The sequence below is a fragment of the Pseudoalteromonas sp. SR41-8 genome, from assembly GCF_014163915.1.
Lineage (GTDB): Bacteria > Pseudomonadota > Gammaproteobacteria > Enterobacterales > Alteromonadaceae > Pseudoalteromonas > Pseudoalteromonas rhizosphaerae.
Genome location: NZ_JACJEE010000013.1, coordinates 1 through 57,671, shown reverse-complemented (window position 1 = coordinate 57,671; position 57,671 = coordinate 1). Strand labels below are relative to the sequence as shown.

Annotated in this window: 53 protein-coding genes and 1 riboswitch (1 of these 54 running past the window's edge); of the genes, 23 read left to right on the top strand and 30 right to left on the bottom strand. The window is 40.2% G+C overall.

Annotated elements, in window-relative coordinates:
- The 3 genes from H5162_RS10800 to H5162_RS10790 form a co-directional block, all read right to left on the bottom strand.
- Nucleotides 1–64 carry the beginning of an AMP-binding protein gene (locus tag H5162_RS10800; RefSeq protein WP_182778489.1) on the bottom strand. 1,409 nt of this gene lie to the left of the window's left edge, so the window shows 64 of its 1,473 coding nt (coding positions 1–64); the start codon lies at nucleotides 62–64; the stop codon falls past the left edge of the window.
- Nucleotides 64–702 (bottom strand): thermostable hemolysin, encoded by a 639-nt coding sequence (locus H5162_RS10795; protein WP_182731254.1) that lies wholly within the window; start codon nucleotides 700–702, stop codon nucleotides 64–66. The genes H5162_RS10800 and H5162_RS10795 overlap by 1 nt, the downstream gene beginning before the upstream one ends.
- A 242-nt stretch (nucleotides 703–944) precedes the next feature.
- Entirely contained in the window at nucleotides 945–1,826 is an 882-nt protein-coding gene (locus H5162_RS10790) for an NAD(P)-dependent oxidoreductase (RefSeq protein ID WP_182731253.1), read from the bottom strand.
- A gap of 122 nt (nucleotides 1,827–1,948) precedes the next feature.
- On the opposite strand from H5162_RS10790, the gene H5162_RS10785 reads away from it, so the two are divergent.
- Entirely contained in the window at nucleotides 1,949–2,470 is a 522-nt protein-coding gene (locus H5162_RS10785; RefSeq protein ID WP_182731252.1) for a glutathione peroxidase, read from the top strand.
- Nucleotides 2,430–3,416, top strand: coding sequence for a 2-hydroxyacid dehydrogenase (locus H5162_RS10780; RefSeq protein WP_149981180.1), 987 nt, complete (start codon nucleotides 2,430–2,432; stop codon nucleotides 3,414–3,416). Before H5162_RS10785 ends, H5162_RS10780 begins: the two co-directional genes overlap by 41 nt.
- Nucleotides 3,417–3,971: 555 nt before the next feature.
- On the opposite strand, the gene H5162_RS10775 is transcribed toward H5162_RS10780, so the two are convergent.
- From H5162_RS10775 to H5162_RS10760, 4 genes are all read right to left on the bottom strand, one after another.
- Nucleotides 3,972–4,946 (bottom strand): transposase, encoded by a 975-nt coding sequence (locus H5162_RS10775; protein ID WP_182778487.1) that lies wholly within the window; start codon nucleotides 4,944–4,946, stop codon nucleotides 3,972–3,974.
- Between the two features lie 266 nt (nucleotides 4,947–5,212).
- On the bottom strand, nucleotides 5,213–5,692 hold the full coding sequence (locus tag H5162_RS10770) for a zinc-ribbon domain containing protein (RefSeq protein ID WP_182778485.1): 480 nt from the start codon (nucleotides 5,690–5,692) through the stop codon (nucleotides 5,213–5,215).
- Between the two features lie 5 nt (nucleotides 5,693–5,697).
- Nucleotides 5,698–6,129: a biotin/lipoyl-containing protein gene (locus H5162_RS10765; RefSeq protein ID WP_182778483.1), complete on the bottom strand. Its 432-nt coding sequence runs from the start codon at nucleotides 6,127–6,129 to the stop codon at nucleotides 5,698–5,700.
- Between the two features lie 134 nt (nucleotides 6,130–6,263).
- A complete protein-coding gene (locus H5162_RS10760) occupies nucleotides 6,264–7,586 on the bottom strand; it encodes a sodium-dependent transporter (protein WP_182719136.1) in 1,323 nt (440 codons plus the stop codon).
- A 153-nt stretch (nucleotides 7,587–7,739) separates the two neighbouring features.
- Between H5162_RS10760 and H5162_RS10755 the strand changes: the two genes are divergently transcribed.
- Complete coding sequence (locus tag H5162_RS10755; RefSeq protein WP_182778481.1) at nucleotides 7,740–8,483, top strand: 4'-phosphopantetheinyl transferase superfamily protein; 744 nt, start codon at nucleotides 7,740–7,742, stop codon at nucleotides 8,481–8,483.
- On the opposite strand, the gene lysC is transcribed toward H5162_RS10755, so the two are convergent.
- Together lysC and nhaD are read right to left on the bottom strand one after the other, a co-directional pair.
- A complete protein-coding gene (gene lysC, locus H5162_RS10750) occupies nucleotides 8,460–9,863 on the bottom strand; it encodes a lysine-sensitive aspartokinase 3 (protein WP_149982695.1) in 1,404 nt (467 codons plus the stop codon). The two genes, H5162_RS10755 and lysC, sit on opposite strands and share 24 nt — an antisense overlap.
- 77 nt (nucleotides 9,864–9,940) lie before the next feature.
- Nucleotides 9,941–10,112, bottom strand: a riboswitch (Lysine riboswitch).
- A gap of 114 nt (nucleotides 10,113–10,226) precedes the next feature.
- On the bottom strand, nucleotides 10,227–11,474 hold the full coding sequence (nhaD, locus tag H5162_RS10745; protein WP_145242276.1) for a sodium:proton antiporter NhaD: 1,248 nt from the start codon (nucleotides 11,472–11,474) through the stop codon (nucleotides 10,227–10,229).
- A gap of 178 nt (nucleotides 11,475–11,652) precedes the next feature.
- Here nhaD and H5162_RS10740 point away from each other — a divergent pair, with 178 nt between their 5' ends.
- The 4 genes from H5162_RS10740 (at nucleotide 11,653) to H5162_RS10725 (ending at nucleotide 16,976) form a co-directional block, all read left to right on the top strand.
- Nucleotides 11,653–12,933, top strand: a complete 1,281-nt coding sequence (locus H5162_RS10740; protein ID WP_182778479.1) for a hypothetical protein — start codon at nucleotides 11,653–11,655, stop codon at nucleotides 12,931–12,933.
- Nucleotides 12,934–12,938: 5 nt separating this feature from the next.
- Nucleotides 12,939–13,484, top strand: coding sequence for a condensin complex protein MksE (locus H5162_RS10735; RefSeq protein WP_149982697.1), 546 nt, complete (start codon nucleotides 12,939–12,941; stop codon nucleotides 13,482–13,484).
- Nucleotides 13,484–16,261 (top strand): ATPase, encoded by a 2,778-nt coding sequence (locus H5162_RS10730; protein WP_182778477.1) that lies wholly within the window; start codon nucleotides 13,484–13,486, stop codon nucleotides 16,259–16,261. The genes H5162_RS10735 and H5162_RS10730 overlap by 1 nt, the downstream gene beginning before the upstream one ends.
- 169 nt (nucleotides 16,262–16,430) lie before the next feature.
- Nucleotides 16,431–16,976 carry a DUF4136 domain-containing protein gene (locus H5162_RS10725; protein WP_145242267.1) on the top strand — a complete coding sequence of 182 codons (546 nt, stop codon included), beginning with the start codon at nucleotides 16,431–16,433 and terminating at the stop codon, nucleotides 16,974–16,976.
- A gap of 371 nt (nucleotides 16,977–17,347) precedes the next feature.
- Here H5162_RS10725 and H5162_RS10720 read toward each other — a convergent pair whose 3' ends face one another.
- Nucleotides 17,348–17,860, bottom strand: coding sequence for a peptide-methionine (S)-S-oxide reductase (locus H5162_RS10720; protein WP_182734339.1), 513 nt, complete (start codon nucleotides 17,858–17,860; stop codon nucleotides 17,348–17,350).
- Nucleotides 17,861–18,063: 203 nt separating this feature from the next.
- On the opposite strand from H5162_RS10720, the gene H5162_RS10715 reads away from it, so the two are divergent.
- Nucleotides 18,064–19,920, top strand: a complete 1,857-nt coding sequence (locus H5162_RS10715; protein ID WP_182778475.1) for a TonB-dependent siderophore receptor — start codon at nucleotides 18,064–18,066, stop codon at nucleotides 19,918–19,920.
- A 44-nt stretch (nucleotides 19,921–19,964) separates the two neighbouring features.
- Here H5162_RS10715 and H5162_RS10710 read toward each other — a convergent pair whose 3' ends face one another.
- Complete coding sequence (locus H5162_RS10710) at nucleotides 19,965–20,228, bottom strand: YkgJ family cysteine cluster protein (protein ID WP_145242261.1); 264 nt, start codon at nucleotides 20,226–20,228, stop codon at nucleotides 19,965–19,967.
- A gap of 126 nt (nucleotides 20,229–20,354) precedes the next feature.
- Between H5162_RS10710 and H5162_RS10705 the strand changes: the two genes are divergently transcribed.
- From H5162_RS10705 to H5162_RS10695, 3 genes are all read left to right on the top strand, one after another.
- Entirely contained in the window at nucleotides 20,355–21,527 is a 1,173-nt protein-coding gene (locus tag H5162_RS10705) for an efflux RND transporter periplasmic adaptor subunit (protein WP_145242259.1), read from the top strand.
- Between the two features lie 3 nt (nucleotides 21,528–21,530).
- Nucleotides 21,531–24,710, top strand: coding sequence for an efflux RND transporter permease subunit (locus tag H5162_RS10700; RefSeq protein WP_145242257.1), 3,180 nt, complete (start codon nucleotides 21,531–21,533; stop codon nucleotides 24,708–24,710).
- A gap of 173 nt (nucleotides 24,711–24,883) precedes the next feature.
- Complete coding sequence (locus H5162_RS10695; RefSeq protein ID WP_182778473.1) at nucleotides 24,884–26,329, top strand: serine hydrolase; 1,446 nt, start codon at nucleotides 24,884–24,886, stop codon at nucleotides 26,327–26,329.
- A 95-nt stretch (nucleotides 26,330–26,424) separates the two neighbouring features.
- Here H5162_RS10695 and H5162_RS10690 read toward each other — a convergent pair whose 3' ends face one another.
- Nucleotides 26,425–27,363: a LysR family transcriptional regulator gene (locus H5162_RS10690; protein ID WP_182778521.1), complete on the bottom strand. Its 939-nt coding sequence runs from the start codon at nucleotides 27,361–27,363 to the stop codon at nucleotides 26,425–26,427.
- A gap of 124 nt (nucleotides 27,364–27,487) precedes the next feature.
- On the opposite strand from H5162_RS10690, the gene H5162_RS10685 reads away from it, so the two are divergent.
- Nucleotides 27,488–28,144, top strand: coding sequence for a nitroreductase family protein (locus H5162_RS10685; RefSeq protein ID WP_145242253.1), 657 nt, complete (start codon nucleotides 27,488–27,490; stop codon nucleotides 28,142–28,144).
- 71 nt (nucleotides 28,145–28,215) lie between these two features.
- Here H5162_RS10685 and H5162_RS10680 read toward each other — a convergent pair whose 3' ends face one another.
- Nucleotides 28,216–28,500, bottom strand: a complete 285-nt coding sequence (locus H5162_RS10680) for a hypothetical protein (protein ID WP_145242251.1) — start codon at nucleotides 28,498–28,500, stop codon at nucleotides 28,216–28,218.
- 418 nt (nucleotides 28,501–28,918) lie between these two features.
- Between H5162_RS10680 and H5162_RS10675 the strand changes: the two genes are divergently transcribed.
- Nucleotides 28,919–29,185 carry a hypothetical protein gene (locus tag H5162_RS10675; protein WP_182778471.1) on the top strand — a complete coding sequence of 89 codons (267 nt, stop codon included), beginning with the start codon at nucleotides 28,919–28,921 and terminating at the stop codon, nucleotides 29,183–29,185.
- A gap of 211 nt (nucleotides 29,186–29,396) precedes the next feature.
- On the opposite strand, the gene H5162_RS10670 is transcribed toward H5162_RS10675, so the two are convergent.
- The 3 genes from H5162_RS10670 to H5162_RS10660 are packed head-to-tail and all read right to left on the bottom strand — an operon-like array spanning nucleotide 29,397 to nucleotide 33,846.
- Nucleotides 29,397–29,702 (bottom strand): DUF3240 family protein, encoded by a 306-nt coding sequence (locus tag H5162_RS10670; RefSeq protein WP_145242247.1) that lies wholly within the window; start codon nucleotides 29,700–29,702, stop codon nucleotides 29,397–29,399.
- Nucleotides 29,695–32,769: an efflux RND transporter permease subunit gene (locus H5162_RS10665; RefSeq protein ID WP_182778469.1), complete on the bottom strand. Its 3,075-nt coding sequence runs from the start codon at nucleotides 32,767–32,769 to the stop codon at nucleotides 29,695–29,697. The genes H5162_RS10670 and H5162_RS10665 overlap by 8 nt, the downstream gene beginning before the upstream one ends.
- Nucleotides 32,770–33,846 carry a hypothetical protein gene (locus H5162_RS10660; RefSeq protein WP_182760459.1) on the bottom strand — a complete coding sequence of 359 codons (1,077 nt, stop codon included), beginning with the start codon at nucleotides 33,844–33,846 and terminating at the stop codon, nucleotides 32,770–32,772. It lies immediately after the preceding gene.
- A 159-nt stretch (nucleotides 33,847–34,005) separates the two neighbouring features.
- Between H5162_RS10660 and H5162_RS10655 the strand changes: the two genes are divergently transcribed.
- On the top strand, nucleotides 34,006–34,533 hold the full coding sequence (locus H5162_RS10655; protein WP_145242241.1) for a LuxR C-terminal-related transcriptional regulator: 528 nt from the start codon (nucleotides 34,006–34,008) through the stop codon (nucleotides 34,531–34,533).
- A 109-nt stretch (nucleotides 34,534–34,642) separates the two neighbouring features.
- Here the strand turns inward: H5162_RS10655 and H5162_RS10650 are convergent, their stop codons facing one another.
- A complete protein-coding gene (locus tag H5162_RS10650; protein ID WP_182760458.1) occupies nucleotides 34,643–35,098 on the bottom strand; it encodes a hypothetical protein in 456 nt (151 codons plus the stop codon).
- Between H5162_RS10650 and H5162_RS10645 the strand changes: the two genes are divergently transcribed.
- Nucleotides 35,083–36,264 carry a PQQ-dependent sugar dehydrogenase gene (locus H5162_RS10645; RefSeq protein WP_145242237.1) on the top strand — a complete coding sequence of 394 codons (1,182 nt, stop codon included), beginning with the start codon at nucleotides 35,083–35,085 and terminating at the stop codon, nucleotides 36,262–36,264. The genes H5162_RS10650 and H5162_RS10645 overlap by 16 nt on opposite strands.
- A gap of 165 nt (nucleotides 36,265–36,429) precedes the next feature.
- On the opposite strand, the gene H5162_RS10640 is transcribed toward H5162_RS10645, so the two are convergent.
- The 4 genes from H5162_RS10640 to H5162_RS10625 form a co-directional block, all read right to left on the bottom strand.
- Complete coding sequence (locus H5162_RS10640; RefSeq protein WP_182778467.1) at nucleotides 36,430–37,185, bottom strand: hypothetical protein; 756 nt, start codon at nucleotides 37,183–37,185, stop codon at nucleotides 36,430–36,432.
- Between the two features lie 355 nt (nucleotides 37,186–37,540).
- Nucleotides 37,541–37,981, bottom strand: coding sequence for a hypothetical protein (locus H5162_RS10635; RefSeq protein ID WP_149982715.1), 441 nt, complete (start codon nucleotides 37,979–37,981; stop codon nucleotides 37,541–37,543).
- A gap of 1,133 nt (nucleotides 37,982–39,114) precedes the next feature.
- The gene (locus tag H5162_RS21255) at nucleotides 39,115–39,264 is read right to left on the bottom strand and encodes a hypothetical protein (protein WP_218939788.1); all 150 of its coding nucleotides are present in this window, start codon (nucleotides 39,262–39,264) and stop codon (nucleotides 39,115–39,117) included.
- A 290-nt stretch (nucleotides 39,265–39,554) separates the two neighbouring features.
- A complete protein-coding gene (locus tag H5162_RS10625) occupies nucleotides 39,555–39,860 on the bottom strand; it encodes a hypothetical protein (RefSeq protein ID WP_145242229.1) in 306 nt (101 codons plus the stop codon).
- Nucleotides 39,861–40,034: 174 nt separating this feature from the next.
- On the opposite strand from H5162_RS10625, the gene H5162_RS10620 reads away from it, so the two are divergent.
- Nucleotides 40,035–40,139 (top strand): phage integrase N-terminal SAM-like domain-containing protein, encoded by a 105-nt coding sequence (locus H5162_RS10620; protein ID WP_145242227.1) that lies wholly within the window; start codon nucleotides 40,035–40,037, stop codon nucleotides 40,137–40,139.
- A gap of 205 nt (nucleotides 40,140–40,344) precedes the next feature.
- On the opposite strand, the gene serS is transcribed toward H5162_RS10620, so the two are convergent.
- The 6 genes from serS to lrp form a co-directional block, all read right to left on the bottom strand.
- The gene (gene serS / locus H5162_RS10615; protein WP_149982716.1) at nucleotides 40,345–41,643 is read right to left on the bottom strand and encodes a serine--tRNA ligase; all 1,299 of its coding nucleotides are present in this window, start codon (nucleotides 41,641–41,643) and stop codon (nucleotides 40,345–40,347) included.
- Nucleotides 41,644–41,651: 8 nt separating this feature from the next.
- The gene (gene crcB, locus H5162_RS10610) at nucleotides 41,652–42,014 is read right to left on the bottom strand and encodes a fluoride efflux transporter CrcB (RefSeq protein ID WP_392352509.1); all 363 of its coding nucleotides are present in this window, start codon (nucleotides 42,012–42,014) and stop codon (nucleotides 41,652–41,654) included.
- Between the two features lie 10 nt (nucleotides 42,015–42,024).
- A complete protein-coding gene (locus H5162_RS10605) occupies nucleotides 42,025–43,368 on the bottom strand; it encodes a replication-associated recombination protein A (RefSeq protein ID WP_182778465.1) in 1,344 nt (447 codons plus the stop codon).
- On the bottom strand, nucleotides 43,361–44,002 hold the full coding sequence (gene lolA / locus H5162_RS10600; protein ID WP_182778463.1) for an outer membrane lipoprotein chaperone LolA: 642 nt from the start codon (nucleotides 44,000–44,002) through the stop codon (nucleotides 43,361–43,363). Before lolA ends, H5162_RS10605 begins: the two co-directional genes overlap by 8 nt.
- On the bottom strand, nucleotides 44,003–46,471 hold the full coding sequence (locus tag H5162_RS10595; protein ID WP_182731956.1) for a DNA translocase FtsK: 2,469 nt from the start codon (nucleotides 46,469–46,471) through the stop codon (nucleotides 44,003–44,005).
- A 186-nt stretch (nucleotides 46,472–46,657) separates the two neighbouring features.
- Nucleotides 46,658–47,137 carry a leucine-responsive transcriptional regulator Lrp gene (gene lrp, locus H5162_RS10590; protein ID WP_145242214.1) on the bottom strand — a complete coding sequence of 160 codons (480 nt, stop codon included), beginning with the start codon at nucleotides 47,135–47,137 and terminating at the stop codon, nucleotides 46,658–46,660.
- A gap of 140 nt (nucleotides 47,138–47,277) precedes the next feature.
- On the opposite strand from lrp, the gene ald reads away from it, so the two are divergent.
- Entirely contained in the window at nucleotides 47,278–48,399 is a 1,122-nt protein-coding gene (gene ald, locus H5162_RS10585; RefSeq protein ID WP_149982720.1) for an alanine dehydrogenase, read from the top strand.
- Nucleotides 48,400–48,470: 71 nt separating this feature from the next.
- On the opposite strand, the gene H5162_RS10580 is transcribed toward ald, so the two are convergent.
- Nucleotides 48,471–49,268 (bottom strand): M48 family metallopeptidase, encoded by a 798-nt coding sequence (locus tag H5162_RS10580; protein ID WP_145242210.1) that lies wholly within the window; start codon nucleotides 49,266–49,268, stop codon nucleotides 48,471–48,473.
- Between the two features lie 192 nt (nucleotides 49,269–49,460).
- Here H5162_RS10580 and H5162_RS10575 point away from each other — a divergent pair, with 192 nt between their 5' ends.
- Entirely contained in the window at nucleotides 49,461–50,660 is a 1,200-nt protein-coding gene (locus H5162_RS10575) for a Bcr/CflA family efflux MFS transporter (RefSeq protein WP_145242208.1), read from the top strand.
- Between the two features lie 27 nt (nucleotides 50,661–50,687).
- On the opposite strand, the gene grpE is transcribed toward H5162_RS10575, so the two are convergent.
- Together grpE and H5162_RS10565 are read right to left on the bottom strand one after the other, a co-directional pair.
- Nucleotides 50,688–51,296, bottom strand: coding sequence for a nucleotide exchange factor GrpE (grpE, locus tag H5162_RS10570; protein ID WP_145242206.1), 609 nt, complete (start codon nucleotides 51,294–51,296; stop codon nucleotides 50,688–50,690).
- A 58-nt stretch (nucleotides 51,297–51,354) separates the two neighbouring features.
- Nucleotides 51,355–52,320, bottom strand: coding sequence for an HrcA family transcriptional regulator (locus H5162_RS10565; RefSeq protein ID WP_145242204.1), 966 nt, complete (start codon nucleotides 52,318–52,320; stop codon nucleotides 51,355–51,357).
- Nucleotides 52,321–52,420: 100 nt separating this feature from the next.
- Between H5162_RS10565 and nadK the strand changes: the two genes are divergently transcribed.
- The 5 genes from nadK to H5162_RS10540 all read left to right on the top strand — a co-directional run bounded on the left by nadK (nucleotide 52,421) and on the right by H5162_RS10540 (nucleotide 56,648).
- Nucleotides 52,421–53,305, top strand: a complete 885-nt coding sequence (gene nadK / locus H5162_RS10560) for an NAD(+) kinase (RefSeq protein WP_145242288.1) — start codon at nucleotides 52,421–52,423, stop codon at nucleotides 53,303–53,305.
- 78 nt (nucleotides 53,306–53,383) lie between these two features.
- Nucleotides 53,384–53,923 (top strand): hypothetical protein, encoded by a 540-nt coding sequence (locus H5162_RS10555; RefSeq protein ID WP_145242202.1) that lies wholly within the window; start codon nucleotides 53,384–53,386, stop codon nucleotides 53,921–53,923.
- A gap of 92 nt (nucleotides 53,924–54,015) precedes the next feature.
- Nucleotides 54,016–55,689, top strand: a complete 1,674-nt coding sequence (recN, locus tag H5162_RS10550) for a DNA repair protein RecN (RefSeq protein ID WP_182778461.1) — start codon at nucleotides 54,016–54,018, stop codon at nucleotides 55,687–55,689.
- 109 nt (nucleotides 55,690–55,798) lie between these two features.
- The gene (locus tag H5162_RS10545; RefSeq protein WP_145242198.1) at nucleotides 55,799–56,224 is read left to right on the top strand and encodes a hypothetical protein; all 426 of its coding nucleotides are present in this window, start codon (nucleotides 55,799–55,801) and stop codon (nucleotides 56,222–56,224) included.
- A gap of 103 nt (nucleotides 56,225–56,327) precedes the next feature.
- A complete protein-coding gene (locus H5162_RS10540; RefSeq protein ID WP_145242196.1) occupies nucleotides 56,328–56,648 on the top strand; it encodes a hypothetical protein in 321 nt (106 codons plus the stop codon).
- The last annotated feature ends 1,023 nt before the right edge of the window (nucleotides 56,649–57,671 follow it).

The following is a 57,671-nucleotide window of genomic DNA, read 5'->3' as shown; positions in this document are numbered from 1 at the left end:
GGTCATGATGATCAACAATCACAGTATCAAGCGCTGCGTGTGGTAATTTCGATAAAAACCCCATTATGCCTCCAATTGCGATGCTAATTGGCAACTCGCTTGATGATAGTGCTGTTTAATATTAAACAAATGAGGTGTGTTTATTACGCAATCATGAGCAGCCGCTAAATCAACCACACACAGTGTTGGTTTATTTTCATAATAAGTCCCCCAATCTGCTGGGTTATCAAGTGCCTGACTATTGGCTAATGCTATTTCAGTGCAATTAACTCCGAGCATTTTTAATAATGCTCTAACCTTTGCAGTGGCACAAAATACCAAACGTTTTGCGCCAATTTGATAAAGTGCTTCATTCATTAGTACAAAATGAGCGAGAGTCGCTTTGCGATTTGTTGAGCATAAATTACCAAGCTCGTAAATATCTTCCCTCGGTACATCAACAAAGTATTCAATCGGCTCTGGTAAGTATTGCTCGATAAAAAGTGATTGAGTAGCAGCTCTAAGTCCCAGCGTGCAAGAATCAGCGGCAATACTTAATTGGCATAACACCGGCATAAACTGCTTAATATTGGCGCCGTAAGCTCTGGCAAAACTCGCTTTAACGACTTGCTCTAATTGCACACGAAATGGCATGTTTGCATTTGCACACACATAATCATGTGTGTTGGTAACAGGCAAGTTAGTAACTTGAAGTGATTGCATAGTGTTCGCTCTTTTTAGACTATGGGTAAAATCTAACGAGCAAAACTTAAATAAACCTTAAGAAAAATTAATTTTTATAAAAAAACCCAAACAATGTTTGGGTCAGTGATTACGTAACTGGAGATTTCAGGAATAATAAGCCACATCTACCCGCTAATTGCGGGCTTATGCAAGTAAATTTAAGACAGTTAGCGTTTAATTTACTTGCTGGAGATAGACTTATTATCCGACGCTCTGATTATCTATTTTTTATGTAACGCTTCGATGCGCGCCAATAAGCTTGATGTGTCAAAACGCCCACCACCAAGTGCTTGTACGTCAGCGTAGTACTGATCAACCGTCGCGGTCATTGGTAAAGTGGCACCATTATTTTTTGCTTCATCTAACGCAATACCTAAATCTTTACGCATCCAATCAACAGCAAAACCAAATTCGTACTCACCTGCCCACATGGTTTTGTAACGGTTTTCCATTTGCCATGAACCAGCCGCACCTTTTGCAATCGTCTCAATGACTTTTTCGCCATCAAGGCCTGCTTGTTTGGCAAAATGTAAGCCCTCGGCCAAGCCTTGCACAACGCCCGCGATACAGATTTGATTAACCATCTTACACAACTGCCCAGAGCCAACTTCGCCAAGTAACTGGCTAAAACGGCTAAATGCCGCCATAACTGGTTGTACTTTTGCAAACACTGCTGCGTCGCCACCAGCCATGACTGTTAATACACCATTTTCAGCGCCAGCTTGACCACCCGATACTGGCGCATCAATAAACGCAATATCTTTTAGTGCCGCATTAGCGGATACTTCGCGCGCAACTTCGGCTGAAGTCGTGGTGTGATCGACTAAAATAGTGCCTGCTTGCATACCTTTAATCACCCCGTCAGCACCATAAACGACTGAGCGTAAATCATCATCGTTACCTACACACATAAATACGATATCTGCATGTTCTGCGGCTTTTGCTGGCGTTAATGCCACCTGACCTGCGTATTTTTCTGCCCATTGCTGTGCTTTTGCTGTGGTACGGTTATACACGGTTACTTGATGACCGGCAGTTGCTAAATGACCCGCCATTGGATAACCCATTACACCTAAACCGATAAATGCGACTTTCATTGACATAAAATTGACCTATTTCAGTGGTAACTTAAAAAGATAATTTGATTATCTCAACCGAACAGTAAAAAAGCGAATGAAAAAGTCTTCATTAAATTTCTTCATGGACGAGACAAAATAGGTAACCTATGGATAGCATATATCAATTCAGTGCCCCGCTTTATAACGGCGAAAATTTTGCCTTAAGTCAGTTAAAAGGCAAAACGATTTTAATCGTCAATACCGCCAGTAAGTGTAACTTTTCGGTGCAGTTAAGCGCACTCGAAAAACTATATCAGCAATATAAAGCACAAGGGTTTATTGTGTTAGCATTTCCGTGTAATCAATTTGACTACAATGAGCCAATAGACAACATTGATATTAAAGACTTTTATCAACAACAGTTTAATGTTAGTTTTCCTGTGTTTAGTAAAGTAATGGTCAACGGCCCTGATGCTCACCCGTTATTTAACTATTTAAAAGCACATACCCGAGGAATTGCACAAAATCGTGCTATAAAATGGAATTTCACCAAGTTTCTAATAAACTCTGAGGGACAATTGGCGGTACGTTATGCACCGCGCACTAAACCCGACACCTTAAAACAGGTCATAGAGAGTAATATTAATGATGCAACTAACGGTAGCGCTTTTCAGTTCGCAAAAATATGAACATGCATCTTTTGATGCCTGTTTAAACAATCAAACACGCATCAAATTAACCCGTTTTGAACAATCTCTTGATGCGAAAAGTGCCATACTTAGCCAAGGCTTTGATGCTGTATGCGTATTTGTAAACGATATCGTTGATAAAACGGTTATTGATCAGCTTGCTCAATTCGGCGTGAAATGTATTTTATTACGCTGTGCTGGCTTTAATAACGTTGACCTAGCTGCGGCACATGCCCATAACATCAAAGTATGCCGAGTACCCGCTTACAGTCCTGAGGCAGTTGCAGAGCACTGTGTAGCATTAATGCTTACCCTCAATCGCAAAACTCACAAAGCCTATAACCGTATCCGTGAAGATAATTTTGATTTAAATGGCTTGCTTGGCTTTAACTTATTCAAGAAAACCATTGGTATCATAGGCTGTGGAAAAATTGGCTTGGCTTTAGTAAATATACTCAATGGCTTTGGTGCAAATGTATTGGTTTGCGACCCTTATGCAGTACCAGGTAATTATACAATTTGTGATCTAGACACTTTATTAAGTCAAAGCGATGTGATCTCTTTACACTGCCCGTTAACCGAGCAAACTCATCATATGATCAACGAACACGCTTTTGCCAAAATGAAGCAAGGGGTGATGCTTATAAACACTTCCCGCGGCGCATTAGTTGATAGCAAAGCCTGTATTGGCGCACTTAAAACTAAAAAATTGGGTTATTTAGGGCTAGATGTGTACGAACAAGAGTCAGAACTATTCTTTAAAGACCGCAGTGATGAAATTATGCAAGACGATGTGTTTTCGCGTTTGGTAAGTTTTCCAAACGTACTGGTCACCGGCCACCAAGGCTTTTTTACCAAAGAAGCATTAAGTGAAATTGCGCAAATCACCGTAAATAATGCACTTGAGTTCGCCAATAACCAACCACTAAGTAATGAAGTTAAATAAGGGGTTGATTTAGGTGCTAGGTGCTAGGTGCTAGGTAAAAGTTTAAAAACTAAGTGTTGTGGTCAACTAATTCCGGACAGTAAATTAAGTTTTTCTTCTGCTATAGCAGATTGAAAAAAGTCACAACCTTCATCCGGCCTTTAAAAAGGCCTTGTCAAACTTGTATGGGTACACAAACGACTCTGGGGGTATAAGACACGCCCTCCTTGAGGAGGACTCCATTAGCTATAGTGACGCAAATACATGTTGGTTTCTTGTAGCGCATTTATAAACTACGTGCTTGGAAAGGTCAGCGAAAAAAGCTAACAAAGCCAGCCAGAGGGACCAAAAAACCGCCGCTTCGCTCTGGTTTTTCAACTAACGCAGACAGCCACTCTAATTGAACAAGCAAAACTGTGTCACTAAATTTACTCTTTTAGGCTAAAATATATCTTTTGCTACTTGGTTACTTTCACCTCATCCATTAAATGGGTCATTGTCACTATTAAACCTAAATTACATGCATGACAATAACTGCATGATGCAGTTTTAAATTTTTACTGAGTAGTTTGATTCTCATGCAAGTAACTTTTCACAGTTACTCATATTCGCTCTTCGTTTCCTTCCTAAATTATCACAATAGCTTTCATGTGACGAAGGTCTTCCAACAGCGCCATGGAACACGCGGGTAAATTGCGTTGTGAGTTTTAACCAGTTCTCAGGGCTAATATTGACTCGATCTAATAAAGAAAGGGATGTGTTTTCAATGTATCCTCGCTTATCTTCTCGCATTACACGACCCGTTAATTCAACAAGTTCAAGATACGATTTAAGCTCAAACGGGAGTCCTTTTGGCATTCTTTGGCGTGGCATCCCTGCAAAACGTAATAGCTTTTTAGGTTGCTTACCTGTGGTTGCACTTTCAATTCGTTTTTGCACACTGGTATGAATTGATTCTTCTGGCGTGTTGGCTATTTTTGCTCTTATTGGGTTTAAATCAACATAGGCCATACAGGCTGCAAGTGCTGCTTCATCTAGTAGAGCTTGTGATTTAAAGCGACCTTCCCAGAATCGGCCTGTGCAGTTATCTTCTTTATTGGCTCTGCGGGCAATATCTTCATTTAACAACCGCATAAACCAGCTAATACTGGATAACCGCTCTCGATATTGCTCAACCGTTTGATTAAAAAAGATGAGCTCTGATTTACTTAATTTTTCACCTTGCAAATATTTTTTCGTCAATAACGTGCCTTTACACAGCTTATGCCAGCGTAGAATAATGGCTTTGTCATTAAGGCGTTTGGCTTTTTTATCATCAACATACAACACTAAATGTGTGTGATTGCTCATCACTGCATACGCACACACATCAATGCAAAACACCTTAGCCAATGCGAGTAGTTTATCTTCTACCCAGCCTCTGCGGTGCTCATAGGACTGACCTGTAAAACGGTCTTCACCGCATAAAAAAGCACGGCGTACACACCGTGAAATACAATGATAGTACCTTGTATCAATCAAACTTACTTGACGCTTTCTTGCAATTGCCATGGAACACCCTATTTGTTTTTTATACTAATTTCTAATTTAAAGCTAGTAAAAAATAGGGGAAATACAAACTTTAGGGTGGGTGTCATCTTTGTTCTCTCATCGAAAAACTCGAGGAGCTTTCTATATGATTATCAAATCTTGACTTCAGACATTAAAACTCCTGAACGCCTGCAATTGGCAGGCTTCTGACTGTCAGGTTTAGTCAAGTCCTGTTAATCGAATCTGACAAACAAGCTTATACATATAAGTATCTTAAACACTGGCACTTACATTTTACGGATAGCATTTATTTTATTAATCTTCTTAATAACTCCTGACTCAAAAAGTTGCTGCGCGCTGGACTTGAGCAATTGAGTTTCCTCAAACGTTATATGCTCTTTAATGATTAAGTTTGCATAGGTAATTTGCAGCCGGTTTATTGCACGGCTTTTCTTTCTGCATTCAAAGCACTTGATCGCATGTGCATCAATCCAAAACTTTAATTCTTCAAACCAATATTGCTGCTCTTTAGCAAAAAATATAAACGCTCTATGACAATCGACACATTGCTCTTCTATATCAACATAGAGTTGCCTTGGATATAAACTGTCACATTGTTTTTCGATAACTGCGGGGATTGCCGTCTCAGGAAAGTAGCGAACACTTTTATACCACCAAAAGGCATTCTCGATTTCTTGCTTTGTATAACTATTACCAGAGAGGATTGGCTCGCTGCCATATCTTGGGTGGTTTACATAATTGGTCATTTTAGCTATTTACCCAGCACAATGAGGGTTCCTAAAACACCTGCAGCCACACCGATAATAAAACCAATTACCCAGCAGATAGTATTTAGTTTACTAAATAATGCAGAAGCAATAGCGTCTTCTTCTGCTGAGCCGCTTACTGACAGTTTACTGTCATGGGTTTGGTCTACTGTTGGTCTTGCTGGCAGTTCGCTGTCTGCAAGCTGCTGCAAAGTCATTACAACCTGTTCAGGATTAACATGGTCGCCATTTGCAATCGTTATATTCTCAATAATGCCACTGCAGTCGGCCAAGACTTCTAAAGCGACTTTTTCAGTTTCAACATCAAATAACACATCACCGGCATAAACGAGTTGGCCTTCACTAACATAAAGTTTAGCGATATCTGCTGTGTGTATTGAGTCTGGAAGCGTGGGTACTTTAACATCTATGTTCATAATTCCTCCTTGGATATAATACCAATCGACTTAAATATTTAACCATTCTAGCGAGCTAAATGGTCAGTAACTTAAAACGATTGGTATAACACTATGTATTAACAATTAAAACTAAAAAACTGACAACTAAATTATCAACCAAACGCGACATTAGCGAACACGGCGGTCATCAGTATCGGACACACATAACGTATGTACTGAGCAAACCAATAACGCATGCCACTTGCAGCCTCATTTAATTGATTACCACGGCGCCACAACCACCCTACAGTGATAAAGTAAAATAAGCCCATAAGCGGTAATTGATACTGAGTCAGTACCATGATCACTAAACCAAATAGCCAATCAAAATTGAAAATAATCAACGATGACGCGGCTAAAACCGTTAAGCTCACTAAAAACGTCGCTTTTTTACGCTCTACTTGATGGTTTTCAACTAAAAAAGCCACTGGAATTTCAGTTGATGAAATAGTCGATGTGAGTGATGCAATCGACATAAGTACAAAAAACAATAAACCAACCAATAAGCCAATTTCGCCCATAGTATTAAATAACTGCGGTAGAATTGCGAAAATTAGTTGCCCTTCTCCCACTAATTTTCCATCACTAAATACTTGCACGCCATTGTGCTGCGCCACGTAAATTGCAGGAATAATTAATAAACCAGCTAAAAAGGCAACCCCTGTATCAAGTAACGCTACCGACGCGGTTAACCGCGGCAAATTAGCATCAGGCTGCAAGTACGAGCCATAAATCATCATACAACCGACACCCAGTGACAGCGAAAAGAACGCCTGCCCCATTGCCGCAATAATTAAACCTGGGTCGAGTATTTGGCTAAAGTCTGGCACTAAATACGCAGCAAAGCCTTCACTTGCGCCATCAAGCGTGGCTATATAAGCAATTAGCACAACGAGTAACACTAATAGCATCGGCATTAACCGTCGCGACCATGTTTCTATGCCAGATTTAACACCTTTGAGAATAATACTCGCAGTGAGGATCAGCATCAGTGGTGTAAATACAAAATTACGCGCCATCGAATCCGTGTGTAAAAACGTACTGACGGTGGTAAATCCAAAAAAGCTAGCAATGGGTTCAAGGGCATAAGCAAGCATCCAACCTGCAACAATTGAGTAAAAGCTCAGCATCACAATCGCACCGGCTAAACCTAAATAACCAGCAGCAGCGCCTACTTGCGGTGCTTGCTCTTGCCATGCTTGTCTAAGTGCTTTAACCGGATTAGCTTGCGCTTTATGACCTAAGTACAACTCAGTGTATAAAGCTGGCAAGGCTAAAAAAAAGATAACTATAAAATAGACTAGTAAAAACGCGCCGCCGCCATGATTTGCCGCTTGCGTGGGAAATCCCCAAATATTACCTAATCCAACTGCAGCGCCAGAAGCTGCTAAAACAAAGCCAAGGCGGCTTTGAAAACCATCACGCAATTGTGCCATACATCTACAAATCTGTTATTATTTTTCATTATTGTGAATTAAACCATATTTAACTCTCACAGAGTAATAAATTTGCCTTGGCTTAATTAACCAGCGCACAACCGCACAAAATATAAACATGTTTGTTCTTTTATCACTTTAATTGTGGATTTTATGCCTGCGTTATTTTTTCAACAGCAACTCGTTATCACCAAACACAGCGTGCAGCCGTTCAATGCGAATACTATTTTATTATTTGACGCCCAGCAGTTAAATGTTGATGAATTTGATTTAAACGCACTATTAAGCCCATTTGAACTGACGGTTATAACCCGTAGAAAAAGTTACAAAGCCAAGCAAGAATATTTAGCCACTCGGCTACTGCTTAAGTATTTGGTAAAGCAAACGATGCCACAATTTCGTGAGCTAGCAAATAACCATATTAGCTCTGAATTTGACCAGCAAAGCAGTAAATTACTGCTACATATAACTGACAGTGACACTGTATTGCGTAGTTGTTTATCCCACTCTAATGGTTTTGTGGGTGCTGCATTAAATGTAGAACGAATTGAATTTGGTTTTGATATTGAAAAAATAAACCTGAAGCGTCCATTTGCAAAGCTCGCTAAGCATTTTTATCATCTTGATGAGGTAAATTTAATAACGCAAGATCAGCAAAGTGCAGAACGATTTTTTAGAATATGGACCTTAAAAGAAGCACTTGCCAAAGCCACCAGCCAACCAATTGCAAAATTACTCAGCCCCAATGTATTTACTGAACTTGAGCGAGCAAATTTAACAGCGCTGAGTTGTCAATATCATGAGTTTGATATCAGTGTGGTAAGTGACAAGAGCACTGACTGGCAGTGCTCTGTGGTAAATTCTACCGCCCAATTACGCGGCGTTTTGAACTTCTAATAAACGGCTGTGGATCGCTTGCACAACAAAGTCTGACTCGCTCTGCTCCACTAAAAAGCACAGGTTATGTTTACTTGCGCCATGACAAATTAAGCGAATATTAAAATCGCTTAATACATTCATTAAGTTAATTTCTTGCTGACGTAATTGAATTTGTGAACCAATTAATGCCACTAAGGTTAAGTTGTTCTCAACCGACACGTGGCAAAACTCCGCTAACTTATCAAGGCATTCTTGATCAAGCTCAGGACGCGAGGCATTTGGCGCATTATCTAAAGTAATTGCAACACTTATCTCTGAGGTAGTTACCAAATCAACCGAGATATTAAACTCACTTAAAATTGTAAACACGTGAGCTAAAAAACCACTAGCCAAAAGCATTTCGGGGCTTTTTAAGGTTAACAATATTTGATTTTTACGCTGCGTGACAGCACGAATTCCGGGGATTTGTGATTTCTCACGTTCGATCCAGGTACCACCACGTTCAGGCTCACGGCTAGAACCAACAAACACACTAATATGGCTGCGGCTCGCAGGTAAGATAGTTGCCGGATGTAATACTTTCGCCCCAAAGGTAGCCATTTCGGCCGCTTCATCAAAACTTAAACGCGCAATCGGCGTAGCCTTAGCACATAAGCGCGGATCGGTGCTAAAAATGCCCACTACATCAGTCCAAATGTGCACGCTCTTAGCGTTTATAGCTTCGGCCAGTAATGCCGCACTATAATCTGAACCACCACGACCAAGTGTGGTAGTTTGACCATGCGCGTCACTGCCTATAAAGCCTTGAGTTACAATAACCTGTTCAGCTAATAACGGAATTAAATGCTCTTTTGCGGCCATTGCTGTTGCAGCTACATCTGGGGTTGCTTTAGAAAATTGGCTGTCGGTTTTTAATACCTGTCGCACATCAAAACGCACCGCATTTAAGCCATTTAAACGCAGTACCTGAGTAAATAAATAGGATGATAAACGCTCACCAAAGCTCAATAACTCATCATGTTGTTGCTTTGATTTTAGTGGCTCACTGGCAAGTGACTTAAAAGCTTTAATGGTTTCATCAAAGCCATGAGCTAAATCAGCATCCAATGACAGCTCATTTAAAATAGCTTCTTGAATAGCAATAACGCCAGCAATGTTCTCATTGCGCTCATCTGCTGATAAATCTTTTTTACATAAGGTCACAAGGTGATTAGTCACTCCTGCGCTGGCACTTACGGCCACTACTCGTACGTTGTTATCGGCTACAATAATTTCACTGCAACGGCTCATCGCTTCAAAGTTAGCCACACTGGTGCCACCGAACTTTGCGACTACGTAGTCTGATTTTTGATTTTGTGCTGACTGTTGCAAGTTAGTTGCAGCTAATTGGGTATTCATGTCGTCTCCTTTTGTGGCATTCATACCACGATAAAACAAGAAGAACTTGGCAAGGGGGTGCTCGATAAGAAAAGTCCACTGCCAGAAGCTCTCCACCTAATTGGTGACAGTTTTGAGGATTCAGCCCCATAAACCGAAAAGCCACTGTGACGTCCAGTTGCTTTCCTCGGCGAGTACTTCCCTCCTTAATGATTACAGGCATACGTCGCCTAACATTAAGTACCTAAGTACCGCACCTCTTCTGAATGTTAGATTAATTACGTAAATTATTAGCAATTAAATAACAAAACCCGCTATTAAGCGGGCTTTGAAAGTTATCGTTTAGACGTCTAGCTGTCAAGTTGTTTTAAATAATAAAAGCAATTAAATAAAACTACCTGCTAAATACGATCCCATATAACCAATTGTATAAGCGATTAATAAATACACCGACATACGTAAATAACTCATGAAGGTAAGCGCTTTTACTTTACTCATAGCGATAATACCGGCAGCCGAGCCAATAATAAGCATGGACCCACCCACTCCAGTTGCATACGTAAACGACAACCATTGTTGTGGACTCATCACTATTTCAGCTTTAAGTAACGCAGCCGTTAGTGGTACGTTGTCAACCGCAGCTGATAATATACCCATTAAATAATTAGCGTATTGTGCTGGCATTAACTCGTAAAGATGAGTGAACTTACTGAGCATACCGACTTCTTTCAGAGCGCCTACAAGTAATAATACGCCAACGAAGAACAGCAAGGTGTCGTATTCTATTTCGCGAATATAATCGATGATTTTTTTATTCACATCTTTTTTGCGCATTAAAAATTGCGCTACTAAAAACATCAACGACAAACCAAATAAGAAAGTTAACAAAGGCGGCACATGATAAAGCACGCTTAACGTTAATGTCCCGACAATCGTTGATAAGAAAATCACTGCAATAGTGATATCTGTTTTCTCAATGCGACGGTCCTCTTGTTTGGTAAACTCAACTTGGCCGTTGAGTCCAAATGACAGCATAATGGCCAATAGCGCCACGCTAAATAACGCAGGCACAACCAACAATAGCAAGTGACCAATGGTAACTTTGTCATCAAGGAAAATCATCAAGGTAGTAACATCACCGGTAATTAACGACACTCCGCCCGAGTTCACACTAAAGATGATAAGCGTAGCGTATTTAATTAGCTTTTTCGGATCGAGTTTTAACGACATCACCACCGCAAGGGAAATTAATGTGGCTGTGATATTGTCTGAAATCGACGAAAATAAGAAGGAGAACCCGCCAATCAAAAACATCAGTTTGCGTTCGCTAATAGCACTGGGCATTATCTTATGCACAATATTTTGGATAAAACCTTTGGAGTTCAAATAGGCTACAAAGGTCATTGCAGCCATTAAAAACAACCAGAGTGTGGCAATCTCTAAAATATTGTGGTCAAGTTGATGTTGTACGTTTTCGGGGCTTTGCCCGTGAAGCGGCGAGATAAATAAGATAATCCAGCATAAAGTACCAAAGAAAAGCGTGGTTTTGGCCTTGTTTACATGGATAATATCCTCTATAACGATGAGCACGAATGCTAGCGTTATCAGGGTTAGGATAATTGCAGTTACCATGGTGTTTGAACAACCTTTATAAAAATGTAAAAATTGTATGTTATGAGCCGCAGGACGACACGGCGCGCAGTCTAGCACCAAAGAATGTGTAAAACTATTGTCAATTTGCTTTTCTACGACTAATCGCTGAGGCCTAACAAGCCGGCTTTACAAGATAAATTAGGATTTTTGGAGTTTTATGATCCCAGCTAAAAAGTTGCTAAATACCCTAACAGAGCACTGGGGAATGTTAGAGCTGCTATTTAAACGTTTTAAAATGGCTGATTTCAGCCTAAAAGACGTGCAAAATGCGATCAAACAAAAACAACCTACGTGGTCAAATGAGCGCATTTACAAAGAAACCAACCGCCTTCTAAACCAAGATATTATTATTCCCTTGGCTAAATCGTCACAACTTGAAATTAACCGTGCAATTGCAGATTTTGCCACTTTTTTATTGCAGGAAGAACATTTAGGCTTGGCGCAAGAAATTAGCGTGCTGGTTGAAGATTTAGCCCGTTTGGGTAACCGTTTAGACAATGCCGGTAGTATTGAAGACTACGACGAGATGCGCCGTTTTAGCCGCATTATGGATGATCGGGTGCGTAAAATAATGAAATTATTTGCCCACAACGAAAATGCCATTTTAAATATTGTAGAACAAGCAAAAGCTAATAATGCGGTGCAATCATTACAAAAGCGTTATCAAGCGGTGATTGAAGCGTTTGATGAATACATTGAACCAATGCTTGAAATGGTTGATATTCGTGGCGATTTTCATGCTTGTTTTAATACCATCGAAACACAAATCAGTACGCAAATTGAATATATTGAACGCAGCGGTAAAGCTTATCAAGATAAACGCATGCTTGAACGATTACGTACCCGAATTTTAGAAATGCATTTAGTTGGTCGCGAAAGCCTGCGTAAAAGTGCCGATATGCTAATGCCACTGCGTGAAGAGTTGCGCCGTAATAATATGATCACTCGTCAAGCAGCTAAAGTACTTGGTTTAGTACGTAAAAATGGCGTTGATAATATGCTCAGCGCCGTACAACCACATTTTGTCTCTGACACGCAGCGATTCTCATTGGGGCAACAGCGCCATATGGTCGCTTATATGGCTGCACTTGTTGAGTTTGAACACAGTGAATACGAACTTCCTGATCAACAAGATGTGCCTGCTTTTGTTACGCCAAATATTCCAGATTACAATAATGTTAAAGCAAACTTTAAAAAACGCTTCAATGCTAAACGTAAAAAGCCACAACCATTATTGACCTTTTTAGAGCAAAGCTACCCAGACCTTGAAGCCGACGAAATGCTGTTTTTATATCAAAAGCTGGTAAGTGACACCGATATTGAAATCAATCAAAGTGATGAAAAAATGCGCGTGAAAATTGCCGGGCAACATTTTTCTCTTTTCCCTTTTAATTCTAAGCCTGTTGACCTTCAGCAAACACCAACAGTGGATGAGTAACCGTTATGACACAGATAAATTTAGATGAACTTAGTCATCTACAAGCAATTAATAAAAAATTAGTCACCGGCTATCACATTAGCGAACAAGACACCGTAATGTGGCAAGAGCTTGATCAACAAATTGATCATTACCGCGCATTATTCAGCGCCCTTGGCCACGATTTACAACATGACAGCCGTGGTTTTTATTACTTTGCCAGTGATGAAAGTACACCCAATATGGGGAAAATTTCCCGCGCGATTGCCTTAACCATTTATATCTTAATTGAGCACTATGCAAACTCAGGTAAAGACCCAATGCGTGCCTTATTTGATGAAGTGAATGATTTAGAACTGATGCAAACTTTAGTGCAAATGAACAAGCACTTATTTGATCAACTCGAAATTTTTTCAGGATCAGACCTACGTAAAGACGTGTACTTACGCATGATACGACTTGGCCTTGCCCGTGAAGTAGAAGGCGGCTTTATGCTGCAAGCACCTATCTACCGTTATATTGATGCCTTAATGGAAGTAAACGAAGAAACCTATATTGGAGAGGACGAATAATGAAAAACCTATACGGCCTCAGTAAGCTGGCATTATTAAACACCGCCGGTTATGCCAAATGTGTGATCCCGCTTGATAAAAGCAGCTCAATTTGTGCACCAAATAACACCGGTAAAAGCTCGGTGATCAATGCTCTGCAATTTCCGCTTATTAATGATTTACGCCTAACAGAATGGGACGGTCATGATTTAGACGAAACTCGTAAATTTTATTTTTCGTCAGATCAATCCTATATTTTACTCGAAGCCGACCTGCCCCATGGCCCGGTGGTGATTGGTGTAGCTGGGCTTGGTAAAATTGCCGGTTACGCACATCAGTTTTTTTGTTACCAAGGCAAGCTTGATCTTGAGCAGTATACTCAAGGTAAAACCATTATTAAGTTCACTAAGCTGTTTAATCATTTAAAAGAGCAAGGCTTTAACCCTATCGAGCTTAAAGCGCAAGAGCTCAACGCACTATTAACGGGTGGTGCCACGCCATTTGATGGCGACATTAACTTAAAGATGATCCCGCTTAACAACGTGCAAGATTCGGCAATTTATAAAGAAATTTTCCGCCGTATTTTGAACCTGCATAAATTAGGCGCTGCCGACGTAAAGCGCTTTATGTTACGCGTATTTGAACGCCACATGTCAAACTCAAAGGTCGATTTTTATGAAGTATGGCGTCGCTCCTTTGATAAAGTAAACCGCGCAAAACGTGAGCTAAAAGCACTCGAGTCGATGCAAGAGCCTATCAGCGCCCTTAAATCTATGCTTGAAAACCAAACCGTACTCAAAGGTAAATTAGCCGCATACGCCCCCAAAATTGACCAAGCATTAATCGATTTTGATAGCTACCAAGAGGCGCAATTGAGCGAGCTTAATGTTGCCCTTGAAGACATTGAACACGAAAAGCACGAGTTTGAGCAAAAACAACAACTTTATGTACAACAATCGCGCGATATTGAACGCAGGCAAACACAAATAGAGCAATGGTTTTTAGACTTTGGTGCTCTAAAATCTGAATTTGAATTGGTTAACATGGCAACCTTAAAAGTAAGCCTTGGTCAATTAAAGCAAGATTACGAGTCACTATCGCATTCTATCAACAGTGCACAAGGGCAAAGCCTGCATACTCTTGATTACCGTATTAGTGAAACACAAAAGCAGATCAAAAGCTTAAAGCTACAGCTTAAAAATCTTGAGTTTAATTTATTTACCCGTATGCGCGAGGATTTATCACTTAAAGAAGTTGAAGAGATCTCGCGTATTCTAAACCCTGACATTCTGTCATTTGCCACCACCAGTAATGGTGATATAGATATCACTGACGAAGATGCCTTTGGTGCATTTTTAGAGCAATTATCAGATAACGTGAAAGGCGGCGTGCTCACCCTGCCAGGCGCGACCATCAAGCTGAAAAAACTCTCACCGGTGCAGATGCAAAGCGGTGAAAATAAAGAGCAACTTACTGCGCAACTCAACGCTCTTGAACAGTCACTCAATGAATTTAAGCAACAGCGTGATGTGGCCGCAAATGTGGCCGACAAACAAAAAGAAAAAGATGCCTTATACGATGAACTCATGGCAGCAGAAAGCGCACTTAAACGCTTTGAACAATTCCAGGTTATGCTGCAATCTATTGATGCACAAACACTCTTAAAAGAGCAATTATTGGCTGAACGCGAGCAAGTTGATAGCTACTTACAAGATATTCAAAATAACAGCGGTTCAATTAGTGATCGACGCTCGATTATTAAATCGAAAAAAGATTTAATTTCACGCCAAGCCGAGCGCCTTCGCCAAGTGAAATCTGAACGAATTGACCACACGCTGGATTTATATAGCGGTAAAGTCACCCCGTATATGATTGATGTGCAAATTGACTTTGATAATCTCAGTGACTTAGTTCATCACTTTAATAAAGATTGCCAAGAGCTGCGTAATTTTGATATCAACGTTCGTAATACCTATTTGCATATTTACAATGCCGGTATTACCAAATTTGATAACGAAAATGACGAGTTTAGTAAATACCAGAAATTGATTGCCGCGTTCCATAATATTGATAACGAACGTGATGCGGTTGAACGCCAAGCCCGAGTTGCACTCACAGAAGTAGCCGCGACGATTAAGGGACTGCGTGAAGATTTAGACAGACTGCGCCGTGAAATGAACAGCTTCAATAAAGGCATTAGTCAGCATCGTATTTCAAACTTACAAGCATTTAAAATTAACGTGATACCACGCAAAATGTTGGTTGATAGTATTGATACCATCATCAGTACCTCAAATCAGTTTGAACAAGGTGATACGCTGGATTTACTCAGCCAAGAACCCTACAGTGAAAGTGCTGTCAACGAAGCAAAAGATCACTTAATTAAACTTGCCTCTGATAAAGCCGGTTTAACCCTTACTGACTTATTTGATATTCGCTTTGAAGTAGTAAACCGTGCAGGCGAAACCGAGCATTTTGAAAAAATTGATTCGGCTGGCTCAAACGGTACGCGTATCACCATAAAATTATTATGCGGCATGTTGTTTATCCGCTACTTATTAAGCGACCAAGAGCAAAACTTATACCGCATCCCGATTTATATTGATGAAGCGGCCGATATCGATCCGCAAAATCAAAAAGCAATTATAGAAACCGCACTCAGCTTTGGCTTTGTGCCAATATTTGCCTCGGTGAAACCACAAATTAGCTGTGATTATATTGTGCCAATTCGCTCCGTTAAAGACGGCGCCCAGAACTGGGTAGATGAAAAGGATTGGATAGAAGTAGAGCATGAATAAGACAATAGCCACGTTTGTGTAAATTAATGCATCATTCAGTCAAGGACGACTAGACTGATCAACATCTACTTTGTACACAAATTACAGGTAAAAAATAACATTTCCTTGAATTAATTCTATGTTATGTTATCAAACGAATAGTAATTAAATTTGCCAAGGAGCAAACTCCATGAAAAATATACTAATTGCAGCTGCTGTATTACTACTAGCAGCGTGTGCAAAAACGCCTGATATTGACTACGACAAATCTGTGGACTTTGGTAACTACAAAACATTTGCTTGGTTTCCACAAGCGACCTTGGCTGACGCTGGTAACTATCAAATCAGTCCATTGATGGAAAAACGTGTGCGTGAAGCGGTAAATGCACAATTACAAGCAAACGGTATGACACCTGCCGATGAAGCATCAGCAGATGTATTAATTAACTATCATGCCTCTGTTGATACTAAAGTTGACGTTGATACATTTAATGTAGGTTACGGTGCACGTTGGAACTACTGGGGCATGGGTTATAACACGCAAACAACAACCCATGAATATGATGTGGGCACTTTAGTGATTGATGTTGTTGACCGTGCCTCTAACCAGCTTGTTTGGCGTGGTGCTCGTGAAGGTCGCCTTCAGAAGAAACAAACACCTGAAGAGCGTAACAAAGCAGTACAAGAAGCCGTTGCAACAATTTTAAGTGGTTTTCCACCAGAAAAACTAAAATAGAGCTAAATTATTAAGGGCGTATAGAACTTTCAGAATTAAAATTTGTTCAATCTAGGGGCAATTTAATCGCGGCGCGAGATTTGTAATCGAGCGGGATCGATAACTGCTCCTAGGTTATTCAACTAGCTTACATCCATGTAAGAATAAGTAAAAATCGAGCAAGGTTACGGCGTCTTGCTCACGCCCTTTACTTACATCAATGTAAGTGACAAAGAGTCAATTCCCCCTTGTCAAAATCTTTCATGCAGAGCGTATTTGGCCTTTATGCTGCGTAATCGCCTATTCATTGGAACAACCACACTACATAGCCTTTGCCTTGCCTAAATACCAAACATACTGCAGCAAAATCAACCACGAAAGGTCTACACGCCCTAGTCTTTTTTATATTTATGCAGTAAATCTAGCGGTATATGGCAGTAATCATCTGGATGATTAGTTAGTCGGTCTTGGTGCTCAGCATCACTGGGGACATAATTTGTTAGCGGTTTAACCTGTACAGCTATTTTGTCGGCATCATCTCGTTGGCTGATATAATCGCTTGCTAACGTTAAGTGACTTTGCTCTTCACTATAAATAGCCGTGCGGTATTTTTCACCCACATCATCACCTTGCTTATTAATACTGTATGGGTCAATAATTTCAAAGAAATAATCAATTAGTTTATTAACCGTAACAGCATCAGTATCAAAAATGACTTTGACACACTCTGCATAACCATCGTACTCACTTTGTGTATTATCACTTGTACCATTAGCCCGCCCTGCTTCTGTAATAACTACTCCGGGTAAGTGCTTCATAAACTCTTGCACGCCCCACAAACACCCTCCCGCAAAATAAATAGTTTGCTGGCGAGCATAAAAGTTAGCTGGTTGTTTTTCATTCATAGAGGGACCTAATATATTTAACAAGCAAAGACAGTGTAATGCTTTCATTTTAAGAATGATTATCAAATGCAGTTTTTTCGAATTAATGTACAATAGCGCCAAAAATCGTGACTGTTTAATTTTGCTATTTTATCACGCTATAAAAAAGTGTTACGACTTTAATTTATAGCGCAATCGCACATAAAGAATATGAGAAAAACAACATGAACCGTACCTCGCACCTTATCATACCCTTAGTACTTGCCAGCATATCAAATGTTGCTTATGCGGCAGATGACTCTGAAGAATCGACAACCATTGAGCAAATAACAATCGAGGTATCACCTACAGCAAATACGTTACCTGTGGGTACCTTTGACTCACCTATATCAAATTTAGAGTATGACCCTCGTGTTGATTTGCAATCGCGTAACATGGCAGAAGCACAAGCTGATGTTACTATTCGTGGCGGTATCTTTGAAAACACCGGTTTTAGAGTCGGCAGTGCTACCTTACTCGATCCGCAATCAGGCCATTATTTTGCAGAAATTCCTATTGCACCACAAATGCTCACTGGCGCAAGTGTATTGACCGGTGCTGATAATGCACTTTACGGTGTAAATAGCTCAGTAGGTACTGTGTCGTTTGGTTGGAAGCCAATTACCACTGGTGGCAGTGTATCTGTAGGTGTCGGCACTAACGACTTTAATTTACAGAGTGTTCATGCTGGTAAAAGTATCCCTTTAGATACAATCGCCGATTGGCGCCTAGGTTTTGAAGGGGAATATTCTCATTCACAAAGCGATGGCTCAATTGATTTTGGCGATCATGATTTTAATCGCGCTACAGCTCGTGTGCAATTAACGAGTGCAGATTCACAAACTGATTTATTTTTTGGCTCACAAGAGAAATTTTTTGGCTGGCCGAACCTCTATACCCCATTTGGCGTGAATGAAACAGAAGACTTAGAAACGCAACTGTTAATGCTTAACCATAAACAAAGTTATGCAACAAACAGTGAGTTTGAAGTATTAGCTTATTATCGAAAAAATAACGACCATTATATTTACTCTCGTGAAAACCCAAGCGCGTTTCAAGCTTTTCACGAAACAGAAGTTAAATCATTCGCCATCTCTGGGCGACATGCTCAAAACGATGTGTTCTCACTAAACTACTCAGCACAATTTATTGAAGATTCCATTGAATCAACCACGCTTGAGAATAACTTTACTTCGCGTAACTATTATAAAATCAGTGTATTGCCAGAATACACTATGGCTCTTGAGAACAATCAGCAGCTAACAGTGCGTTTAGGCGCAGCCTTCGATGATACCAACCGCGATGACTCACAATTGTCGCTGATAGGTGATATCACATTCAATACAATTAATAGTAACGCCACTGAGCGGACATTTTATTTATCCTACGCTGAGGCCAGTCAAGTTGCAGGTTATACTGCTATTGGTGGCAATGACACTGGTGGATTGTTTAGAAGTAATTATAGCCTTGAGCGTGAAACCACCAAAAACTTAGAACTGGGTTTATTACTAGAACAACAAAGTTGGCAGCTTAATTCGGCTATTTTTTACCGCCAAGATAATAACTTAACTGACTGGACATTTAGCTTTGATTCAACCTCAGCGCGTTTTGCCGAACCGGTTGATATTGATACCGCTGGCCTTGAATTTTTAGCCACTAAGCAATTTGAAAATACTGAAATTATAGCCAGTTACACCTACCTCCATAAATCAGAAACCTATGGCTCGCCAGACGTCGATGCAAGCTTTTATGCCTTAAACTTCCCTGATCACCGTTTAACTCTTGGTGCTGTATGGAGCCCGACGGATATATTAGAGTTTCGGATTGATAATGAATGGCGTAAACAGCATAAAAATGCGCTGCGACGCTCTGATGATGAAGCCTTGTTTACTCAGCTGACGTTAAAAGTAACGCCACCGATACTGCAAAACTTCTTTATTACTTTAGCAGCAGATAACCTTTGGGATGAATCGTTTGAGGAAATTCCAGGCACACCTGGGCGCGGTGAGCAATACACACTAACTGCAACTTATAGCTGGTAAATAAAAAATATGTATAAAAACCGCATTTTTAAGATGCGGTTTTTTTATGTCATTTGTTCAAGCTCGGTAATTAATTGCAGCGCTTGCGCATTCGTTGTTCCACACACATCAATCGTCGCACTAAAATCACTGCATACTTTTGGCCGCCTTTCATCACCAAATAACTTACATAAATTGTTGTTATCTAACTGAATGCAGCGCTCTCCTGCTTTTTTGCCATTAGGCATCCCCGGAATCGGTGAGCTAATACTTGGTGCGATACAACAAGCCCCACACCCGAGTCGACACGCCATTGGTGATGTATTCATCTTTGCCCCTTTTGTAATCTATTTCGCTAATTTGTTAACTGTGTAATGACTTGTTACATCTTAATACGCCTTGTAAACACTTTATTCATTATAATTGCTGTGTCACCTAATTATGAGGAAAGCCCTGTGGCTACTAAAAAACAAATAATTCTACCTATTGCCGTATTAGTCGCCGGTGTAGGTCTTGCGGTTGCGTTTTCAGCAATGAAACAACCGCCAGAAGAAAAGCCAGCACAAGATACACGCCCTCTGGTATCAGTTAGCGCAGTTCACCTTGATGCAATTACGCTAGACGTAAAATCGTATGGTGTAGTAAAAGCAAAAGATCACACCCCACTGGTTGCGCAAGTAAGCGGTCAAGTGGTATTTGTCTCTGAGCAATTTGTGCAAGGTGGATTTGTCAAACAAGGCGATATTCTAGCACGAATAGATCCAAATGATTATGAAGCTGCGTTAATTGAAGCCCAAGCAGGCATGGCGCAAGCCAGCTCTGATCTAGAAATTGAGCGAGCGCAAGCTCATGTAGCACAAGCAGAGTGGGATCGAATAAAAGACGATTCAAATCAAATGATCCCATCTCAATTATATTTACGCAAACCACAATTAGCCGAAAAACTAGCGCGTTACCGTGCAGCACAGGCGTCTGAAAAACGCGCAAAACGTAATTTAGAGCGCACATATATAAAAGCGCCTTATGATGCGATTATTTCTGAACGTGCAATTAGTTTAGGCAGCGTAGTTAATCCTGGAAGCCAATTTGGCGCTCTCAGTTCAACCTTAGTGGCTGAAATTCGCCTTCCTGTGGCAGATAAAGAATTACAATACCTAATCGATAGCGGTATCGGCGCGAATGTAACACTCAGTGCAGACTATGCTGGTAAGCCAACTACTTGGCAGGCAAAAATTGTCCGCAGCGAAGGTGTTATTGATCAAAAAAGTCGTATGAGCTATTTAGTGGCGCAAGTAAATACACCTTATGCCAGTGAGCAACCGCTGCGCTTTGGCTCTTATATCAATGCGACCATTTCTGGCCGCGAGCTTGATAATGCGATTATCGTTCCTCATCACTTAGTGAAAAACGGTAAAATAGTGGTAATGAATGATGATTTAACTCTTTCGTTCAAACCTCTTAATATTATTAGAGAGCAAAATGGCATGGTCATCGCTTCACAAGGCTTAAATGATGGTGAGCAATTGATCACCTCGGCTTTAGATTTCCCAACCGAAGGCATGCAAGTAAAGCTAAATGACTCTGATAAACCTGCAGCTGCAACTCAACTTGCACTGAAAGAGGAATAGAGCATGACCATCCATAGCGAAAAAGGCTTAATTGCCTGGTTTGCTCGCAACCCTGTTGCAGCAAACCTATTAATGATTTTTATTTTAGTGGGTGGTATTTTAACCGCGTTTTCTATTCGCAAACAAATGTTCCCACAATTTGAAAATAACTGGATCAGCGTCCAAGCTGTCTACCCAGGTGCTGCCCCACAAGAAGTAGAAGAAGGCATCACCATCAAGGTAGAAGAAGCTCTCGAAGGCCTAGAGGGTATTAAACGGAAGATTACTTATTCAAACCGCGGTTATTCTCAAGCGTGGATCGAAATTGAAGAAAAATATGATACTAAAGAAGTGCTCGATGAAGTAAAAATGCAGGTTGATGCAATCAACACCTTCCCTGCAGACATGGAGCGTCCTATTGTGCGCCATGATAAGTTTGAGCAAGAAGTAATGATCCTCGCCTTATACGGTGACATGAGCAATTATCAGCTCAAAGAACTTGGCAACAATATCAAAGACGAACTGCAAGCACTGCCACAAATTAACTTAGTTGAATTTAATGGTGGCCTTGATTATGAAATTGGTATTGAAGTTAGCCCTGATAAACTTCGTGAGTATGGTTTAACTTTTAGAGACATTGCGAATGCAGTGCGTGCTTTTTCAGCCAATATGTCTGCAGGTCAGATTCGCTCTGAAAACGGCTATATTTCGATGCGGGTTGAAAAACAAGCTTACCGAGGTGATGAATTTGCCAAACTGCCATTGATATTACTACCTGATGGTGCACAAGTGTATTTAGGCGATGTAGCAACCATTAACGATGGCTTTGCAGAAGGCTTACAATACTCTAAATACAATGGTAAAAATTCCTTGTCGTTTGAAGTAAATGCCTCAAAAGATCAAGATATTACCAAAGTTGCAAAAGTTCTTAAGCAGTACCTTAATGATAAAGCAGGTCAACTTCCAGCGGGTGTTAAACTCACGCCGATTGTCGATTTAACCTACTACCTAGAGGGTCGATTAGACATGATGATCGACAATATGGTGTGGGGTGGTCTATTGGTTATGGTAGTACTTGCGCTATTTTTACCCCTACGCTTAGCATTTTGGGTGATGATGGGTTTACCTGTGTCATTCCTTGGCGCATTTTTAATGATGCCGATGGGCTTTTTAGATGTCACCATCAACTTAGCATCACTATTTGCCTTTATATTAGTGCTAGGTATTGTGGTTGATGACGCCATCGTCGTAGGTGAATCAGCCAGTGCTGAAATTGAAAAGCATGGCCACTCTCTTGATAACGTAGTACGTGGTGTTAAACGCGTCGCAATGCCTGCCACCTTCGGTGTATTAACTACCATCGCCGCTTTTTTACCGCAAACTTTAGCAAGTGGCCCTGGTGCTGCGTTTTCAAAAGCCATTGGCGGGGTTATTATTCTGTGTTTGATTTTCTCTCTGATTGAATCAAAACTTATTTTACCAGCCCACATAGCAGCAATGAAACACCGAGAACCAAATCCGAAAAACCCATTACATCGCCTCCGTAAAGTGATGGATGGCGGTTTAAAACGGTTTGTTGATAACTATTACACGCCATTTATTGGCCATTGTATTCATTATCGTTATACCGTAATTATTGGTTTTATTTGTGTATTAATTGTCAGTGCTGGGATGTTTGCCGGTGGTTTAGTGAAGTTCGTAGCGAACCCTAAAATTCCTCATGACTTTCCACGTATTTCAGTTGAAATGAACTTAGCATCGTCTGAACAAGCAACCCTAGAAACTGCGCAAAAAATAGAGCAAGTTATTATCAATGTTGATAAACAACTTAAAGAGCAATATGGCACAGCTATGGTACGCGATCTTTCAGTTAGCTTACGCGGACGTACCAATGCCAGTATCATGGCAGTATTAATTGATCCTGAGTTACGCCCTATCGATACCTTTGCATTGAGCGCACTATGGCGTGAACAAATGCCTCCTTTACCGGGCGTGAAAACACTAACCATTCAAGACAGTATTATGAATGGTGGTCGAGACGACGGTGATGTAAGCTTCCGCCTAGAAGGAAAGGATGCCAAACAACTAAAAGAAGTAGCAGCAAAACTTAAAGAAAAACTCAACACCATGGAAGGTGTGGGTGATGTAAATGACTCAATGCAAAGCGCTACAGATGAAGTACAGCTTGACTTAAAACCACTGGCGTACAGCATGGGTTTAACCCTTGCCGATGTTGCCTCACAAGTCAGCTTTAGTTACTACGGCCTTGAAGCACAGCGTATTCTACGTGACGGCGAAGAAGTGAAAGTAATGATCCGCTACCCTGAAGAAGCACGTAACTCGATCAGCGATATCGCCAGTGCTCGTATCATTACACCTAGTGGCGCAGAAGTACCTTTGGCTGAAATTGCCGATGTAAAACTGGTTGATGGTGTAAACCGTATTCGCCGCGAAAACTCAAAGCGTACTGTTAACGTATGGGCAGCAGTTGATACCGACCAAGTTGAACCTTTTGCCATTGCAGAAGAAATACGTGATGAGTACTTACCGGCACTACTGAAAAACTACCCAGGTGTACAAAGTAGTGTTGCTGGACGTATTCAAGAAGAAATGGATAGCGTTGCTGAGCAAGTGCGTGATTTTGCTCTTTCAATGATGATTATCTTCGCGTTATTGGCAATCCCACTACGCTCATACTCACAACCATTGATTATTATGTCAGTGATCCCATTTGGGGTTATTGGTGCCATGTTTGGCCATATGATTTTAGGCATGACAATGAGTGGCTTATCAATTTTCGGGATCATTGCTGTAGCCGGTGTTGTTGTGAACGATTCATTAGTAATGGTGGACTTTGTTAATAAAGCACGTGCTGATGGCGTAGCAATAAAAGACGCAGTAATGCAAGCTGGTGCACGTCGTTTTAGAGCGATTATGCTCACCTCAATCACTACCTTTATTGGCGTGTTACCGATTATTATGGAAACCAGCTTACAAGCTAAAATTGTCATCCCAATGGCAGTATCATTGGCCTTTGGTGTGTTATTTGCCACGGTGATCACGCTGATCCTGATCCCATGTCAATATGTCGCACTAGAAGATGCTAAACGATTAATTCGTAAATGGCGTGGAAAAGAAGCGCTGGTAGATGGTGAATCAATTCATAGCAAAGTGAATACTATAATAAACCGCTCACCTTTATAAAATTTGATATCCCAACCAACTAGCCTGAGCTGTATACAGTTCGGGCTTTTTTATGCTTATAATAACAATGAAATATAATTTATTCACATAAAATCAACACGATAATAATTTACTTTGTATTTTATCCACGGTAAAAGGAGTACATAAAACAAACTAAAAAACCAAGGAAGCTCATGAAACTCACCTCGAATATGTTTTACCACACTATTTTTATCACAGCTCTACTACTGCTCTCACACACTGCAATTGCAGGCGAACACGCGAAAGAAATGGATGCATTTATTGAACAATTTCATGGTTTCAAACAATTCAATGGCAACGTACTGGTCGCCAAGCAAGGTAAGGTTATTTTTGAAAAAAGTTATGGCTACGCCAATTTTGAATGGGACATCAAAAATACTGCCGAGACTAAATTTCGAATAGGCTCAATTACCAAGCAATTCACTGCGTTGCTTATTTTACAGTTAGCGCAGCAGAATAAAATACAGCTTGATGCTCCCCTTGCTACTTACCTACCCGACTATCGCCAAGATATAGGTAATAAAATCACCATTAGGCAGATACTTAATCATACATCAGGACTTAGTAATTATACTCAAACGAAGACCTTCAGAAGTGAATACAGTCGCAACCCTTACAGTGTAGATGAATTTATAAAATTACTGTGTACTGATGATTTATTGTTTGAGCCTGGCACGCAATTTCGCTATAGCAATTCAGGCTACTTTATTTTGGGCGCCGTGATTGAAAAAGTCACTCAACAACGTTACCAAGATGTACTGCAAGAAAATATTTTTAAACCACTCAATATGCATAACACCGGTTACGATTCGCATGCAAAAATAATCAACCAACGTGCATCTGGTTATAGCAATAACTTAGACGGTTACACTAATGCTGATTACCTAGATATGTCGATCCCTTATGCTGCGGGGTCAATATACTCAACCGCACGCGATCTCGTTAAGTGGGACCAAGCGCTGTACACAAATAAGCTAATAAATAAAGAACTAAAAAAACAAATGTACTCCGTATCTGAACAGCGTAATTACGCACTTGGCTGGGAAGTTAATCAGCTAGATGCTGATAAATATGGTAAACCATTGACACAAGTACAACATGGCGGTGGTATCGAAGGGTTTAATGCATTTATTAGCCGTATTATTGAAGATCAGCTACTGGTGATAATTTTAAATAACACTGGCGGTGCACCAATGACACCTATGACTAAAGGATTAACCAATATTTTTTATGGTAAGCCCTATGACGGTGCAACTGAAAATGTGGATAGCCAACTTTATCATGCCTTGCAAAATGGCGGTATTGCACAGCTTAAAAGCAAATATAATCAATTGGATGAGCAAAAAGTTCCGCTGCGAGAAAGAAGCATAAATTACTTTGGTTATGAATTAATAGCAATGAAAAAACTCGATGCCGCAATCGCAGTATTTGAACTAAATGCTGCTAAATACCCCGATTCTGCTAATACTCACGATAGTCTGGGTGAAGCGTATTTAACTGCTAATAAACCCGTACTTGCATTAAAAAGTTACCAGCGCGCCCTTGAATTAAACCCCGACAGTGAAAGCGCAAAGCAAGCAATTATAAAACTACAATAATTCTAAAAAGTCGCGTTATATTATTTAAAATCTGCAACATTAAACTCGCTTATGCTACGAACATAAGCGAGTTAGTAGTTTATGATTTCAAGTGATTAGTCATCAAGAACACTAGGTTCAAGTATACCTTTATCAATTAGTTGGCTTATCATCGTACGTGCTTTTTCTCTGCATACATCACGCAATAAACGCACTGCAGGCGTTATTGATTGGCGGCTTGGACAAATTAACCACAGCTCACCACAGGTATGCTGGTAATTATTCATCACTGTAACTACCCTATCGTTAAGTAGATCATCAGCAATATCTAATGCCGATTTTACGGCAAGCCCTTTGCCAGCAACACACCAGCGCCTTACTAAATCACCATCATTAGAGGCGCGCTTGCCTTGCATTTTTACTTTGTATTTTTTTTGCCCATTGGTGAACTCCCAAACATTATTGATAATATTTTGCAGCTGATAAAATAACCCTTGATGCTGTGCTAAATCATCTGGGTGCATAGGCGCACCATAGCGTTTTATATAGTCAGGTGTGGCGCATAACAAACGTGGAATATTACAAATTTTAAATCCGTAAACATTGGCATCAGTTGGCGAGCCATAACGCAGTGCTATATCCACCGAATCTCGGTAGAAATCCACGTTACTATCACTAATATGTGTGCGCAGGCTCACCTTCGGGTAACTATCCATAATTTCATCAATCCAAGGGATAACTAAATTACGGCCAAGATCAGAAGATAATGCAACCCTTAACTCACCTTCAATCTCATCATGTTCGCCTTTTAGGTTCTGCCGAGCTTGCTCAAGTATCGCTATTGCTTGCTCACACTGTGGGATATAGCGCTCCCCTGCGGCAGAAAGCCTTAGATGACGCGTTGTGCGCACAAATAGGTCTATACCTAATGTTGATTCTACCCGTTTGATAGCAGCACTGGCGGTTGCTGTGCGCATATCAAGTTTTGCCGCTGCAAGGGTAATACTTTTAAATTCAGCAACTTTCAAAATAAGTTTTAAATCGTCAATCTGCATATTATCTAAATATATTTGATAATGATTCAATAATTATGCTGTTTATCAAAAGTAATGCAAGCGCTATCATCTGCCTCATTCAACGGCTTTGATTAAATAAAGCTATTCGCTACAGGAACCAATTATGACACACCCGATTATTACCGACTTAGAAGCGCGTTACACAGCAAAAAAATATGATGCAACTAAACGTGTATCTGCAGAAGATTTAGCTGTGATCTATCAAGCTATGCGTTTATCTCCGTCATCAATTAATTCGCAGCCATGGAAATTCATTGTTATTGAGTCTGAGCAAGCAAAACAACGTATGCATGATACTTTCGCTAACAAGTTTCAATTTAATCAGCCGCATATTAAAACTGCATCACACATTATTTTGTTTGCTTACAACCCGAAATACACCAGAGAAGATTATGCAAAAGTGATTGACACTGATATCGCCAATGGCCGTACGCCAGCAGAAAATCGTGAGCAAGCCTTTGGCGCATACGCATTTGTTGACTTAAATACTGACGCATCTGGCAATAATGCCGCATGGACCAAAACACAAACCTATCTTGCACTTGGTAATACTATGCATGCTGTTGCGCGCTTAGGTATTGATTCAACACCAATGGAAGGCGTAGATAGCGCGCTAATTAGTGAACTTTTTGCGGATGAGTTAGATGGTTATATTTGTGAAGTCGCACTTGTCATTGGTTATCACGAAACACAAACCGACTATAATGCTAAGCTTCCAAAATCACGTTTGAGTCAAGATCAAATTATTCAAGTGGTTTAAGTTTTACATTACCGGTTAAGAAGAGCCTGTTACAGGCTCACTTAAACAAGCTTTTGGCATTATAGCCTCTGCTATGTGCTCTCTTTAGCAGCTCCACAAACAATTTTTTCTTCGCCAAGATGATATATATTATTTATTGCTACATAGGCGCCAGATACAACGCCTGTAATAGGGACTAATAATATCCCACTAATTGAATAGTAGGTATTGGTATCCTCAAAGCCATTAATTATTTTCAATGTCTTACGGTCAGAAGATATTTCACATTTATTGACTGCTGACATGTCCTTAGTTGGTACAACGATACAGCCTGATAACATCGTCAAAGTAAAACATATAGTCGTAACTAATTTCATCTTATAACATCCTCGTTTTTAATTGTCATATAGAAACCATAAAAATTAATATTTATAGATTGTTGGGTAACTATCTTATAAATACTTTACTAAACAAAGTATGCGCTCCACGCAACCTGTTAGTTAGTAAATAATGGTAAAAAATTTTTATCTAAGAAAACCGCTTTTTACAGGCTTGCCTCCATAACTCCCCGCAAACCTTGCACATATAAATCAAGCTTATAGGTTCAATTTTCACTAATAAACATGCACATCAGACACCACACTATGCAACCGTTTTATATTGAGGGAACTTTCCTAACATTCTCTTCAATAACAATATCATAGATAGGCAACTTACTTTAGCAGTGATTCTGTTAAAGAAGTCAAGTTGCACCCAAATAAAGAGATCAGCTTGAGTAGATAGCTACAGCGGTTAATGAACCTACAGCAGCCATTGAAGAAGTTGCGCATAGTGCAAACTCTACAAGTGATAATACTGAGGTTGCGGATAAAAGCACAATTAGGGCGGACTAAAATAAACAAAATCATCAAAACAATAGGTTCATTGGTTTCTGAGATCCAACACTCAGCAGCTGGTATTACGACCTTAGCCGCAAATATAAAAAATATAGAGTCAGTACTTGATGTGTATATAGCGATAGCAGAGCAACTCAATAACCTTGTATTTCGATTTACTCTTTAACTAATCCAAATTAAAAAATCATATAGTTACACGCTATTACGCAACTATAGGGTCAATGCAGCAAATGACGCTCTCACGTGAAGTAGGTACGGGCATCGCAGCAGGCTTCGACTTTATTAACTTATAGCAATATTGTGACCTCTTTTTAGCTATTTTGTATTTAGTTATAAAAAGAGGCTGCTCGAAGCAACAGCCTATAATTCTAACTACACTATCTAAGGTGCCCGCTTTCAACAATAGGCGTAACCCAATATTTTAATGGGGTGTATTGACACACAGGACTTAATGCCGTTTTAATTGTTTGCAGCTGCGCTAGTAATATATGCACCTCAAACTGATAAAAACTGCGATGCCCTTCTACTTGCTCGGCAATATCAAATTCACTGTGCTCTTTACTGTAGCCTTCAATGTTTTTTAAGTTAAAGCCGGTAATGCAGTCTATGCCAATTAATATATCAACCACTTCATCTTTTATGTTTGTGGGTACATTTAAGGTAAAAAGTAACTGTTCAGCCATGTTTTTTCTCCAACCAACCATAAAAGATAGGTAATAAATAAAGTGTTGTAATTGTTGAGGTAATTAACCCGCCAATAACCACAATCGCCAATGGCTTTTGAATCTCAGCGCCGGGGCCGGTGGCAAATACCAGTGGCAGTAAACCAAACATTGCGGTTGTGGCTGTCATTAACACTGGACGAAGGCGTCTGCTTGCGCCATCTAAAATGCGCTGCGTTACATTGGCAGAAAACATTTTCATTTGCTCAAAGTAGCTGATCATCACAATACCATTGAGTACCGCTACGCCAAGTAAAGCAACAAAACCAACCGATGCAGGCACCGACAGGTATTCATTACTAATAAACAGGGCAATCACTCCCCCCATTAACGCAAACGGAATATTAGCAATTATCAGCGTTGATTTAGATAACGATTTAAACGTGGTAAATAAAATAATGAAAATCAGTATTAATGCCACCGGAATAAGCACCAGCAAGTTTTGTGTTGCACGTTGCTGGCTTTCAAATTCGCCACCAAACGACAAGGTAAAACCACTGGGTAATTTTATGCTGCTATTAATTTTAGCTTCCAGTTCATTCACATAACTAACCACATCGCGGTTATCCACATTAACGCTTACAGAAGCAAAGCGCTTTGCTTTTTCTCGCTCTATTAACAATGGCCCCGTTTTAAAGCTAATATTAGCAACCTCTTCAAGTGGCAGTAGGCTGTTGTCGGGCATTAAAATTAACTTTTGTTTTAATGCGCTCATTGACGATAACTCAAAGTGTGCTGCGCTTTCGCCTTTTTGTGCATTAAACACAATTGGGATCACGCGGTTTCCTTCTTGCAGTGCCGATACCTGTAGGCCTTCTAATTGCGACTTTAAATAATCGCTTAATCCTTCGGTGGTTAAACCAAACTGACTGGCAACCTCAGGAATAAGTTTAATATTTACGTATTTACCCCCTTCAATAAGCGCCATTTGCACATCACTTGCGCCGTCAATATTAGTGGCAAGTGCAGTGATTTTTTCAGCTAATGAGGCAAGTGTCGCAATGTCATTACCGAATACTTTAATCGAAATATCACCGGTGCCACCGGTGAGCATTTCTGATACCCGCATTTGTATTGGCTGAGTAAAGCCAATATTTACCCCTGGAAATTGCGCAAGTGTTTGTCGAATATCCTCGATTAGCAGCGCTTTGGAGTCAAAACGCCACGTATCTTTTGGCGCTAATTCCATAAACACATCGGTTTCGTTTAACCCCATAGGATCAAGCCCGAGTTCATCGGAGCCGGTACGGGCAACAATTTGTACGATTTCTGGGGTGTTTTTTAGCAGTGTGGCTTCAATTTGTTTATCGATATCCAGCGAGGCTTGCAAGGAAATACTCGGCGATTTTTCCAGTTGCACAATAATGTCGCCTTCATCTAAAACGGGCATAAAGCTTTTACCAAGCCCCTGAAATAACACCCCACTGAGCACTAAAACAGCAACTGATATAACACTAATAGCCACCGGCTTTTTAATTGCTTGGGCAAGTGTTTTAGTATAAAAACCTTGTAATAGCGTGACCATTTTAGGCTGGGTTACGGGTTCATTTTTTAATAACAATGAGGCTAAAATTGGAATAACCGTTAACGACAACAACAGCGCACTTAGCATTGCAAACACGATAGTTAACGCCACTGGGGTAAATAACTTGCCTTCTAACCCTGTAAGCATTAATAGCGGTGAAAACACAATAATTATAATAATTGTGCCTGAGAACACTGGCGCCGCGACTTCTTTACATGCGCGATAAATAACATGCAGCCGAGGGAGGTGCTGATTATTAGCCAACCGATTCACTATGTTTTCAACAATAACTACCGATGAGTCCACCAGCATACCAATGGCAATCACTAAGCCGCCTAAACTCATTAAATTAGCCGATAAATCAAACTGCTTCATCATTATAAATGTCAGCAATGCCGACATAGGTAAAGACAAAGACACCACCAATGAAGAGCGAATATCACCTAAAAACAAGGCAAGTAGCACTATCACTAAAATAATCGCCTGGCCTAATGCGCTGGTAATGGTGCTAATTGCGGTATTTATTAAGTTAGAGCGGTCGTAAAACACATTAATTTTTGTGCCTTGCGGTAATGAAGCTTCAATGGTGCGAAGTTTATCTTTTACATCTGCAACAACTTGCGCTGTATTACTATTTTTAAGCGCAATTATAAGCCCTTGTACCGCCTCTTCACTGTTTTTAGTGACTGCGCCATAACGGGTTAAACTGCCAACGTGTACCGTGGCAATATCACTTAACCGAATAACCTTATTTTGAGTGGACTTAATCACGGTATTTTCAATGGCGGTTATATCGGTGTATTTGCCCTCAGTGCGCAAAATTAAGGTGTCGTTGCCTTTTTCTAAGCGCCCTATGCCACCGTTTTGATTCGTTTGCGTGATTGCTAACTTCATTTCATCAAAGCTGACTTGATGCTGTTGCATCAATAAAGTATTGGGAAGTATTTCATAGGTTTTTGAAAAGCCGCCAAGGCTATTTACATCAGCAACGCCGGTTACAGTGCGCAGTAATGGACGAATTTGCCAATCTAAAAGCTCTCTTTTTTCAATCAGCGATAAGTGAGTACTTTCTATGGTAAACATGAACACCTCGCTCAAAGGCGTGCTCATTGGCGCCATGCCGCCACTAATATTACTGGGCAAGGTGGGTAAAATATTTAATAAACGCTCATTAACTTGCTGACGGGCCCAATAAATGTCGGTGCCCTCTTCAAAGTCAATGGTAATATCGGTAATAGAATACTTAGTGGTAGAGCGCAGCATTTGCTGTGACGGAATACCCAGTAATTCGGTTTCAATCACCCGTGTTACTTGCGATTCTATTTCAAGGGCGTTCATGCCGGGTAATTTGTAAACTATTTTAACTTGAGTGGGTGATATTTCTGGAAAAGCATCCACCGGAATACTTAACCAAGATTTAGCGCCAATGGCCATAGCAACAATAACAAAAATACTAACAAACAAACGCTGAGTAAGTGAAAACTTAATAAGCTGGTTTAACATTTACTCTCTCCCTAAGTGAAGCAACATACCTTGTAGCGCACTTACCGAGCTTATTAGTACCTGCTGATCATCTAGGTTTTTATTGGCAGTAAATACATAGTCTTTGCCTTGTGTACCTTTGAGCTCAATCGGTAGTAACTCAAGGTTATCGCCAGACTTCAAAGCAATGTAATTAACATCTTCAAATTCAAACACCGCTGACTTTGCTATTTTAAAGCCCGTTAATTTATTTACCGGTGTGACTTTGATAGTTTGCCCCAGTGTCAGCTGGCATTCATTCGAGCTTGGTGACGCCCACACAATTTGATGGTATTTATCTGCAATACTGTCATAGCTCTCAATATTTAAGCTGCAATGTTGTGACAGCTTAAAATGCGCTAACGTGTTGGTAAAACTAAGAGGGACTTTAATCTTAACGCGAATACTACTTGCATCGATAATATCAAACGCGGTGTCACCCATCATACGGTTTCCCGACTCATTGGTGAGTTTTAAAATGCCCGTTTTTGGACTCACTAAGGTCACGTTTTCATTATCATCAATGTTTAAAAATGCCATTTGATGTTGCATATGTTCAAAGTTTAGCTTGGCTTCAAAATAGCTTTTTGTGATTTCAACCCATTCAGAGCTTCTTATTATTTTGTTTTTTAAGTGCTGTTGGTTTATGTCGTAATGGCTTTTAGCAATAGCGAGCATATCTTTTGCTGATTGATAGGCATCTAAAAAATGGTGTACATCACTGCCCTCAACGCTTGCGATAGTGGCGCCTTTTTCCACCATACTGCCGTTAGGGTATAAGTAACGAACCTGCTGTACATCAAACGCAAACAGCACCGTATAATTGACACCTGGTTTGAAATTGACTTCACCAATTAAACTTTGCCCGTTAATAAACTCTGTTTTTTGAATCGGCGCAAATTCAACATCAAAACCACTGAGTGACGAAAGCCCTACAGGTGCTAAATTTTGCGAAGCAAACACAGGATTAAATGTTAATAAAGCCACCGTAGAGAAGAAAAATAACGTATATTGAATACGCAAAAAATGACGCATTTTTTTTGTAGAATTTAACAGCATTTCGTTTGTTCACATTTGATTAATTTTATAGAATCAACCATGACTTTTTTATGCTGTTAAATCATCAGGCATACGCCGTAATGTTCCTAAAAACAGCTTAATTTACAGCATGGTACATTTGTCCATTGTAATTATAATGCATTGATAGTAGAGGTTTTAATGAGAGATAAGCTAATAGCGGCTACATTGTTAGTAATAATGGTGTTGAATTTTTTTGATGTGCTAACAGATATACGTTTAGGGGTGCCGCAGTGGCATATTTTTTCCGAAGGCTTGATCGTAGTTATCTCTGCAGCCTGTGCTATTTACTTAATTAGAGACATTCGTGCGCGTACTGCAAATATTAATGCGCTGAAACAAGAATTAGTACATTCAAAAAAAGAACTTAAAAACATATCACAGGCAATGATGGATGCGCGCCATGAATACAGCGGCGTTATTCAAACCCAATTTTCACAGTGGACATTGACCCGCAGTGAGCAAGAAGTCGCGATGTTGTTACTTAAAGGCTTAAGCTTTAAAGAAATAAGCGCACTAAGAAGCACAAAAGAAAAAACCGTTCGTCAACAAGCGTCCGATATTTACAGCAAAGCCGATGTAGAAGGCCGACATGAGTTTGCTGCATGGTTTTTAGAAGACTTTATGCAACAAGGACAATACCAACCAACAAGTTCAAGCCTCAATTAATTGACAAGCTACAAAGGTGAGGCCTCTGGTTATTTCTATAGCTTTGCATCCGCTGCGCATTAAATCTTAAGGAATAATTAAAAACCTTAATGATTATCTCTGTGTAAAACTAGATGATTTCATTTTTACTATGACAACCATTGCTCAACTTAGCAAAAACATAACCCCCTACAGCCCCTGCAAGCAGCTGCATATAAAAACCCCAGCCTCTTGCGCCCGCTATAATAGTAATATTCATAATTGACTCAATAGCAATTAAAGCCGAAGCAAACGCCACAATACCCGCAATTACAAATAATTGCGCACCTTGTTTTTTAACTTTTTTAGCAATAAGCCAGGTAACCAAAAACGCGATGGCAAGTGCAATAGCAATAATAGCGCCATAGGTCGGTAGCAAGCCGAGCCAATCTTCAAGGGTTAAGTTAACACTGTCATTAAAGCCCACCACAACACCCACATTAACTAATTGATTGACAACGTATTGACTATGAAACAAGCTAGCGAGTGTAAATGTAAGTAACCAAGAAACTAAAAATGAAGGGAGTATACGTGTTAAAAACGACATGGTTATCTCAACTTAAAATGAAACTTTTTTCTTACAGTAGCAAAGGCTTGCAGGGTAAACAATCTCTACATTGTATTACTCTACTCTCGCTTTTAGCATTTTCTTGTAACGCCAGTGCCGAGCTACCAAAACAGCAATACACTGCTGATACCTTAGCAACGGGACTCAATTCACCGTGGAGCATGGTTAAACTTCCAAACAATACCTGGTTAGTCACAGAACGTGATGGCCATATTGTTATCATTAAAAACAACCAACAAACCCGAGTTAAACTAGATTTCGAGGGCTTATACGTTGCAGGCCAAGGCGGCCTACTCGATATAGTGCTTTCGCCAAATTACAGTGAATCAAAAGAAATTATATTCACTTACGCTCAAGGTGAGCTTGATGCAAACAGGCTCGTTATTGCCAAAGCTACGTTTGATGGTGCGCAATTTTCAACGCCAAAAATTATTTATAAAGTTGCCACTGATAAAGACACACCACAACATTACTCAGGCCGCGCCCTTGTCCTACCCGATAATACCTTATTATTTTCAAGTGGCGATGGCTTTGACTACCGTGAGCAAGCACAGGTTATGACCAGTCAACTTGGCAAAACATTACGCATAAACTTAAACGGCACGATACCAAACGATAACCCATTTATTAATCACAAAAATCCTGCAGCTCATGCTGTGTACTCACTCGGGCACCGTAACTTGCAAGGCTTGGTTTATGATTACGATACACAGCAAATTGTTAGCCACGAACACGGCCCCGCAGGCGGCGACGAACTAAACTATTTAACCCCAAGCACCAATTACGGCTGGCCGGTGATCACCAACGGAGATGATTACTCACAAGCACGTATTTCACCGTTTAGAGAATACCCTGGAATGGCTAAACCAACGGTTGATTGGACGCCCTCAATCGCCCCTTCTGGCATGGCTTATTATGGCTCAAAGCATTTAGCTTTTCCCTCACTACAACAGCATGTGCTAATCACTACGCTGGTCGATAAAAAGCTCTACAGCGTTAATTTAGCGAATGGTGAACTTACCCAGACTCATGTTTTACCAGAGGTAACTGGGCGTTTGCGGGATGTATTTGTTACAACCGAGGGTAATATCGCGGTGTTAACCGATGGAAAAGATGCAAAATTGCTGCTGATAACGCCAAAGTGATTAGCTTGACTAGATCGTTCAACACAACTGTATCTAAATACTCGAGGAGCTTTTTATATGATTATCAGGTCTTATTTTTTGCTGTTTGAGCGAAAGTCAAAAAGAAAGACCTGACTTTATTGGTTTTTGCGATGCATATTTCTGATTAAATACAATCAAGGTGAGTTAGTTAAATTGGCTTTCGTCTATTTCAATGGTTATGCTATTTAATAAATCGTTAGTGAACTTTTCACTTTCTTCTTTACTGACATAACTTCCTTTGCCTTGAATATTTGCAAGTAACTGGTTTGCAATCTCCTCATAGGCAACATCTAATTGAGTCTGTAATGTTTTAATATCGTCGTGAGTCATCGAGTTGCCTAAAATAAAAGGCTTACTTGGATTCATTGGCCCATAGTTGCCTTCCCAAATTACTTTACCTGTTTTAGACTTAAGGACGGCTTTGAGCTGAGGTAAAAACCTTGTGCTTTTTTCGTCGGTAAAAATGATGCACCATGGCTCAAGTGTTATAACTTGTTTATGAAGATTTTCATTTAAGTGAATAGACTTTACTGATTCTTTTAAAATTTGAATGCTATTTAGCGAATTCAACAAAGTGCTCGCTAAATCAAAGTTCTCTTTTAAGTCGAGCTCTAAACTGCCTTTCATGTGCTTTTCATTAGACAAATCAGATGCTATAACGCCAAGAACCCCATAACGCAGCCCTACATCATCCGACGTATTAACCCAATTAGTAATAACAAAACCTGAACCTTCAATTCTTCGATCCCCTATAGCTAAACTCCAATCATTCCAATCGATATTTAATACATCTAGTTTAATTTTTTCATTTGAACCTAAAGGAACAGCACCTCCCCTTTGAACCGATTGGCACGCTGAAACTAAAAAAATAAAAGTGAATATAAATAGGTGCTTATACATTATAAAACAATCCTTGTTAAAAACTCGATTAATCAAAAGTAAACTATAACACCCTTATTTAACTCTGCGCACTAGTTAAAGTTTTATAGAATGAATGATGGAAACAAAAATAATTTTATGATGATAGCAGCATTATTTTACTAACTGTGTAGTGGTACAGTTATCCAATAATGAATCCAAAATTGAACTTGGAGACTCATCTGCCAAAAGCTTCATACTAAAAAACAGTAAAAGTGTGCCAAAGGTTAATCTCATACTCTACTCATATATACCTTGCTAAGCAGATAAAAATTGTTGGGTATAATCGCGAAGCAATGGCCATCTGTTTTTATTCCGTTTAAGCAACTTATAGTTACTACTTTTCATCTTCGTCATAAATTATTGAAGCTAGTACTGGACGAACTACTGCAAGAATTAAAATAATAATTACCAACGCCCCCATAACTAACTTAATTAGTCTAAAAAACCATGGTCTTTGCCATATTTCTCCCGTTTCCTCATCCATCTTTTTTTGTTTGATGAATTCGTCGTAAGCCTTATTCAGATCTGTGTGCTTAGTAATTTTAGGGTATTCAATAACAATACCAATTTTAGCAAGTGAAACTCGAGCTAACTCGGATTGTTCCTGGTTGACGTAAAGCATATGATTTTTTACATCGGCATAGTAATAAATACGTTCTTGCTCTAGTACGTCCGCAATTTTAACAGAGTCAACCAACCGCATATCTTGAATTAACGGCCTATAAATGGGGCTATCTTCCTTTACCCATTTAACAATAAAAACAGCAAAAAGCATTGATATAATCAGAACCAATAATAGTTTGTGTTCTTTTGTGATGAGTTTATTAATTTTATCTCTCCGTGATATCGATAATACAGCCGAACTTGCGAGTAGTTATAACTCTACAATTTGGGGAAATTGTGAGTGTTTTGGCACTAAGTGCCAGCGATTAATTTCCCCAAGCCAGCTTGCTGGCTGGCTGTACAACATTGGCTTGTTATGTGCCGGGCAATGGTTATTCACCATCTATATTTCTTCCAACTCTGCTTTTGCTAGTAAACCATAATACAGCAATAAGAATCTGGCTTGTGAATAGTAAGCCACTGGATATTTTAAACGTCAACTGCACACCTGTACTAGGACAGCCCCACATACAAGTTGACAACAGTCTCATCACCGATGCGCTTAAGGCTATAAAATTGACTAAAAATATTAACAGGTATTTCATTTATCTAGTGGCACATAACGAGCCTGTAGAATAACTCGTTTTTAATTTATTTTTATTGATGCTTTACCATAGCCGAGTTCCTATTTTGATTCAATTAGTTACTTCAATTTTTCGTAAAATATAAAAAGAGGATTTGCTGTTGCTTTAATTGGCGTTTTGGCAGGTATCACAGGTCTTTAAGTGGCTTATTTTAGGTGATAAGGGCTTACTTTTATTAATGCATCGTGTTTTACATATCAATATTAAGCCTTCACGTTCATCCTCATTTACTTCTCATTCTCTTTGTGCAAAAAATTTTGTGAATTATTCACAAAGAGTTTTAGAGGCGCTGCGCTTAAGAGGTTGAAGTTAAAGGTGCTAGGGTCTAGGGAAGTGACTAGGTCTTAGCCCGAAAATTAAAATATTCTTTTTGTTTTCTCATTTACCCTCATTCACCCTCATTCACTTCTCTTTGTGCAAAATGGTTTTAAGTGATTTACTCACAGGAGGACAAATAAGCAAATGCTGTGCTAATAACGTAAGGGCTATTCTGTCGCGCTTCTTATATGTGTTTGCCGTAAGCTGCTTGCTTAACAGCCGCATCGACAGACGAAGAAAACGAACTTGTTTATTGATTTAGGATTGATCGTCAATTTATAAAAACGGTCAAAAAGAACAGTAGCGCCTATTGATAGAGTTAAGGCTGATATGTTTTAACTGCTCAGTACTCTTGCTGGAATTTCTCATGTAATTCGTAGAGCTTTTCAGCTATTTTTACACCTGTAGAATTACGACTTTTCCTCATTATATTTGCAACAGCACCGCCAACAGCTTTACCTGCATAGTTTGTCATTGGGCCATGTTTAGACATGTTTTTTTTAATATCCAACCATAAAGGCAATAGCTTATCAGGGAAGTGGCTAGGATTAAGACTACCCGTTAAATTGTTAACAAGTAGCAATCTAATTTTAACATCCCCAGGGCGATACAAAGTTCCTTGATTGCCTCTGAAATTCTATTTTTCGCATAATCGTATCGAAAAACTCAATCCTTTAAGAGCAACGCCTCGCTTAACCAGCGCAAAATACAGGCTAAAATTAGCGACGAAGGAGCGCAAGCCTGCTGTTTTGCGCCCTTTGTGGTTTAAGGGTTTGTTAGTTTTCAATGCTTACCAACAAATGCCACAATCCAATCATGCTCTTCATTACCTGTCGTTTCAGTATCAAAGAACTCTGATATTTCAGCTTTCATAGCATCTAACTCGCTTACACCCTCTTCGAGGGTTGATAAGTAAGTTGTATGAAAGAAGCAACCATACACCCCACTAGTTATAGAATATGGCGCAATATCACCACCTTTTTCCAAAGTTAGACGGGCACCTTTAGAATGCTCCTCATCCTTAATTATTTCACCTATTTCAGAACCTATCGTTCCGATGGTATCTCCATTATCAGTTTGATTCCACATAGCTCAACTTTTGAAAAATAACGGCTTATTGAACACCACTTTTGGGGGTTATAACACCCCAAAACGGCGTATATTACATAGCTTCATAATTCCACTAAACAACTCCAATGTAAACATACAATTACGCATGTTATAAAATTACCATGGTTAAAATACACCAAAACGACTTTTAAAATGGAATCATACTTAAACCATTTAATAAACTCGCAAAATGTAGGGCAAGGCACGCGAGCACAGGCATTGAATGTGCTAAGTTTCTTATATAAATTAACGCGCTAAAGCACGACCTACAGATGAGCTTGACCCGATCATGGTTAAAGCTTATTCCTACGTGATGGTTTAACACCGAGTTAATCTCACAGCGCGCTAACTTTACTCTCGCTAACTTGCTAACTGAACCCTGATTAACAAAAAAGCCGCTGTTCATTACAAACAGCGGCTTCTCTTCTTAAAGCTTACGGCTTAAAACTTACAGCTCTAAAGCTTATTTAATTACTTCAAGGCCGTTCATATATGAACGAAGTACTTCAGGCACGACTACTGAACCATCCGCTTGTTGGTAGTTTTCAAGTATTGCTACTAGAGTACGGCCAACCGCTAAACCCGAACCGTTTAGTGTATGCAATAACTCTGGCTTTTTCTCACCATTGCGACGAAAACGTGCTTGCATACGGCGCGCTTGGAAATCAACCATGTTTGAACATGATGAGATTTCACGGTAGGTATCTTGCGCTGGTAACCATACTTCTAAATCGTAGGTTTTTGCTGAGCCAAAGCCCATGTCACCCATACATAAAATTACTTTACGGTATGGTAGCTCTAGTGCTTGTAATATTTGCTCTGCGTGACCTGTTAGCTCTTCCAATGCTTGCATTGAATCTTCTGGTTTTACCAGCTGTACTAGCTCAACTTTATCGAACTGGTGCTGACGAATAAGGCCACGAGTATCACGGCCATAACTGCCAGCTTCACTTCTAAAACACGGAGTGTGGGCAGTTAAACGAATTGGTAAATCTTTTTCGTCGTAAATTTCGTCACGCGCGCTGTTTGTCAGTGGTACTTCTGCAGTAGGAATTAAGCTAAAACCTTCTTGCTCTTCACCGTCATCATTTACAAGACCTTTAGTGTGGAATAAGTCTTCTGCAAACTTAGGTAATTGACCTGTACCGTATAAACTGTCGCGGTTTACTAAATACGGTACGTACATTTCTGTATAACCGTTTTTATCTGTATGCGTGTCTAGCATAAATTGCACTAGTGCACGGTGCATGCGGGCCATTGCGCCGCGCATTACAGTAAAGCGTGAACCGGTAATTTTAACGCCCATTTCAAAATCAAGGCCGTTTAAATCTTGTCCTAAGTCTACATGATCTTTTACTGCAAAATCATACTTTTTAGGCTCGCCCCAGGTTGAAATCTCAACGTTGTCAGATTCATCAGCGCCCGCTGGTACTGATTCATCAGGTAAATTTGGGATAGCTAAAGAAATTTGCTTAAGCTCTTCTAAAATAGCGTCTTGCTCAGCTTTAACACTATCAAGTTGCGCGCCTAAGTTGCTTACTGCATCTAACAATGGTTGTGCATCTTCGCCTTTAGCTTTAGCTTGGCCAATCGCTTTGGAGCTACTGTTACGCTCACTTTGTAATTCTTGTGTTTTTACTTGTAATGTTTTGCGTTTTTCTTCAAGTGCGCTGACAGTCGCAGTATCTAGCTCGTAACCACGTGCTGCTAGACGCGCAGCTGTTTGCTCGAGATCTTGACGTAATAATTTAGAATCTAACATGTTAGTTTTTAACCTTTTTGCATTACCAGCTGAAGGCCCAGCCAAGCCATAAAAATACACACCACCACATTTAAGGTGATATTGAGGGCCATTTTAAAAAAGTGACCTTGTTGTAATAACAACAACGAATCCATTGAAAATGTCGAGAAGGTGGTCAAAGCACCTAGAAAGCCAATCCCTATAAGGGTTTTAGCGGGGCTAACGGTGATAATTTCGCGCTCTATCAAACCGTATAATACGCCCATCAACAATGAACCAAGAATATTAACCGTCAACGTGCCAAAAGGGAATCCCCTACCAAGTAGTTTTAGCATGGTTTCACTAATAAAAAACCGTAAACAGGCGCCTGAGGCTCCTCCTGCGGCAATCATGAGATATATCTTAAGGCTTGTCATAGCGTTTTATGTCACTGTGATGATCGCGCTCTTTTAAATAGTCGAGCTTTTGCTTTATTTTTTGTTCTAAGCCACGATCCGTTGGAAAGTAATATTGCTTATCGGCTATCTGCTCTGGAAAGTACTTTTCTCCTGCAGCATAGGCGCCTTCTTCATTGTGCGCATAGCGATATTCAGCACCATAGCCTAAGTCTTTCATTAAGTTGGTTGGTGCATTACGTAAATGCTCTGGCACCGGGTAACTTGGCTCGTTCTGCGCATCCGCTTTGGCTTGATTAAACGCCGCGTACACCGCATTACTCTTCGGTGCGCTAGCTAGGTAAATCGTAGCTTGTGCAATTGCACGCTCGCCTTCACTTGGTCCAACTCGCTGAAATATATCCCATGCATTGAGGGCCACTTCCATGGCACGCGGATCAGCATTACCAATATCTTCAGTGGCGATGGCGAGTAACCGCCTTGCAACATACAGCGGATCGCCGCCACCGGCTAAAATACGACAATACCAATACAAAGCACCATCTGGGGAGCTACCTCGAACTGACTTATGAAAGGCTGAGATCAAATCGTAAAATTCATCCCCCCCTTTGTCATACTTGGCTAAATGCGTTGGCAATACTTGACTGAGTACGTGCTCATCAACTAGGTATTGGCCGTTTTGCTCTACGGTTAAATCAATCGCCTGCTCAAGTAAATTAAGCACTTTACGAGCATCGCCATCACTGGCTTGGCACAACGCTTGTTTAGCATTTTGTGCAAGTACCACCGTTTTATTTTTCAGTTCATCATCGCTTGCAAGCGCTCGCTCAATAACAAGATGCAAATCAGTGTCTTGCAGCGATTTAAGGACATATACTCGTGCTCGCGATAAAATCGCATTGTTTAGTGCAAACGAGGGATTTTCGGTGGTAGCACCAACAAAAATAAAGGTACCGTCCTCTATATGTGGTAAAAACGCATCTTGCTGAGATTTATTAAAACGATGTACTTCGTCAACAAACAGTAAGGTACGTTGGCCACGACCTTCAAGGTTAGTACGCGCTTCACTCACCGCATCACGAATGTCTTTAATGCCTGCCGTTACCGCCGACATTTGAATCAGCGCCGCATCGGCATGGTTGGCAATAATTTGCGCTAAGGTAGTTTTACCAACGCCCGGCGGCCCCCACAAAATAAGACTGTGGCAACGCCCTGCTAAAATAGCTTGATAAAGTGGCTTATCTTGGCTTAATAGATGTTGCTGGCCAATATACTGCTCTAAACTGGTTGGTCGCATGCGCGCCGCAAGTGGGCGCACATCCGGGCCAAAATTAAAGCCTAAATTACTCACCTTGACTTTGATCGTCTATTTCAACGCCTTCAGGAATACTAAACTCAAAGGTTGAAGTAGCAAGGCTTTGATTTACTTTAGTGTCGCTAAAAGTAAATGTAGATGATTGCCCGGAGCTGTCTTTAACCAATAATGACGCTAAGCCTACTTTATCTGCTGCAAACACAATATCCAGCTGTTCAACTTGGCTTTCAACGCCTTTATTAGGTGTAACACTGAACCCAGTATCCGTGGCGTGTACTTGGTACTTTTGCCATTGCGCCGGATCTTTGGAGGTGAGTAATACAAACGGTGTTGAATCAATCAAACTGTGAGTATTCATAATCGTTACTTGCTCAGCAAAGCTGTCGAAGTAATAAGTTTTATCGCCATTTGATACAAATAACGTGTCATCAGGGCTCGCTTGTTGCCAACGGATCATCATTGGCTGTTGTAAGGCGATAGTACCTTCACCTTGCATAATTGATTGACCTTGGTCGTCATTAACTTGCTGCGCAAATTGCGCTTGAAAACTCTTTAAACCGGCCAGTTTATCTTGTAATGCTTGGCTGTCATCTGTTGCACTGTCACTTGCAAATACTGATACTGATAAAAAACAGCTAATTGCTAAGGCTAAATATTTAATTTGTTTCATTTAATTTGCTCCACCATTGGGCACTAATACATCTCGGGCACCGTTATGACCTGGTGCGCTTACAATACCCGATGTTTCCATTTGTTCAACTAAACGTGCGGCACGGTTGTAACCAACACGTAATTTTCGCTGCACACTTGAAACTGACACTTTGCCTGTTTCAACAACAAATGACACGGCTTCATCATAAAGCGGATCTGATTCTTCATCCGCGTTTTCACTGGCTTCGCCCGGCAATAAAATATCCTCAGTGGCGTCACCATTTAAAATTTCGTCTATATAATTTGGTTTTGCACGTGCTTTCCAGTCATTCACCACCGCATGTACTTCATGGTCATCAACAAACGCGCCATGTACACGTATCGGTACGCTGGTGCCCGGCGGTAAATAGAGCATATCACCCATACCTAGCAGGTTTTCTGCGCCTTGTTGATCTAAGATGGTACGCGAGTCAATTTTACTTGATACCTGAAACGCCATTCGCGTTGGGATATTCGCTTTAATTAAACCAGTAATTACATCAACCGATGGGCGCTGTGTTGCTAGTATTAAATGAATACCTGCCGCTCGGGCTTTTTGCGCAATACGGGCAATTAGCTCTTCAACTTTTTTACCAACAATCATCATCATGTCAGCAAATTCGTCAATCACCACCACGATACTCGGTAACTTACCTAACTCGTCTGGTCCTTCTTTCATACCATCAGTATCTTTAAATAATGGATCGAGAATCGGGTAACCCGCCTCTTTCGCATCCAATACCTTTTGGTTGTAACCTTTTAAGTTACGAACACCTAACGCCGACATTAACTTATAACGGCGTTCCATCTCACCTACACACCAACGCAGCGCATTGGCAGCTTCTTTCATATCGGTGACCACTTCACACAGTAAATGTGGGATACCTTCGTAAACAGAAAGTTCCAACATTTTCGGGTCAATCATGATCATACGCACATCATCAGGGCCTGATTTGTACAGTAAGCTTAATATCATTACATTAACGCCCACTGACTTACCTGAACCTGTGGTACCTGCCACCAGTAAATGCGGCATTTTACCCAAATCAGCACAGATTGGCTCACCGGCAATATCTTTACCTAAGACCATAGTCAGTGGCGATGGATTTTGCTCAAATTTTGGTGCGTCGATTACTTCTGATAACCGCACTATTTCACGGTGTTTATTCGGTAATTCAATCCCTACATAGGTTTTACCCGGAATAACTTCAACCACTCGGACACTAACCGCTGATAGCGAGCGGGCTAAATCTTTAGCAAGACCAGTAATTTTAGAAACTTTAATACCCGGCGCTAAATCAAGCTCAAAACGGGTTACAACAGGTCCAGGGTATACGGCAACAACCGTAGCTTGAACGTTAAAATCAAGGAGTTTAGTTTCAACTAACCTCGATACAGCTTCAAGCTCTTCTGGTGAAATTGGGTTTTTGGCTTTATCAGGTCTATCTAACAAATCAAGCGTAGGCAATGGTGTACTTGGCGGCTTTTCTTCGAGTAGCTGCTCAAACTTTTCTTTTGCGGTAGGTGGAGGCTGATAGGTACTCTTTGGTTTTGGCATTGGTCTTGCTGGCGAAACCACAGTAGTAACTGGTTTTTCAGGCTCAGTAACATGGCTTTGATCAAGCGCATTTAAGGCAGCCGCAGTGTCCATTGGTTCATCATCAATGGCGCTAAAATTAATTTCTTGATCCAGAATATCATCCAAATCATCAAATGCAGGATGAGAGTCTTGATTTGACACCGCACTATCACTATCCACTTTTGGTTCTGAAAAGCGAATGGCGGGTGTTTCTTTACGTGTCTGTTGCTCATTAACAGGGTCTTGTTCAATTACAACTTCAGTATTTGCAGTGCGTTCGCGTTGTAGCCATGCTTTTAAGTGATGAGCAATAAAACGATAACCTCGCATGATCAAATCGCCAATAAAATCGACACATTGCACCCACGACACGCCTGTTAATAATGTTAATCCAGCAAAAAAGAAACATAATAATAAAATCGAGGTACCGGTAAAGTTAAATGCAGGCATCATCGCTGAAGCTATCACATCACCGACTACCCCACCGGATGAAAAATTATAAATATCATCAAAATTAATACTACTGATAGCCGTTGCTGAAGTGATAAATAATGCAAAACCAATCACTCTAAGCGATAACGTTGTATAGTCGAGTTGAAATATTCTATGAGGTTGCTTAAATAATAAGTAGCCGAATATTTGTAGTGCAGCTGGCACAAAATAAGCTAACCAGCCAAATGTCAGCAATAAAATATCGGCGATCCACGCACCTGCAGCTCCAGTTATGTTTCTTACATTGTCATAACCTGTTTGCGACCAACTCGGATCAGCAGGATCAAAGCTTACCAGCGCACACAATATAAATATTGCGGCAAAGGTGCTAATTATTAAACCGGTTTCTAATAGTCTTTGTACACCATTTAGGCGCATAACTCGCTATTCCTCATTTTTCTTTGTACTTCTTTGTACTCATTCTTAGCAATGGAATACCTTAGCAGGAAATACTTTTTGTTGCACTTTATCTTAACCATGATGGCCTGATTATGAACAGGTTTTTATTAATCGCGCATGTATCAATAATACAACTTAAGTAGTTACTAAAAAATAGCGCATAGTTCAGCCGATATATGGGCGAATAATCACCCCTTGCTCGCCTTTTACTTCTTCCATAACAACATAGGTACGGCTTTCACTAACGTTCGGTAGCTTGAGCAGAATATCCCCTAATACACCACGATATTCAGACATATCATTTACGCGGGTTTTTAGTAAAAAGTCAAAGTTACCCGAGACTAAATGGCATTCGATAATTTCATCATGCTTTTTAACTGCAGCACTAAATTCATCAAACACATCAGGTGATGTTTTAGTGATTGTCACTTCGACGTACACCGACAAACCTTGCCCAAGTTTAGCAGGGTCAACCACGGCTTTATAACCGACGATGTAACCTTCGCGTTCGAGCTTTTTTACACGCTCTAAACAGGGCGTTGCACTGAGCCCCACACGTCGAGCTAATTCAACATTAGACACTCGGCCATCGTGCTGTAGCTCTATTAAAATCTTACGGTCAATACGGTCTAATAACTCATGCATAATAACGACTAGTTTTTTGTACTGTTTAAACGGTGTTTTAAGATTATATCACTAGAATACCGATTAAAAAAGGTGAGACACACTGCCAGTACATGAATATAATAGTGAAAAATTTTATCCCGTTCTATTAAGGCAATATTATGATTATCGGTGTACCTAAAGAAATAAAAAACCATGAATACCGTGTAGGTATGGTCCCTGCTAGTGTTCGTGAGTTAGTAAACCACGGCCACCAAGTTTTTGTTGAATCTGATGCAGGTATGGGCATTGGCTTCACTAACGAAGATTACACACTGGCAGGTGCAGAAATTCTAGCAACTGCTGCTGAGGTTTTCGCAACAGCAGAGATGATTATAAAAGTAAAAGAGCCACAAGCCGTTGAACGTGCAATGCTACGTGAAGACCAAATTCTTTTCACTTACTTACACCTTGCACCAGATCTTCCACAAACTGAAGACCTAATCAAAAGCAAAGCAATTTGTATCGCATACGAAACAGTAACTGATTCACGCGGTGGTTTGCCACTACTTGCACCTATGAGTGAAGTTGCTGGCCGTATGTCTATTCAAGCTGGTGCACAAGCGCTTGAAAAATCAAACCATGGTCGTGGCATGCTACTTGGCGGCGTACCGGGTGTTGAGCCAGCTAAAGTTGTTGTTATTGGCGGCGGCATGGTTGGTCGTAGCGCAGCACAAATGGCTGTTGGCCTTGGTGCTGAAGTTGTCGTACTTGATCGTAACATTGACGTACTACGCGCACTTGACGCTCAGTTTGGTAATAAAGTTAAAGCGATTTACTCAACAGCTGATGCACTTGAAAAGCATGTACTTGAAGCTGACCTAGTAATTGGTGGCGTACTTATCCCAGGTGCTGCTGCACCTAAACTAGTTACTGCTGAACACATTAAAGCAATGAAGCCTGGCTCTGCAATTGTTGATGTTGCAATTGACCAAGGTGGTTGTATCGCAACGTCTAAAGCAACAACTCACGCTGATCCGACCTTCATCGTTGATGACGTTGTTCACTACTGTGTTGCTAACATGCCAGGTGCTGTACCACGTACATCTACTTTCGCACTTAACAATGCAACATTGCCTTTCATCATTAACCTTGCAAACAAAGGTTATAAGAAAGCATTACTAGATGACGCTAATTTCCTTAAAGGTCTTAACGTGATCAAAGGCCAAGTAACTTACAAAGAAGTTGCTGAAGCCTTCAACATGCCATACGTAGATCCACGTACTGCTGTTGAAAACGCATAACTAGCGTTTAGAATAATAAAAGCCTGTGAACATCAGTTCACAGGCTTTTTTTATATCACCAAAAAAGTTTATTACAGCTTACATTGTGGGTTTTTACCCGCCGCTTTTGCTGCTTTTTGCTCATTTAATGCTTGTGGCAATTTTGCTTGTAGCTCTTTAATGCGGTTAGCAGGTGCTGGGTGAGTAGACATAAATTCAGGTGTATTACCACTGCCTGCTTTACTCATATTCTGCCAAAGTGTTACGGATTCTTTTGGATTAAATCCGGCTTTTGCCATTAAATCTAAACCCACTTGGTCGGCCTCAGATTCATGAGAGCGACTAAATGGTAAAATAACGCCGTACTGCGCACCTAAACCAAGACCTTGCATAATTTCGTTACGATATTGTACATTGCCCATTTCAAGTGCGGCACTGCCCGCTTGCATACCTGTTTGTAGCAAGGAACTTTGTGATACGCGTTCATTAGAGTGCTCAGCAATTACATGCCCTACTTCGTGCCCGATAACGGTTGCTAGCTGATCTTGATTTTCAGCCACTTTCAACAACCCTGTATGCACACCAATGTAGCCACCGGGTAATGCAAACGCGTTAGCTGAATCGTCTTCAAATACCACCACTTCCCACGCCTGAGTTGCATACTGTTGCGGTAATACTGCAATCACATCGTCAGCAATACACTTTACATACGCATTTACTTGAGGATTATTATTAATTTTTTGATTCTTTTTCATATCAGCAAAGCTTTGCTGACCCATCTGACTCATTTGTTGATCAGAATAAAGCGCAATTTGCGTACGCCCTGTTGGTGATGTTTTACAACCCGCTAATACAGCGGTGGCAAGCACAGCCAAAACTAATTTTTTCATTGTATTCTCTTAACTAACAATTTAATTGTTCTTAGAATAGCAAACCAGCCTGCAATTGAATATATCGACTGCCAGTAAAAACATCTGTTGCGTTATATTTCAGTTAAAGGCGATAGTTAGCATGCAAACTAAGTACCCAAGACTAATTGTCGCTGTTACAATAGCAGCCTCTTTTTGTTTAATGGGTTAGTCATGCAGGACTCGGTTTCTTTAAATAAACGCATTCTATTACCTTTACTCGCCAGTATTGTTGCAATTACGCCACTGGCAATCGATATGTATCTTCCGGCAATGTTAGTCATTGCTAACGACCTTAATACCACAATGCCTAATGTACAAATATCGTTAAGCATATATTTAGCTGGCTATGCGCTGGGAATGCTATTTTTTGGCCCAATCGCAGATCAAATTGGTCGTCGCGTGTTAACGAAGGTCGGCTTAGCATTGTTTGGCTTAAGCTCTGTCGCATTGGCCTTTTGTAATGACATTCATCTATTTTGGGCTTTGCGGGGCGTACAAGCATTCACAGGTGCTGCAGCAACCGTTGTGGTGCCAGGGATAATTCGTCATATTTATAAACAAGATACTGCTAAAGGAATGTCGTATGTATCGATGATCATGATGGTAGCGCCCTTAGTCGCACCAACGGTTGGATCAATGATCATGGGCTTATCTCACTGGCAAACAATCTTTTTAGTACTGGCTAGTTACAGCTTTGTTATTTTAGCCTTGGTACAAATATACTTAATCGATATCCCTATTTTCAAAAGCCCGATGAAAGGCTTTGCACTATTTTTCGATAGCTATAAAACCGTATTTAAAAATAAAGATACCCGAGCAGATATAGCCAGCTCAATGTTTGTCTCATTCGGCTTTTTTTGCTTTTTAACCGCAGTGCCCTTTGTATACCTTGATTACTTTAAAGTATCAGAACAATTATTTGGTGTTTTATTTGCTTTCAATGTCATGGCGCTAATGTTTGGTAACTTTTTAAATACCCGCCTAGTACCACGTATTGGTTCACGAAAAATGCTGTATTATGGATTAGCGGTCGGCTTTGTAGCTGGCAGTGCCCTACTCACATTTAGCATATTACACCTATCGCTGTATTTTATTGTTGCAGCTATTGCTCCTCTGATGATGAGTTTAGGGGTTACCGCTAGTAATGCTGATGCATTGATCTTAATGCAGTTTGAAGAGCGTTCTGGCACCGCTACGGCGGTTATTGGTACATTGCGCTTTGGCAGCGGTGCATTAGTCGGTCCAATTTTAGCCTTAATGCATGCACAAAGTGCGGTACCATTTTCAAGCTTAATGTTCAGCGCATTAGTATTAACACTAATAGCCCAGCTCTGGCACCGAGCTAGAAACAAAAAAAATGCCCGTAGTTAACGGGCATTTTTTTACTAAGCGACTTATTTATTCAGCTGCTTTAGATACCATCACCATTGCTGGGCGTAATAAACGACCATTTAATGTATACCCTTTTTGCATCACTGCTAATACAGTGTTAGGTGTTACATCATTACTTGGTTGAATCGACATTGCTTGGTGGAATTCAGGATTAAACTGCTCACCTTGTGGGTTAACAATTTCAACACCAAATTTTGCAACCGCATCGTTGAAGCTTTTAACTGTCATATCAATCCCTTCAAGCAATGGCTTTAAGGTTTCGTTTTCTTTGTCTGAGAACTCAATAGCACGTTCTAGATTATCAATAACAGGTAATAATTCGTTAGCGAACTTTTCAAGTGCAAATTTATGCGCTTTTTCTACATCTTGTGCAGCACGGCGACGAATATTATCAACGTCTGCAGCGGCACGTACTACGCTATCTTTTTGGTTTGCGATAGTTTGTTTCGCATCTTCAAGCTCAGCATAAAGCATAGCAATTTCAGCTTCAGGGCTAACTTCTTCGCCTTCGTGCGCGTCAGCAGCTTCTACAGCCGCTTCAACGTCTGCTTGCATTTGCTCTAATTCTTCGTTTAATTCAACTTCTTGCTCTGGTGATTTTGTCTGCTCAGACATAATTTAAGTGCTCCAATACTTTTCAATTGCGGTAATTATGGGGATTGAATCAAAAGATTCAAGAGCCAGATGACTCGATTAATTTAAATTCTTGAATGATTGCTTCAATTTGCGCCGATTTAGGACAAATTACACAAAAACGACTTTGATATTCTTGATTTTGAAAATACGGCACGCTGATCACCATCAGTTCGTCACAATCAGTAAATGGCAATTGTGACGTATTTAAAACCGACACACCATTTTTAAAAGCTAACTTATCTTCTACAAAGTTCAAAAATGAGACACCAATATTTAAGCTTTGTTCACAATCAATTTGCCGATATAAATAATTTTCGCCGACCACGATACTGTTATCTGAGCCTAATTTATGGCTCAGCTCACGGGTCCATTGATTTAACGAATCATGACAGTTTCGTGGTGCTGTATTTGCCATTGCTTGCATACGGTACAAGCCTTCCATTAAAGTTTGCTGACTGAATACAGTATTAAGCCAAGTAGCAAATTGATAACGTACGGTGTCAGAGGCATCATCCGGCTTATGAATACAAATGTTATGGCTTTGCCCTGCTCTATCTAACAGTAAAATAAGCCAATCATTGCTGTCAAAATCTAATACTTCAACTCTAAAAACGTGTTGAGAACTTACTTGCGGCAGACCAACGCAGCAACATACTTGATAACGCTGGCTTATACCATGCGCCATCTCGACTAATTGCGCTTGTGCAGGCTGCCAATATTGCGCAATCTGCGACAGAGGGAAAAATTCACTTAGCCAATAATCAAACCCGGCATTAGTAGGTACCCGTCCAGCAGAAGTATGCGGTGAATACAGCAGGCCTATTTTTTCTAGGCGCGACATCGCATTTCTAACTGTTGCAGAACACACAGCCATACCTTTTTGTTTGGCAATACGGCTTGACGCGACAGGTTGACCTTCACCATTACAGTACAGGCTCATCACGGCGGAAAATATTTGCTGATCTCGAGGGTTTAAATTCATAGTATCTACATCTTGCTGCATACTGGGGATATCGGGGCGTAGTGAGTTTATTTCAAGGTTATTTTCAAACTTGTCACTTTTGAGTTACTCTACTGATATTAATACTATTGATGCGTTTATCATGGAATCACCGTTTAAAACCATAGGTTTAATTGGCAAACCAAATCACAGTGGTGCAGCTGCAACTTTACAGCGCTTATACACTTTTTTAAATGCGTTAGGATTTGACGTGTTATTAGAGCAGAGAACCGGTCATCAATTAACCAATGTCCCCAAAGAAAAGTTAGTCAAACTGGTTGAGCTTGGCGAACGTGCCGATCTCGCTATTGTGGTCGGAGGTGATGGTAATATGCTTGGCGCAGCAAGGGTATTAGCCCGATTTGATGTTGCTGTTATAGGCGTAAACAGAGGCAATTTAGGTTTTCTAACAGATTTAAACCCAGAAGGCTTTGAAGCTAGTTTAGAACAAGTATTAAGTGGTCAATATCTTGAAGAAAAACGCTTTTTATTAGAAGTTGCAGTTTATCGCCATGGCGAATTAAAAAGTGCTAACTCAGCAGTGAATGAAGCCGTTTTACATGCCGATAAAGTTGCTCATATGATTGAATTTGAAGCCTTCATTAATAACGATTTTGTTTTTTCTCAGCGCTCTGATGGTTTAATTGTCTCAACCCCTACGGGCTCAACAGCCTATTCGCTGTCGGGTGGCGGGCCCATTTTGACCCCAGAACTAAATGCAATCTCATTAGTACCGATGTTTCCGCATACATTATCAAGCCGACCATTAGTGGTTGATGCCGATAACGAAGTACGCTTAAAGCTCAGCTTAGAGAATACCGACAGCTTACAAGTCAGCTGCGATAGTCATGTGGTGCTTGCTGTATTGCCTGGCGATGAAGTGATAATTAAAAAAGCAGATAAGAAACTGCGCCTGATCCACCCCAAAGACTACTCTTACTATCATGTACTTCGCACTAAGCTCAACTGGGGTAGTCGTTTATATTAATTTTATTGCGCTCATTCAGACTTTAGAGCAAAATAAGCTGAATTCATTTATTACCTTTTCAAGGGAAATCAAACCGAAATGACGTATGTTGTTTTCTTTGCTTTATTATTATTGATAACGCTGCTTGGCAGCTATTTGGTGATTGAAAATAATCGCCGAAAAGCGCTTGAAGCGCAAAAAAAGCTATTCAATAATCGCGTTAAAGAAGTAACTCAACAGTTAAAAATAAAATTAAATGAGTACTGCGACGCAAAAATAATTCGTCCTAAATACATCCCAAGAATACAAGTTATTGCCAGTAATTTCTTTGTCGTACAACCTCATACTGACGAAAACTTATTGTATCTTGAACGCATAAACGAGTCATTGATCAGCACGATTAGTAGTGAGTTGGCAAAAACTTATGTAACAGGTGAACGAGATGCACTAGCTGAACGCTTAGATTTTTTTGTGGCTGAGTTACCCATAGCCGGCGTTGCTTACAATAAAACGTTTTACCATGAACTTTTACCATCCATGATTAAAGTTTTACGCACTGATGATTTATCTGCGAATCCTGAAGATTATGTCAAACCTGTTGATCCTGAAACTAATTTTGAGAAATCAACCAGTGAGTAAGTAATAAACTAGATAGCGACATTAAAAATTAATTTGCAAAAACCCAAAACACTGTATAAATTAACAGTTAATTGACTGGATGGATGAACAGTATGTTAACTGGGTTAGAGATTAAAAATTTTGCAATTGTAAGCAATTTAAGCACCGAGTGGCAAAGCGGTATGACAGCCATTACGGGTGAAACAGGTGCCGGTAAATCTATTGCTATTGACGCCTTATCTTTATGTTTGGGTGAACGTGCCGAAGCCTCAGCTGTTCGCCCAGGCACTGAGCGCGCTGAAATATGCGCTACCTTCGATTTAACCAACCTCCCCTTGGCTAAGCAGTTTTTAGAACAGCATTTGCTATCGAATGATGAGCAAGAGTGCTTACTTCGTCGTGTGGTGTGTAAAAATGGCCGCAGCAAAAGTTACATTAATGGCACCCCAGTCACTGCAGCCCAACTAAAAGAAATCGGTCAGTACTTGATCTCTATTCATGGTCAACATGCTCACCAATATTTGCTTAAAAGCGAACATCAACTCCAGCTATTAGACGCTTATGCAGGTCATCAACCTCTGGTTGAAGCAGTGCGCCAGCATTATCGTAATTGCCAAAACTTACAAAAAGAATTTACCGCGCTCGAACAAGCCCAGTTGCAACAAGCAGCGCAAAAGCAGTTATTAGAGTACCAAGTAGCTGAGCTTGATGAATTTGCATTACAACCAGATGAATTTTCGCAAATTGAAGCCGAGCATTATAAGCTCAGCCACAGCCAAACTATTATTGAAGCATGCCAACGTGAGTTACAAAGCTTATACGAAAATGACGAGCAAAATGCCTGTTCCCTATTACAACATAGCGCGCAGCAGTTTGCTGAGCTTGCGGGGTTTGATGAAAGCCTAGCTAGTGTGGCTGCTTTACTCGAAGAAGCGGCTGTGCAAGTTGAGGAAGCGAGTCGTGAAATTCGTAATTATGCAGAGCAAGCTGAACTTGATCCGAGCCGACTAATCGACGTTGAAACACGATTAAGTGGTGCGATGGATTTATCACGTAAACACCATATTAAACCAGAGGACTTAGTTGAGTTTCACCAAAGTATCACACAAGAGCTTGAGTCGATTAGTAATAACTCTACCCGTTTAACGCAACTTGAAGGTGAAATTAACCAAGCATTAGCAGCTTATCAGCAAGCTGCGCAAACCCTAAGCGAAAGCCGTCATGAGGCCGCGCAGACATTAAATACATTGATCAGTGCAAGCATGGCGCATTTATCAATGGAAAATGGTGTGTTTGAAATCGCCCTTACACCACAACCTGAAAAAGCACCAAACAGCCTAGGTTTTGATAATGTAGCGTTTTTAGTATCAACCAACCCCGGGCAGCCATTACAACCACTGTCTAAAGTCGCCTCTGGCGGTGAGCTGTCGCGTATAAGTTTAGCGATACAAGTTATTATTGCGCAAAAAGTCATTACGCCAACGCTTATTTTTGATGAAGTGGATGTAGGTATTTCTGGACCAACTGCAGCAGCTGTAGGCAAGCTTTTACGTCAATTAGGCAAATCAACTCAAGTTATCTGCGTAACCCATTTACCGCAAGTTGCCAGCTCGGGGCATCAGCAGTTTTTTGTGGCCAAAGAAATTGCCAATGGCGAAACCTTTACACAAATGTTGCCACTCAGTAAACATGGCCGTATTGATGAAATTGCCCGTTTACTTGGTGGTGATAACATCAGTAAAACAGCCAAAGCTAACGCAAAAGAGTTAATTATGGCGCATGCTTAATTAAGCTAAAACAACACCTACGTTTAGACTATTTTTAAATACAACCATCCATTAAGCCTTACTTATATAAAGCAAGGCTTAATAACTAACAATAGAACACATATAAATCATGACGATAACAACATTGCCAATAAAATTAATTAGCCTACTTTTTTGTTTTACACTTTTAACGGGTTGTAACGATTACTTTATAAATACCACGCAACTGACGAATAGCACATGGCAACCACTTTTAGTCATTGCATTTATTAGCCTATTTTTGATCCCGTTAATTAGCTTAGCGCTGCTTATATTTAGTCAATGGAAGCACCTTCAGTTTAAAATAACTCTGCAACGTTATTTACATGGCTCACTTGTTTTAATGCTCGCCATAGCATGGTTTATCGAATTAAGCTTAGTGCAACGCGCTGATAACCGTATGGATTTGATGTTAACGCTGTGCGCGCTAGCCACTCAAATGGTATTAGTCGTGGCTGCTTTTGTACTTGTTAATAAACAACAAAAAATGCACCACCGCGCTAAAAACTTTCTGTAAAGCACTGTTTAAAATAACAATTAAAAACATTTATTTTACATAATTGACACATTTAATTTAGCAACATACACTCAATAAAATAAAAAAATCGATGGAATGAATAATGAGCGCTACACAATCTAAAATCACCCAGCTAAAACGTTGTTATGCAACATTACAACTGGGTGTTGCTAAAGCTGATGGCCGCCTTACTCTTACTGATAACCTGCTGCATTTTGAAGCCCTCAATAAACAACTTAACTTAGGTTGTTATGCCATCAAACTTAATAATATTTCCCATGTCGAAAAATGCGCAGCTAAAGCCGGCGGTTTAATCCCTATCACCACAGCTGGAATCAAAATAACCACCAAAGAAAATTATCATCTAGAGTTTATTTTAGCTGAACCCGATGAGTGGCTTAATTGCCTGCAAGCGAGTCATTAAGCATTAAAGGAAAGGTACTAGGCTGGAGGTTCTAGGCGCTAGGCACCCTAACAAATAACTGGGCGTTTAATTCACCACCGTAGGCTGGGTTGAGAGCAACGAAACCCAACGATGAATGATTAAAACTGAATGACGGCTTAGAGCGATATATAGTCATTCAGGATTAATTGTCATTGGCTAAGCGATATTAAGAGGGAACTTTCCCCTTTCCCACATGTTTAAATCAGCTACAGTAAGTATAATATTTATAGCTGGCAATAGCTTACACTATTTGTTATTGATATAAGTTAATAAAATAAGGGTATTTTCACGCTAAAATAGGGAAAGTGTCCTCTGATGAAGCTGTTATATGGCTCTATAAAATGGATGTTCTATGAAAATTCAGGATGACTACTCAAGACCATTACAAGAAATATATGATTCGTTCCCCGAAAAAAACAAAAACCTCTAGATCAAGATATCAAATTAATATGGGGTTATTTTATTGCTTGGGGTTTGTTCACGCTGTTAGCCTTAGGTTTAATCGTATATTTAGTTTTGCTAAATCCATTTAATGAAAGTTTTGAAATTTGGTTTCAGCGCTCTGGTTCACTTATTTCATTAATTGCAGTTTTAACTGAAACTGTATTTATTATTAAATTAAGCAAATTGGTTAATATTTCTCACCCAGCTCAACTTATATATGAGATTTATCTATTCAGGCGCTTTAAATCACTTCTAAACCTCTCAATATTTATTACAGCAATACTTTTGTTTGCAGGAACCATAATTTGGGGGTACGGTGACTTACTATTTTAAATGGTTTGGCTATCAGCCATATAACAAGTCGGACAAATTACAGTTGGCTCTTTGTTCGTACCTCACTTATTTTAGCCAACTACAATTTGCCGCTTAAAACGGCGTTGAGGCTGTAGAATTACTCTTTTTAGGAACTGGTTCTACACAATTGACTTGATTGTTTTTTGACCTTGAACCCACAGGGTTACTGTGATCTAATAGATATTATTCACCCACGGTAAATTG

Bases quoted from the DNA above. Each gene is read 5' to 3' on its own strand.
- grpE (WP_145242206.1), bottom strand. From the start codon at position 51,296: ATGTCTGAGCAGACAAAATCACCAGAGCAAGAAGTTGAATTAAACGAA.
- H5162_RS10575 (WP_145242208.1), top strand. From the start codon at position 49,461: ATGCAGGACTCGGTTTCTTTAAATAAACGCATTCTATTACCTTTACTC.
- nhaD (WP_145242276.1), bottom strand. From the start codon at position 11,474: ATGGTAACTGCAATTATCCTAACCCTGATAACGCTAGCATTCGTGCTC.
- H5162_RS10695 (WP_182778473.1), top strand. From the start codon at position 24,884: ATGAAACTCACCTCGAATATGTTTTACCACACTATTTTTATCACAGCT.
- H5162_RS10755 (WP_182778481.1), top strand. From the start codon at position 7,740: ATGCCTGCGTTATTTTTTCAACAGCAACTCGTTATCACCAAACACAGC.
- H5162_RS10785 (WP_182731252.1), top strand. From the start codon at position 1,949: ATGGATAGCATATATCAATTCAGTGCCCCGCTTTATAACGGCGAAAAT.
- H5162_RS10690 (WP_182778521.1), bottom strand. From the start codon at position 27,363: ATGCAGATTGACGATTTAAAACTTATTTTGAAAGTTGCTGAATTTAAA.
- H5162_RS10795 (WP_182731254.1), bottom strand. From the start codon at position 702: ATGCAATCACTTCAAGTTACTAACTTGCCTGTTACCAACACACATGAT.
- ald (WP_149982720.1), top strand. From the start codon at position 47,278: ATGATTATCGGTGTACCTAAAGAAATAAAAAACCATGAATACCGTGTA.
- H5162_RS10565 (WP_145242204.1), bottom strand. From the start codon at position 52,320: ATGCAGCAAGATGTAGATACTATGAATTTAAACCCTCGAGATCAGCAA.
- H5162_RS10540 (WP_145242196.1), top strand. From the start codon at position 56,328: ATGAGCGCTACACAATCTAAAATCACCCAGCTAAAACGTTGTTATGCA.
- H5162_RS10650 (WP_182760458.1), bottom strand. From the start codon at position 35,098: ATGTCGTTTTTAACACGTATACTCCCTTCATTTTTAGTTTCTTGGTTA.
- H5162_RS10735 (WP_149982697.1), top strand. From the start codon at position 12,939: ATGACACAGATAAATTTAGATGAACTTAGTCATCTACAAGCAATTAAT.
- recN (WP_182778461.1), top strand. From the start codon at position 54,016: ATGTTAACTGGGTTAGAGATTAAAAATTTTGCAATTGTAAGCAATTTA.
- H5162_RS10620 (WP_145242227.1), top strand. From the start codon at position 40,035: ATGGAATCATACTTAAACCATTTAATAAACTCGCAAAATGTAGGGCAA.
- H5162_RS10545 (WP_145242198.1), top strand. From the start codon at position 55,799: ATGACGATAACAACATTGCCAATAAAATTAATTAGCCTACTTTTTTGT.
- lolA (WP_182778463.1), bottom strand. From the start codon at position 44,002: ATGAAACAAATTAAATATTTAGCCTTAGCAATTAGCTGTTTTTTATCA.
- lysC (WP_149982695.1), bottom strand. From the start codon at position 9,863: ATGAATACCCAATTAGCTGCAACTAACTTGCAACAGTCAGCACAAAAT.
- crcB (WP_392352509.1), bottom strand. From the start codon at position 42,014: ATGATTGCCGCAGGAGGAGCCTCAGGCGCCTGTTTACGGTTTTTTATT.
- H5162_RS10780 (WP_149981180.1), top strand. From the start codon at position 2,430: ATGCAACTAACGGTAGCGCTTTTCAGTTCGCAAAAATATGAACATGCA.
- H5162_RS10725 (WP_145242267.1), top strand. From the start codon at position 16,431: ATGAAAAATATACTAATTGCAGCTGCTGTATTACTACTAGCAGCGTGT.
- H5162_RS10740 (WP_182778479.1), top strand. From the start codon at position 11,653: ATGATCCCAGCTAAAAAGTTGCTAAATACCCTAACAGAGCACTGGGGA.
- H5162_RS10680 (WP_145242251.1), bottom strand. From the start codon at position 28,500: ATGAAATTAGTTACGACTATATGTTTTACTTTGACGATGTTATCAGGC.
- H5162_RS10640 (WP_182778467.1), bottom strand. From the start codon at position 37,185: ATGTATAAGCACCTATTTATATTCACTTTTATTTTTTTAGTTTCAGCG.
- H5162_RS10555 (WP_145242202.1), top strand. From the start codon at position 53,384: ATGACGTATGTTGTTTTCTTTGCTTTATTATTATTGATAACGCTGCTT.
- H5162_RS10655 (WP_145242241.1), top strand. From the start codon at position 34,006: ATGAGAGATAAGCTAATAGCGGCTACATTGTTAGTAATAATGGTGTTG.
- serS (WP_149982716.1), bottom strand. From the start codon at position 41,643: ATGTTAGATTCTAAATTATTACGTCAAGATCTCGAGCAAACAGCTGCG.
- H5162_RS10760 (WP_182719136.1), bottom strand. From the start codon at position 7,586: ATGGCACAATTGCGTGATGGTTTTCAAAGCCGCCTTGGCTTTGTTTTA.
- H5162_RS10665 (WP_182778469.1), bottom strand. From the start codon at position 32,769: ATGTTAAACCAGCTTATTAAGTTTTCACTTACTCAGCGTTTGTTTGTT.
- H5162_RS10775 (WP_182778487.1), bottom strand. From the start codon at position 4,946: ATGGCAATTGCAAGAAAGCGTCAAGTAAGTTTGATTGATACAAGGTAC.
- H5162_RS21255 (WP_218939788.1), bottom strand. From the start codon at position 39,264: ATGTCTAAACATGGCCCAATGACAAACTATGCAGGTAAAGCTGTTGGC.
- H5162_RS10770 (WP_182778485.1), bottom strand. From the start codon at position 5,692: ATGACCAATTATGTAAACCACCCAAGATATGGCAGCGAGCCAATCCTC.
- H5162_RS10635 (WP_149982715.1), bottom strand. From the start codon at position 37,981: ATGCTTTTTGCTGTTTTTATTGTTAAATGGGTAAAGGAAGATAGCCCC.
- H5162_RS10595 (WP_182731956.1), bottom strand. From the start codon at position 46,471: ATGCGCCTAAATGGTGTACAAAGACTATTAGAAACCGGTTTAATAATT.
- H5162_RS10700 (WP_145242257.1), top strand. From the start codon at position 21,531: ATGACCATCCATAGCGAAAAAGGCTTAATTGCCTGGTTTGCTCGCAAC.
- H5162_RS10710 (WP_145242261.1), bottom strand. From the start codon at position 20,228: ATGAATACATCACCAATGGCGTGTCGACTCGGGTGTGGGGCTTGTTGT.
- H5162_RS10790 (WP_182731253.1), bottom strand. From the start codon at position 1,826: ATGTCAATGAAAGTCGCATTTATCGGTTTAGGTGTAATGGGTTATCCA.
- H5162_RS10580 (WP_145242210.1), bottom strand. From the start codon at position 49,268: ATGAAAAAATTAGTTTTGGCTGTGCTTGCCACCGCTGTATTAGCGGGT.
- H5162_RS10670 (WP_145242247.1), bottom strand. From the start codon at position 29,702: ATGGCTGAACAGTTACTTTTTACCTTAAATGTACCCACAAACATAAAA.
- H5162_RS10675 (WP_182778471.1), top strand. From the start codon at position 28,919: ATGAACCTACAGCAGCCATTGAAGAAGTTGCGCATAGTGCAAACTCTA.
- lrp (WP_145242214.1), bottom strand. From the start codon at position 47,137: ATGCATGAGTTATTAGACCGTATTGACCGTAAGATTTTAATAGAGCTA.
- H5162_RS10660 (WP_182760459.1), bottom strand. From the start codon at position 33,846: ATGCTGTTAAATTCTACAAAAAAAATGCGTCATTTTTTGCGTATTCAA.
- H5162_RS10730 (WP_182778477.1), top strand. From the start codon at position 13,484: ATGAAAAACCTATACGGCCTCAGTAAGCTGGCATTATTAAACACCGCC.
- H5162_RS10720 (WP_182734339.1), bottom strand. From the start codon at position 17,860: ATGAATGAAAAACAACCAGCTAACTTTTATGCTCGCCAGCAAACTATT.
- H5162_RS10685 (WP_145242253.1), top strand. From the start codon at position 27,488: ATGACACACCCGATTATTACCGACTTAGAAGCGCGTTACACAGCAAAA.
- H5162_RS10625 (WP_145242229.1), bottom strand. From the start codon at position 39,860: ATGTGGAATCAAACTGATAATGGAGATACCATCGGAACGATAGGTTCT.
- H5162_RS10715 (WP_182778475.1), top strand. From the start codon at position 18,064: ATGAACCGTACCTCGCACCTTATCATACCCTTAGTACTTGCCAGCATA.
- H5162_RS10765 (WP_182778483.1), bottom strand. From the start codon at position 6,129: ATGAACATAGATGTTAAAGTACCCACGCTTCCAGACTCAATACACACA.
- nadK (WP_145242288.1), top strand. From the start codon at position 52,421: ATGGAATCACCGTTTAAAACCATAGGTTTAATTGGCAAACCAAATCAC.